The sequence below is a fragment of the Klenkia brasiliensis genome (genome assembly GCF_900100695.1).
Classification (GTDB): Bacteria; Actinomycetota; Actinomycetes; order Mycobacteriales; family Geodermatophilaceae; genus Klenkia; species Klenkia brasiliensis.
Map to the genome: position 1 here is coordinate 55,311 of NZ_FNCF01000002.1, position 56,517 is coordinate 111,827.

57 protein-coding genes (2 of these 57 running past the window's edge) are annotated in these 56,517 nt (G+C 75.1%); 42 read left to right on the top strand and 15 right to left on the bottom strand.

Annotated elements, in window-relative coordinates; all coding sequences use genetic code 11:
- Positions 1-327, bottom strand: the beginning of a protein-coding gene (locus BLT39_RS23240) for a GAF domain-containing protein (RefSeq protein WP_278246942.1). Its footprint begins 1,221 nt before the window's first position; the window shows 327 of its 1,548 coding nt (coding positions 1-327); it begins with the start codon at positions 325-327; its stop codon lies beyond the left edge, outside the window.
- A 163-nt stretch (positions 328-490) separates the two neighbouring features.
- Here BLT39_RS23240 and BLT39_RS04605 point away from each other — a divergent pair, with 163 nt between their 5' ends.
- Genes BLT39_RS04605 through BLT39_RS04615 form a run of 3 tightly spaced genes read left to right on the top strand, consistent with a single transcriptional unit; the run spans position 491 to position 3,649 of the window.
- Positions 491-1,396 (top strand): AAA family ATPase, encoded by a 906-nt coding sequence (locus BLT39_RS04605; protein WP_091059672.1) that lies wholly within the window; start codon positions 491-493, stop codon positions 1,394-1,396.
- Complete coding sequence (locus tag BLT39_RS04610) at positions 1,393-2,535, top strand: vWA domain-containing protein (protein ID WP_091059675.1); 1,143 nt, start codon at positions 1,393-1,395, stop codon at positions 2,533-2,535. The genes BLT39_RS04605 and BLT39_RS04610 overlap by 4 nt, the downstream gene beginning before the upstream one ends.
- Positions 2,528-3,649, top strand: coding sequence for an XdhC family protein (locus BLT39_RS04615; RefSeq protein WP_091059678.1), 1,122 nt, complete (start codon positions 2,528-2,530; stop codon positions 3,647-3,649). Before BLT39_RS04610 ends, BLT39_RS04615 begins: the two co-directional genes overlap by 8 nt.
- 3 nt (positions 3,650-3,652) lie before the next feature.
- On the opposite strand, the gene BLT39_RS04620 is transcribed toward BLT39_RS04615, so the two are convergent.
- Complete coding sequence (locus BLT39_RS04620; RefSeq protein ID WP_091059680.1) at positions 3,653-6,181, bottom strand: SpoIIE family protein phosphatase; 2,529 nt, start codon at positions 6,179-6,181, stop codon at positions 3,653-3,655.
- A gap of 99 nt (positions 6,182-6,280) precedes the next feature.
- On the opposite strand from BLT39_RS04620, the gene BLT39_RS04625 reads away from it, so the two are divergent.
- Genes BLT39_RS04625 through BLT39_RS04640 form a run of 4 tightly spaced genes read left to right on the top strand, consistent with a single transcriptional unit; the run spans position 6,281 to position 10,273 of the window.
- A complete protein-coding gene (locus BLT39_RS04625) occupies positions 6,281-6,778 on the top strand; it encodes an MOSC domain-containing protein (protein WP_242658164.1) in 498 nt (165 codons plus the stop codon).
- Between the two features lie 30 nt (positions 6,779-6,808).
- Positions 6,809-8,638 (top strand): AAA family ATPase, encoded by a 1,830-nt coding sequence (locus BLT39_RS22250; RefSeq protein ID WP_165640151.1) that lies wholly within the window; start codon positions 6,809-6,811, stop codon positions 8,636-8,638.
- Between the two features lie 4 nt (positions 8,639-8,642).
- Entirely contained in the window at positions 8,643-9,350 is a 708-nt protein-coding gene (locus BLT39_RS04635) for a response regulator transcription factor (RefSeq protein WP_091059683.1), read from the top strand.
- Positions 9,350-10,273: a sensor histidine kinase gene (locus BLT39_RS04640; protein WP_091059686.1), complete on the top strand. Its 924-nt coding sequence runs from the start codon at positions 9,350-9,352 to the stop codon at positions 10,271-10,273. The genes BLT39_RS04635 and BLT39_RS04640 overlap by 1 nt, the downstream gene beginning before the upstream one ends.
- On the opposite strand, the gene BLT39_RS04645 is transcribed toward BLT39_RS04640, so the two are convergent.
- Both BLT39_RS04645 and BLT39_RS04650 read right to left on the bottom strand, forming a co-directional pair.
- Positions 10,264-10,935: a DUF4232 domain-containing protein gene (locus BLT39_RS04645; RefSeq protein ID WP_131801406.1), complete on the bottom strand. Its 672-nt coding sequence runs from the start codon at positions 10,933-10,935 to the stop codon at positions 10,264-10,266. The genes BLT39_RS04640 and BLT39_RS04645 overlap by 10 nt on opposite strands.
- Positions 10,936-11,084: 149 nt before the next feature.
- Positions 11,085-11,351: a GlsB/YeaQ/YmgE family stress response membrane protein gene (locus BLT39_RS04650; RefSeq protein ID WP_207507617.1), complete on the bottom strand. Its 267-nt coding sequence runs from the start codon at positions 11,349-11,351 to the stop codon at positions 11,085-11,087.
- Positions 11,352-11,600: 249 nt separating this feature from the next.
- Here BLT39_RS04650 and BLT39_RS04655 point away from each other — a divergent pair, with 249 nt between their 5' ends.
- The 11 genes from BLT39_RS04655 (at position 11,601) to BLT39_RS04705 (ending at position 21,078) form a co-directional block, all read left to right on the top strand.
- The gene (locus BLT39_RS04655) at positions 11,601-13,712 is read left to right on the top strand and encodes a putative bifunctional diguanylate cyclase/phosphodiesterase (protein WP_091059693.1); all 2,112 of its coding nucleotides are present in this window, start codon (positions 11,601-11,603) and stop codon (positions 13,710-13,712) included.
- A 59-nt stretch (positions 13,713-13,771) separates the two neighbouring features.
- Positions 13,772-14,224, top strand: a complete 453-nt coding sequence (locus BLT39_RS04660) for an Asp23/Gls24 family envelope stress response protein (protein WP_091059696.1) — start codon at positions 13,772-13,774, stop codon at positions 14,222-14,224.
- Positions 14,221-14,550 (top strand): Asp23/Gls24 family envelope stress response protein, encoded by a 330-nt coding sequence (locus tag BLT39_RS04665; RefSeq protein ID WP_091059700.1) that lies wholly within the window; start codon positions 14,221-14,223, stop codon positions 14,548-14,550. The genes BLT39_RS04660 and BLT39_RS04665 overlap by 4 nt, the downstream gene beginning before the upstream one ends.
- Positions 14,547-14,795 carry a hypothetical protein gene (locus BLT39_RS04670; protein ID WP_091059704.1) on the top strand — a complete coding sequence of 83 codons (249 nt, stop codon included), beginning with the start codon at positions 14,547-14,549 and terminating at the stop codon, positions 14,793-14,795. Before BLT39_RS04665 ends, BLT39_RS04670 begins: the two co-directional genes overlap by 4 nt.
- A 17-nt stretch (positions 14,796-14,812) precedes the next feature.
- Positions 14,813-15,004 carry a hypothetical protein gene (locus tag BLT39_RS04675; RefSeq protein ID WP_091059707.1) on the top strand — a complete coding sequence of 64 codons (192 nt, stop codon included), beginning with the start codon at positions 14,813-14,815 and terminating at the stop codon, positions 15,002-15,004.
- A complete protein-coding gene (locus BLT39_RS04680) occupies positions 15,001-15,381 on the top strand; it encodes an Asp23/Gls24 family envelope stress response protein (RefSeq protein ID WP_091059710.1) in 381 nt (126 codons plus the stop codon). Before BLT39_RS04675 ends, BLT39_RS04680 begins: the two co-directional genes overlap by 4 nt.
- The gene (locus BLT39_RS04685) at positions 15,382-15,912 is read left to right on the top strand and encodes a DUF6286 domain-containing protein (RefSeq protein WP_091059714.1); all 531 of its coding nucleotides are present in this window, start codon (positions 15,382-15,384) and stop codon (positions 15,910-15,912) included.
- Entirely contained in the window at positions 15,909-16,502 is a 594-nt protein-coding gene (locus tag BLT39_RS04690) for an Asp23/Gls24 family envelope stress response protein (RefSeq protein WP_091059717.1), read from the top strand. The genes BLT39_RS04685 and BLT39_RS04690 overlap by 4 nt, the downstream gene beginning before the upstream one ends.
- Before the next feature lie 112 nt (positions 16,503-16,614).
- Positions 16,615-18,393, top strand: a complete 1,779-nt coding sequence (locus tag BLT39_RS04695) for a SpoIIE family protein phosphatase (RefSeq protein ID WP_165640152.1) — start codon at positions 16,615-16,617, stop codon at positions 18,391-18,393.
- Positions 18,390-19,769 carry a bifunctional 3-(3-hydroxy-phenyl)propionate/3-hydroxycinnamic acid hydroxylase gene (locus BLT39_RS04700; protein ID WP_091059724.1) on the top strand — a complete coding sequence of 460 codons (1,380 nt, stop codon included), beginning with the start codon at positions 18,390-18,392 and terminating at the stop codon, positions 19,767-19,769. The genes BLT39_RS04695 and BLT39_RS04700 overlap by 4 nt, the downstream gene beginning before the upstream one ends.
- A 112-nt stretch (positions 19,770-19,881) precedes the next feature.
- Positions 19,882-21,078 carry a cysteine desulfurase-like protein gene (locus BLT39_RS04705; RefSeq protein WP_091059727.1) on the top strand — a complete coding sequence of 399 codons (1,197 nt, stop codon included), beginning with the start codon at positions 19,882-19,884 and terminating at the stop codon, positions 21,076-21,078.
- A gap of 127 nt (positions 21,079-21,205) precedes the next feature.
- Here the strand turns inward: BLT39_RS04705 and mftR are convergent, their stop codons facing one another.
- Positions 21,206-21,784 carry a mycofactocin system transcriptional regulator gene (mftR, locus tag BLT39_RS04710; protein WP_091059731.1) on the bottom strand — a complete coding sequence of 193 codons (579 nt, stop codon included), beginning with the start codon at positions 21,782-21,784 and terminating at the stop codon, positions 21,206-21,208.
- An 85-nt stretch (positions 21,785-21,869) separates the two neighbouring features.
- Here mftR and mftA point away from each other — a divergent pair, with 85 nt between their 5' ends.
- The 8 genes from mftA (at position 21,870) to BLT39_RS04750 (ending at position 29,287) form a co-directional block, all read left to right on the top strand.
- Positions 21,870-21,980: a mycofactocin precursor MftA gene (mftA, locus tag BLT39_RS22900; RefSeq protein WP_091554209.1), complete on the top strand. Its 111-nt coding sequence runs from the start codon at positions 21,870-21,872 to the stop codon at positions 21,978-21,980.
- Between the two features lie 4 nt (positions 21,981-21,984).
- On the top strand, positions 21,985-22,314 hold the full coding sequence (mftB, locus tag BLT39_RS04720; RefSeq protein WP_242658165.1) for a mycofactocin biosynthesis chaperone MftB: 330 nt from the start codon (positions 21,985-21,987) through the stop codon (positions 22,312-22,314).
- Positions 22,311-23,537, top strand: a complete 1,227-nt coding sequence (mftC, locus tag BLT39_RS04725; protein WP_091059733.1) for a mycofactocin radical SAM maturase — start codon at positions 22,311-22,313, stop codon at positions 23,535-23,537. The genes mftB and mftC overlap by 4 nt, the downstream gene beginning before the upstream one ends.
- Before the next feature lie 2 nt (positions 23,538-23,539).
- Positions 23,540-25,468 carry a mycofactocin system FadH/OYE family oxidoreductase 1 gene (locus BLT39_RS04730; RefSeq protein WP_207507618.1) on the top strand — a complete coding sequence of 643 codons (1,929 nt, stop codon included), beginning with the start codon at positions 23,540-23,542 and terminating at the stop codon, positions 25,466-25,468.
- A gap of 155 nt (positions 25,469-25,623) precedes the next feature.
- Complete coding sequence (locus tag BLT39_RS04735) at positions 25,624-26,460, top strand: mycofactocin-coupled SDR family oxidoreductase (protein ID WP_091059736.1); 837 nt, start codon at positions 25,624-25,626, stop codon at positions 26,458-26,460.
- The gene (locus BLT39_RS04740; protein WP_091059739.1) at positions 26,457-27,293 is read left to right on the top strand and encodes a mycofactocin-coupled SDR family oxidoreductase; all 837 of its coding nucleotides are present in this window, start codon (positions 26,457-26,459) and stop codon (positions 27,291-27,293) included. Before BLT39_RS04735 ends, BLT39_RS04740 begins: the two co-directional genes overlap by 4 nt.
- Before the next feature lie 53 nt (positions 27,294-27,346).
- Positions 27,347-28,297: an AAA family ATPase gene (locus BLT39_RS04745; protein WP_242658166.1), complete on the top strand. Its 951-nt coding sequence runs from the start codon at positions 27,347-27,349 to the stop codon at positions 28,295-28,297.
- 60 nt (positions 28,298-28,357) lie between these two features.
- A complete protein-coding gene (locus BLT39_RS04750) occupies positions 28,358-29,287 on the top strand; it encodes a vWA domain-containing protein (RefSeq protein WP_207507620.1) in 930 nt (309 codons plus the stop codon).
- A 37-nt stretch (positions 29,288-29,324) separates the two neighbouring features.
- On the opposite strand, the gene BLT39_RS04755 is transcribed toward BLT39_RS04750, so the two are convergent.
- The 3 genes from BLT39_RS04755 to BLT39_RS22255 all read right to left on the bottom strand — a co-directional run bounded on the left by BLT39_RS04755 (position 29,325) and on the right by BLT39_RS22255 (position 30,210).
- Positions 29,325-29,522 (bottom strand): DUF1109 family protein, encoded by a 198-nt coding sequence (locus BLT39_RS04755; protein ID WP_091059741.1) that lies wholly within the window; start codon positions 29,520-29,522, stop codon positions 29,325-29,327.
- Positions 29,523-29,583: 61 nt separating this feature from the next.
- The gene (locus tag BLT39_RS04760; RefSeq protein ID WP_091059744.1) at positions 29,584-30,000 is read right to left on the bottom strand and encodes a hypothetical protein; all 417 of its coding nucleotides are present in this window, start codon (positions 29,998-30,000) and stop codon (positions 29,584-29,586) included.
- 63 nt (positions 30,001-30,063) lie between these two features.
- Positions 30,064-30,210, bottom strand: a complete 147-nt coding sequence (locus BLT39_RS22255) for a hypothetical protein (RefSeq protein ID WP_165640153.1) — start codon at positions 30,208-30,210, stop codon at positions 30,064-30,066.
- A 408-nt stretch (positions 30,211-30,618) separates the two neighbouring features.
- Here BLT39_RS22255 and BLT39_RS04770 point away from each other — a divergent pair, with 408 nt between their 5' ends.
- Positions 30,619-30,936, top strand: a complete 318-nt coding sequence (locus tag BLT39_RS04770; RefSeq protein WP_131801408.1) for a hypothetical protein — start codon at positions 30,619-30,621, stop codon at positions 30,934-30,936.
- A 125-nt stretch (positions 30,937-31,061) separates the two neighbouring features.
- Here BLT39_RS04770 and BLT39_RS04775 read toward each other — a convergent pair whose 3' ends face one another.
- Positions 31,062-32,756, bottom strand: coding sequence for an endo-1,4-beta-xylanase (locus tag BLT39_RS04775; protein ID WP_091059753.1), 1,695 nt, complete (start codon positions 32,754-32,756; stop codon positions 31,062-31,064).
- Positions 32,757-32,808: 52 nt separating this feature from the next.
- Here BLT39_RS04775 and BLT39_RS04780 point away from each other — a divergent pair, with 52 nt between their 5' ends.
- Positions 32,809-33,450, top strand: a complete 642-nt coding sequence (locus tag BLT39_RS04780; protein ID WP_091059756.1) for a hypothetical protein — start codon at positions 32,809-32,811, stop codon at positions 33,448-33,450.
- A gap of 64 nt (positions 33,451-33,514) precedes the next feature.
- On the opposite strand, the gene BLT39_RS04785 is transcribed toward BLT39_RS04780, so the two are convergent.
- Entirely contained in the window at positions 33,515-34,369 is an 855-nt protein-coding gene (locus BLT39_RS04785; RefSeq protein WP_165640154.1) for a YoaK family protein, read from the bottom strand.
- Positions 34,370-34,411: 42 nt separating this feature from the next.
- Here BLT39_RS04785 and BLT39_RS04790 point away from each other — a divergent pair, with 42 nt between their 5' ends.
- Complete coding sequence (locus tag BLT39_RS04790; RefSeq protein WP_091059760.1) at positions 34,412-35,278, top strand: alpha/beta fold hydrolase; 867 nt, start codon at positions 34,412-34,414, stop codon at positions 35,276-35,278.
- Here the strand turns inward: BLT39_RS04790 and BLT39_RS04795 are convergent, their stop codons facing one another.
- On the bottom strand, positions 35,279-36,247 hold the full coding sequence (locus BLT39_RS04795) for an ABC transporter substrate-binding protein (RefSeq protein WP_207507621.1): 969 nt from the start codon (positions 36,245-36,247) through the stop codon (positions 35,279-35,281).
- 75 nt (positions 36,248-36,322) lie between these two features.
- Here BLT39_RS04795 and BLT39_RS04800 point away from each other — a divergent pair, with 75 nt between their 5' ends.
- The 12 genes from BLT39_RS04800 to BLT39_RS22010 all read left to right on the top strand — a co-directional run bounded on the left by BLT39_RS04800 (position 36,323) and on the right by BLT39_RS22010 (position 51,972).
- A complete protein-coding gene (locus BLT39_RS04800; protein ID WP_207507622.1) occupies positions 36,323-38,218 on the top strand; it encodes an oxidoreductase in 1,896 nt (631 codons plus the stop codon).
- On the top strand, positions 38,215-38,907 hold the full coding sequence (gene mftE, locus BLT39_RS04805; protein WP_091061689.1) for a mycofactocin biosynthesis peptidyl-dipeptidase MftE: 693 nt from the start codon (positions 38,215-38,217) through the stop codon (positions 38,905-38,907). Before BLT39_RS04800 ends, mftE begins: the two co-directional genes overlap by 4 nt.
- Positions 38,904-40,307 (top strand): mycofactocin biosynthesis glycosyltransferase MftF, encoded by a 1,404-nt coding sequence (mftF, locus tag BLT39_RS04810; protein ID WP_091059764.1) that lies wholly within the window; start codon positions 38,904-38,906, stop codon positions 40,305-40,307. The genes mftE and mftF overlap by 4 nt, the downstream gene beginning before the upstream one ends.
- A gap of 39 nt (positions 40,308-40,346) precedes the next feature.
- Positions 40,347-41,612, top strand: a complete 1,266-nt coding sequence (locus tag BLT39_RS04815; RefSeq protein WP_091059768.1) for a multidrug effflux MFS transporter — start codon at positions 40,347-40,349, stop codon at positions 41,610-41,612.
- Between the two features lie 54 nt (positions 41,613-41,666).
- The gene (locus tag BLT39_RS04820; RefSeq protein ID WP_091059771.1) at positions 41,667-42,983 is read left to right on the top strand and encodes a sigma-54-dependent transcriptional regulator family protein; all 1,317 of its coding nucleotides are present in this window, start codon (positions 41,667-41,669) and stop codon (positions 42,981-42,983) included.
- A 34-nt stretch (positions 42,984-43,017) separates the two neighbouring features.
- Complete coding sequence (locus BLT39_RS04825; RefSeq protein ID WP_242658167.1) at positions 43,018-44,208, top strand: MFS transporter; 1,191 nt, start codon at positions 43,018-43,020, stop codon at positions 44,206-44,208.
- 219 nt (positions 44,209-44,427) lie between these two features.
- On the top strand, positions 44,428-44,913 hold the full coding sequence (locus BLT39_RS04830) for a (2Fe-2S)-binding protein (protein ID WP_091059780.1): 486 nt from the start codon (positions 44,428-44,430) through the stop codon (positions 44,911-44,913).
- A complete protein-coding gene (locus BLT39_RS04835) occupies positions 44,910-47,387 on the top strand; it encodes a xanthine dehydrogenase family protein molybdopterin-binding subunit (RefSeq protein WP_091059782.1) in 2,478 nt (825 codons plus the stop codon). The genes BLT39_RS04830 and BLT39_RS04835 overlap by 4 nt, the downstream gene beginning before the upstream one ends.
- A gap of 28 nt (positions 47,388-47,415) precedes the next feature.
- Positions 47,416-48,276 (top strand): FAD binding domain-containing protein, encoded by an 861-nt coding sequence (locus BLT39_RS04840; protein WP_091059786.1) that lies wholly within the window; start codon positions 47,416-47,418, stop codon positions 48,274-48,276.
- A gap of 99 nt (positions 48,277-48,375) precedes the next feature.
- The gene (locus BLT39_RS04845; protein ID WP_091059790.1) at positions 48,376-49,212 is read left to right on the top strand and encodes an SRPBCC family protein; all 837 of its coding nucleotides are present in this window, start codon (positions 48,376-48,378) and stop codon (positions 49,210-49,212) included.
- Positions 49,213-49,412: 200 nt separating this feature from the next.
- Positions 49,413-50,231, top strand: a complete 819-nt coding sequence (locus BLT39_RS04850; protein ID WP_091059793.1) for a TIGR04255 family protein — start codon at positions 49,413-49,415, stop codon at positions 50,229-50,231.
- Positions 50,232-51,003: 772 nt separating this feature from the next.
- A complete protein-coding gene (locus BLT39_RS22010; protein WP_131801409.1) occupies positions 51,004-51,972 on the top strand; it encodes a hypothetical protein in 969 nt (322 codons plus the stop codon).
- On the opposite strand, the gene BLT39_RS23245 is transcribed toward BLT39_RS22010, so the two are convergent.
- The 4 genes from BLT39_RS23245 to BLT39_RS04870 form a co-directional block, all read right to left on the bottom strand.
- Positions 51,967-52,581, bottom strand: a complete 615-nt coding sequence (locus tag BLT39_RS23245; RefSeq protein ID WP_091059798.1) for an alpha/beta hydrolase family protein — start codon at positions 52,579-52,581, stop codon at positions 51,967-51,969. The genes BLT39_RS22010 and BLT39_RS23245 overlap by 6 nt on opposite strands.
- Positions 52,578-54,194 carry a MinD/ParA family ATP-binding protein gene (locus BLT39_RS04860; protein ID WP_207507623.1) on the bottom strand — a complete coding sequence of 539 codons (1,617 nt, stop codon included), beginning with the start codon at positions 54,192-54,194 and terminating at the stop codon, positions 52,578-52,580. The genes BLT39_RS23245 and BLT39_RS04860 overlap by 4 nt, the downstream gene beginning before the upstream one ends.
- An 82-nt stretch (positions 54,195-54,276) precedes the next feature.
- Positions 54,277-54,951 (bottom strand): HAD family hydrolase, encoded by a 675-nt coding sequence (locus BLT39_RS04865; protein ID WP_091059802.1) that lies wholly within the window; start codon positions 54,949-54,951, stop codon positions 54,277-54,279.
- Positions 54,948-55,649, bottom strand: coding sequence for a DedA family protein (locus BLT39_RS04870; protein WP_091059804.1), 702 nt, complete (start codon positions 55,647-55,649; stop codon positions 54,948-54,950). The genes BLT39_RS04865 and BLT39_RS04870 overlap by 4 nt, the downstream gene beginning before the upstream one ends.
- Before the next feature lie 34 nt (positions 55,650-55,683).
- Between BLT39_RS04870 and BLT39_RS04875 the strand changes: the two genes are divergently transcribed.
- A protein-coding gene (locus BLT39_RS04875) for an amidohydrolase family protein (protein WP_091059808.1) crosses the window boundary here: on the top strand, positions 55,684-56,517 show its 5' portion. It continues 462 nt past the right edge of the window; the window shows 834 of its 1,296 coding nt (coding positions 1-834); its start codon is at positions 55,684-55,686; the stop codon falls past the right edge of the window.

Consider the following 56,517-nt stretch of genomic DNA (forward strand, 5'->3'; position numbering starts at 1 on the left):
GACCAGGTCGCGGGTGGACCAGGCGCGGCCGGACAGGCCCACGCCCTCGGCGAAGGTGGAGCGGGCGGTGACCCGGGCGAACTCCTCGCTGACCGAGCCGCTCTCGGAGGAGAAGTGCAGGGTGCCGTCGGTCGGGTCGACGACCCAGTGCGAGGCGTAGGCGTAGCCGAACGCGTCGCGCACCGCGCCCATCGCGGCGACCACGGCGCCGCGGGTGTCGGTGGCCGTGGCGAGGGCGGTGATGACCGCGGTCACGGCGTCGACGTCGGATGCGGCGTCGTCCGGCTCGACGACGGCGGTGCGGCTGCTGCTGCGGTGGGCGAACACGGTGCTCCTCGGGCGGCGGTGCGCCCGCGGGCGCGTACGTGGTGGTTCTCGGGACCTCTCCGGGACACGTGCAGCCGAAAGTCGTGTGAAACCGGATAGGGCGGAACACGAGGGCGCGACGACGTGCGACGCGGCCGTCCCGGGCGCGTGGGAAAGTGGGCCGGTGAGCCAGCCCACAGCCACCCCCTCCCGCCCGGACGCCCCGGCCAGCCCGGAGGAGCTGTCGGCGGCGTTGCGGGCCACCGGGTACCTGCCCGACGAGGGTCTGGCCACCGCGGCGTTCCTGGCGCTGGCGATGCACCGGCCGCTGTTCCTGGAGGGCGAGGCCGGGGTCGGCAAGACCGCGCTCGCGCACGCGCTGGCCCAGGTCACCGGCCGGCCGGTGTACCGGCTGCAGTGCTACGAGGGGCTGGAAGCCAGCCAGGCGCTCTACGACTGGGACTTCGGCCGGCAGCTGCTGCACCTGCGCGCCGCCGAGGCCGCGGGCCAGGGCGGGGACACCGCCGCGCTCGAGGCCGGCCTGTACGACCGCCGCTTCCTGCTCGCCCGACCCCTGCTGCAGGCCCTGGAGGACGCCCCGAGCGTGCTGCTGGTCGACGAGGTCGACCGGGCCGACGACGAGTTCGAGGCCTTCCTGCTCGAGCTGCTCAGCGACTTCACCATCTCGATCCCCGAGCTCGGCACGGTGCGCGCGGAGGTCCCGCCCCTGGTGGTGCTCACCTCCAACCGCACCCGCGAGGTGCACGACGCGCTCAAGCGGCGCTGCCTCTACCACTGGCTGGAGCACCCGGACTTCGACCGCGAGGTGGCCATCCTGCGCAGCCGGCTGCCGCAGGTCACCGAGGACCTGGCCCGCCAGGTCGCCCGCGCGACGGCGAAGCTGCGCAGCCTGGACCTGCTCAAGCCGCCGGGCATCGCCGAGGCGATGGACTGGGCCACCGCGCTGCACACCCTGGGCGCCCGCGAGCTCGACCCCGACACCGCGGCCCGCACGCTGGGGGCGGTGCTGAAGTACCGCGAGGACACCGACCGCGTGCACGCGCTGACCCGGGGCGCGCTCTTCGGATGACGTCGCTGGCCTTCGCCGCCGCCGAGCGGCCGCAGCGGGACGTCGTCGAGGTGGTGCTCGGCTTCGCCCGCACCCTCCGCCACGCCGGCGTCGCCGCCTCCCCCGACCGCGTCGAGGCGATGCTGGCCGCGGTCGGCCACCTGGACGTGCTCGACCCCGGCGACGTGTACTGGGCCGGCCGGCTGACCCTGTGCGGCAGCCCCGACGACCTGGACCGCTACGACGCCGCGTTCAACGCCTGGTTCGCCGGCGAGGCACCGCGGGCCAGCCGCACGAGCGCGCGGCAGGAGCAACGGCTGGCCGAGTCCGCGCCGCTGGGGGCCACCGACGGCGGGGGCACCGACGCCGAGGAGAAGGCACCCGACCTCAAGGCCGCGGCCAGCGAGGCGGAGGTGCTGCGCACCCGCGACGTCTCCGAGCTCACCGTCGCCGAGCGCGACCAGCTGCGCCGGCTGTTCGCGCTGCTGGTGCCGGCCGCGCCGATGCGGCCCTCGCGCCGCCGCCGCCCCCACCACCACGGCGGGGTCGACATGGCCCGCACCATCCGGCACGCCCTGCGCGACGGCGGGGAGATCACCGCGCTGCGCCGCCGCCGGCCCCGGCCGCGCCCCCGCAGGGTGGTCGTGCTGGTCGACGTGTCGGGGTCGATGAGCCCCTACGCCGACTCGCTGCTGCGCTTCGCGCACGCCGCCGTCCGGGCCCGGCCGGCCTCCACCGAGGTCTTCACCATCGGCACCCGGCTGACCCGGGTCACCCACGAGATGCGGCTGCGCGACCCGGACAAGGCGCTGGCCGCCAGCGGCCACGCCATCCCCGACTGGTCGGGGGGCACCCGGATCGGCGAGGTGCTCAAGGCGTTCCTGGACCGCTGGGGCCAGCGCGGCACCGCCCGCGGCGCCGTCGTCGTGCTGTGCAGCGACGGCTGGGAGCGCGGGGGCACCGAGCTGCTGGCCGAGCAGATGGGCCGGCTGCACCGGCTGGCGCACAGCGTGGTCTGGGTCAACCCGCACAAGGGCCGCGCCGGGTACGAGCCGCTGACCGGCGGGATGCAGGCGGCGCTCCCGGCGGTTGACCACTTCGTCGCCGGGCACAGCCTCGCGGCCTTCGAGGAACTGGCAGGAGTGATCGAGAATGCGTGATGTCCTGGAGGACCTCGTCGGCTGGTGGCGGGCGGGGGAGACCGTCGGCATGGGCACCGTCGTGGCCACCTGGCGCTCGGCGCCCCGGCCGGCCGGGGCCTCCATGCTGGTCGGACCCGACGGCACCGCGGTGGGCAGCGTGTCCGGCGGCTGCGTCGAGGGCGCGGTCTACGAGGAGGCCAAGGACGTCGTCGCCTCGGGCGCCCCGACCCTGGAGCGCTACGGCGTCAGCGACGACGACGCCTTCGCCGTCGGGCTGACCTGCGGCGGCATCCTCGACGTCTACGTGGAGAAGGTGGACCGCGAGAGCTTCCCCGAGCTGGGCGACGTCGCCGACTCGGTGGCCGCGCACGAGCCGGTCTGCACGGTCACCGTCGTCAGGGGGCCCGCGGACCGGCTGGGCCACCGGCTGGTCATCTGGAACGACCGCACCTCGGGCACCCTGGGCTCGCAGCGGCTCGACGACGCCGTCACCGCCGACGCCCGCGGCATGCTCGCCGCCGGGCGGACCGCCACGATGACCTACGGCCACGACGGGGAGCGGCGCGGTGACGAGCTGACCCTGTTCGTCTCCTCCTTCGCCCCGCCGGCCCGCATGGTCGTCTTCGGGGCCATCGACTTCGCCGCCGCCGTCGCCCGGGTCGGGGCCTTCCTCGGCTACCGGGTGACCGTGTGCGACGCCCGGCCGGTGTTCGCCACCAAGCGCCGGTTCCCCGACGCCCACGAGGTCGTCGTGGAGTGGCCGCACAGCTACCTGCGGACCGAGGTCGACGCCGGGCGCATCGACGAGCGCACGGTGCTGTGCGTGCTCACCCACGACCCCAAGTTCGACGTCCCCCTGCTCGAGGTCGCCCTGGACCTCGACGTCGCCTACGTCGGCGCGATGGGCTCCCGGCGCACCCACGACGAGCGGCTGGACCGGCTGCGCGAGGCCGGCCTGACCGACGCGCAGCTGACGAAGCTGTCCAGCCCGATCGGCCTGGATCTGGGCGCCCGCACCCCCGAGGAGACCGCGATCAGCATCGCTGCGGAGATCATCGCCGGTCGCTGGGGCGGCAGCGGGGAGCGGCTGACCGGCGCCAGCGGCCCCATCCACGCGACCGCCGACCGGTGACCGCTACGGGGTGGCGACCCCCGGCAGCGCCCGGTGGGGGACGGTGGCCAGGGCCTCGGCCTGCGGGTGCAGCCGGACGGCGACCAGCGCGATGTCGTCGTCGTTGCTGCCGTCGACCAGCCGGCCGACCAGCCCGTCGCACAGCGCGTCCAGGCCCACGCCCGACAGGTCGGCGACGGCGTCCTGCAGCCGGGCGATGTCGTCGTCCAGGTTGCTGGCGCGGCGCTCGACCAGGCCGTCGGTGAACAGCAGGATGGTCGACCCGCGCTGCAGCACCACCTCGCGCTCGGTGCGCTCGGTGTCGGGGTCGACGCCCAGCAGCAGGTTGGCGCGCCGGTCGGTGAGCACGGCGATGGCGCCGTCGGGGTGCACCACCACCGGCGGCAGGTGGCCGGCGTTGGACCACACCATCCGCGTGGTGCCCGCCGCCCGCTCCTCGGCGGTCTGCTCGAACCGGGCCACCGCCGCGCTGGCCAGCGTGGACACCGCCAGCACGTCCATCGCGCAGTCCAGCCCGCGCAGCACCTCGGCCGGGCCGGCGTCGCTGTAGGCGGCGATGCCGCGCAGCAGCCCGCGCAGCTGACCCATCGCGGCCGCGGCCTCGATGTCGTGGCCGACCACGTCGCCGATCACCAGCATCGTGGTGCCGCCGGGCTGCAGGAACGCGTCGTACCAGTCGCCGCCGACCTTGGCCGACTGCGTGGCCGGGACGTAGCGGACGACGATCTCGGTGTCCTCGGGCGACGGCGGGTCGGTCAGCAGGCTGCGCTGCAGGCCCTCGGCCACCTGCGACTGGCTCAGCAGCAGCGCCGCGTTGTCCAGCGCCAGCCCGACGCGGTCGGCGATCTCGCGGGCGGTGGCCTCGTCCTCGGGGTCGTGCTGCCGGCCCGCGCCGGCGTAGAGGGTGATCGCGCCGCGGACCCGGTCGCGACCGTGCACCGGCAGCACCAGCACGTCGACGGCGTCCAGCTGGTCGTGCAGGTCGCGCGCCTCGCCCTCGACGAGGGAGTCGCGCACCTCGGTCGCGGTGCTGCGCACCGCCTCGCCGCCGGTCAGCGCGCGGGCCAGCGGCGAGGTCATCGACTGCGCGGCGATCCGGGTGCGGGTGTAGCGCTGCAGCAGCGACCGCTGGGCCGGGTCGGCGTGCCAGGAGCCGACGTCGTGCGGGCGGCCGTCCTCGGCGAGCAGGGTGACCACGCAGCCGTCGGCCAGCACCGGCACCAGCAGCCGGGGCAGGTCGGCCACGGAGTCGGGGACGTCGGTGGAGTCGACCAGCGACCGGGCGACGGCGGCCAGCATCGACAGCCGGGCGCTGGAGGCCTCGGCCCGGTGGGTGGTCAGCGTGCGCTGGGTGGTGTCGGTGAAGAACAGGCTCAGCCCGTCGGGCGAGGGCCAGCACAGCACCTCGTACCAGGAGTCCAGCGGCGCCGGGTAGTACGCCTCGACGGTCTGCGGCTCCCCGGTCTCCACCGCCGCGCGGTAGGCCCGCTCGAAGTCGCTGCCCACGGTGTCGGGGAAGGCGTCGTAGATGCTGCGCCCCAGCAGCTGGTCGCGGGTGTGGCCCAGCAGCGCCTCGGCGGCGCTGTTGAGCACCGTGAACCGCCAGTCGTGGTCCACCGACAGGTACCCGGTCGGCATGGCCTCCAGCACCCGCGAGGTGCGGGCCTCGCCGTCGTGCACGGCGGTGGTGTCGTAGGCGACGCCGATCAGCCGCTCCGCGGTGCCGTCCGGGCCGGCCAGGGCGTGGCCCCGGGCCTGCACCCAGCGCGTGCGGCCGTCGGGCAGCAGGATCCGGTACTCGGCCTCGTAGATGCCCAGCGTGTCCAGGGCCCGCTGGATGGCCTGGGCCACCCGGTCGGAGTCGGCGGGGTGCACGGCGTCGTTGAACGCGGCGATGCTGCCGCCGAAGGTCTCCTCGGTCATGCCGAAGATCTCCAGGAGCCGGTCGTCCCAGGTCAGCACGTCGTCGGCGAGCGCCCAGTCGAAGCTGCCGATCTGCCCGGCGTCCATGGCCAGCGCCCAGCGGGCCCGGTCGGACTCGTGCCGGGCGGCCATCTCGACGTTGCGGCCCTGGGTGCGGCGCAGCGTCAGCTCGGAGCTGCACGCCTCGGCCAGGTCGCGCAGCACGGCGAGGTCGCGCTCGGACCAGGCGCGCGGCTGGTGGTCGATGGCGCACAGCGACCCGACGACGGCGTCCTCGACCCGCAGCGGCATGCCGGCGTAGGCCACCACGCCGAGGTCGGGGATGGCCAGGTTCGCACGGACGAGGGGGTGCTCGCGGGCGTCGGAGACCACCAGCGGTTCCCCGGAGGCGACCACGTGCTGGCAGAACGAGTGGCTCAGCGGCGTGCTGCGCGTGGTCTGCCACGGCTCGGGGAGACCCGCGGCGCCGGGGAACACCTGCTCCTGCGCCGACACCAGCGTCACCAGGGCCACGGGGACGCCGAGGCTGGTGCGCACCAGCCGGACGAAGCGCTCGAAGGCGGGGTCGGACTCGGCCGGCAGCGGGGTCGACGGAGGGAGGGCAGTCATGCTCCTCCGTCCCGATCGGTCGTGTATCCCGACGTCGGACGTGTGTCAGGTGTGCGCCGAGCGTACGGCCTGCGGGTCGGCCGGGCCGTCTGGTGGACTGTGGACGTGCAGGTGGAGGTCGTGTCGCTGCTGGCGTCGCCGGGTCACCGCTACGCCGGCCGGCCCGGCACCGAGGTGCCCGAGCAGGCCGGCGACCGCCGCGACGAGCTCGTCGTGCGGGCCGGGTTCGGGGTCGTCGGCGACCGCTACGCCGGGAAGCCGGCGCACCGCGACGCGTCGGTCACGGTGCTGGCGGTGGAGCCGCTGGAGGCCCTGGCCGCGGAGCTCGGGGTGCCGCCCTTCGACCCCCTGCTGACGCGCCGCAACGTGGTGCTGCGCGGCGCCGACGTCGAGGCCCTGCGGGGGCGCACCTTCACCCTCGGCGGGGTCACCCTGCTCGGCGGCCGGGCGGCCAACCCCTGCCGCTGGATGGACGTCGTCCTGGCCCCGGGCGCGCACCGCGGGATGCGGGGCCGCGGCGGCGTGCGCTGCCGGCCGCTGTCCGACGGCGTCCTCCGGCTGGGGCCGACCACCCTGGAGGTCGACCCCGCCGGGTGACCGGCGTCACCGGGCAGGCAGGATCCGGCCATGGACGTCATCGGGCTGCGCCGCGAGCGCGAGGTCCTCACCGTGGCCCTGCAGACCGACCGGCACGTCGTCCTGGAGGGCCCGCCGGGCACCGGCAAGTCCACCCTGCTGCGCTCGATCGCCGCCGAGGTCGGCACCGAGGTCGTCTTCGTCGAGGGCAACGCCGAGCTGACCCCGGCCCGGCTGGTCGGCCAGTACGACCCCGCGGCGGTCATGGCCGAGGGCTACGTGCCCAGCAGCTTCACCGACGGTCCGCTGCTCACCGCGATGCGCGGGTCGGGGCTGCTCTACCTCGAGGAGCTCAACCGGATCCCCGAGGAGACGCTGAACGTCCTCATCACGGTGCTCACCGAGGGCGAGATCGCCGTCCCCCGGCTGGGCCGGGTGCGCGCGGCGGCCGGGTTCCGGCTGATCGCCGCGATGAACCCCTTCGACGCGATCGGCACCGCCCGGGTCGGGCAGGCCATCGCCGACCGGATGTGCCGGGTGGTGCTGGGCTACCAGGACGCCGACGCCGAGCGCGCCATCGTCACCCAGGTGACCGCGGCCGACCCCGCGCTGGTGGCGCTGGCCGTGCAGCTGGTCCGGGCGACCCGGGAGCACCGCGACCTGCGCACCGGCTCCTCGGTCCGCGGCGCCGTCGACCTGGTGCTGCTGCTGGCCGGCCTGCTGCGGGTGCGCGGCGAGCAGCTGGCCGAGGGCCGGGAGACCGCCCGCGACGCCGCGCACGCCGCGCTGTCGGGCCGGGTGAAGGTCGTGGACGGCGTGGACCGCACCCCCGAGGCCGTGCTCGACCAGATCCTGGACGACGTCTGGCCCGCCGACGCCCCGCCGCCCGAGCCCGACGACGCGGCGGAGGAGCAGCCGGGAAAAGCTGAGGGCCCGCAGGCGCAGCAGCCTGCGGGCCCCGACCAGGCCGCGCCGTCGCACCGTGACCGCACCCGCTCGCAGCGCGACCGGTCCACCCCGCGCGCCGAGCTCGCCCGGCAGCACGAGCAGTTCACCCAGGTCAGCCCCGAGGCCGGCGAGCTGGACGACGGCGCGTTCTCCGACCTGCTCGCCACCGACCCCGACGCCGCGGCCGCGCTGCTGGCCGACCTGGGCCGGGCCACCGACCGCGAGCTGCGGGCCGCGGCGCACCGGCTGGCCCGGCGGGTGTTCGTGCAGGTCGCCCGGGTCGGCGCCACCCGCTCCCGCGGCACCCGCCGGCTGGTCACCAACCGCCGCGCCGACGGCGACCTGGACCTCGACCGCACGCTGGACCGCTGGACCGGGGAGTGGCCGCCGGCCGCCGAGGACCTGGTCACCCGTACCTGGACCGGCCACCGCCGCGCCGCCTGCCTGGTGGTCGACGCCTCGGGCTCGATGCAGGGCCTGGGCGTGGCCATCGCCGCGGTCGCCGCCGCCGGGGTGGTGCTGGCCGCCGACGAGAAGCTCACGACCAGCGTGGTCAGCTTCGCCGGCGAGGCCACCGAGCTGCAGCCGCTGGGCCGGCCGGTGCCCCCCGAGGAGCTGGTCGGCCGGCTGGTCGCGCTGCGCGGGCACGGCATGACCGACCTCGCCGCCGCCCTGCGCGCGGCGTCCCGGCAGCTGGCCCCGGCCGTGGTCGACGAGCGGGTCGTCGTCCTGCTGTCGGACTGCCTGCACACCGCCGGGGACCCCCCGTCGTCCGCGCTGGCGGGCATCGACAGGGTGCACGTGCTGTGCCCGCTGCCCACCGAGCCCGCCGAGGCCGCGGCCCGGGCACTGGCCGCCCGGGGCGCCGGCCGGGCGGAACTGGTCCGGTCGGTGACCGAGGTGGGTCCGGCGCTGACACGTCTGCTGGGGTAGGGCCGTGACGACGGTCCTGCTGGTCGACGACGAGGCGGCGATCACCGACAACCTGGCCCCGTTCCTGCAGCGGTCCGGCTTCGAGGTCGTGGTGGCCGGGGACGGCGACGCCGCGCTGGCCAGGGTCGCCGCCGGCCGGCCGGACCTGGTCGTGCTCGACGTGCTCATGCCCGGCCGCGACGGGCGCTCGGTGCTGCGCGAGCTGCGGCGGGGCGGCAGCACCGTGCCGATCATCCTGCTCACCCAGGTCGGGGAGTCCGTCGAGCGGGCGATGGCGCTCGAGGAGGGCGCCGACGACTACCTCAACAAGCCCTTCGACCCGCACGAGCTGGTCGCCCGCATCCGCGCGGTGCTGCGCCGCGGCACCCCCGCCGCGGGGCCCTCGCTGGCCGCCGCGCACCGGTTGCGCAGCGGGTCGCTGGTGCTCGACCGCACCTCGCAGCGGGTGCTCCGGGACGGCGCCGAGGTGGTGCTGACGCCGCGGGCCACCACGCTGCTGGCCTACCTGATGACCCACGCCGGGGAGACGGTGTCCCGGGAGCGGCTGCTGGAGGAGGTGTGGGGCTGGTCGTTCCACACCAGCACCCGCACCGTCGACACCCGGGTCGCCGAGCTGCGCCGCGCCGTGGAGGCCGACTCCGGCGACCCGCAGCTGGTGGTCACCGTGCCCGGCGAGGGCTACCGGTTCGCCGGCCCCGTCGAGGCGGCCTGATGCGCCGCGCGCCCCTGTGGGTGGCCGCCCTCCTGCCGCTGGCCGCCGGGGTGGTGCTCGCCGTCCTCGGCCGGGCCGGCCGGCTGCCCGGCGGGCGGTTGTTCCTCAGCGCGCTCCCCGGGGACTGGGCGCTGGCCGCCGGGGCGGCGCTGTCCCTGCTGGCCGTCGTCGGGCTCGGTGCCGCCGCGCTGCGCGACCGGACCTGGCGACGGCGGCTGGCCGAGCGGGTCGCCGAGGCCGGCCAGGACCGGCGGCTGCTGCTGTCCCGGCTGGACCACGAGCTGAAGAACCCGCTGACCGCCATGCGCGCGGCCACCGCCAACCTGGCCGCGGTCGCCGACCCCGCGCAGGACGCCGCGGTCGGGACCATCGAGGAGCAGGTGCTGCGGCTGAGCCGGCTCACCACCGACCTGCGCAAGATCGCCGACATCGAGAGCGCGCGCATCGACCGCCGCCCGGTCGACCTGACCGACCTCATCGAGGAGATGGTCGACGTCGCCCGCGACCTGCCCGGCGCCGCCGAGCGGCAGATCTCGGTCGACCTGCCCCGCGCGCCGTGGCCGCTGCCGCCGGTCCCCGGGGACGCCGACCTGCTCTCGCTGGCGGTGGCGAACCTGCTGGACAACGCACTGAAGTACACCCCGCCCGGCGGCCGCGTCGAGGTCCGCGCCCGGGAGGCCGCCGGCGAGGTCGTCGTGGAGGTGGCCGACACCGGCCAGGGCATCCCGCCCGACGAGCTGCCGCAGGTGTGGGAGGAGATGTACCGCTCGCCCTCCGCCCGCGCCGTGCCCGGCAGCGGCCTCGGCCTGCCGCTGGTGCGAGCCGTCGTCGAGCGCCACGGCGGCTCCGTGCACGCCGACAGCCGCGTCGGCAGCGGCACCCTGGTCAGGTTGGCGTTGCCGTCGGCACGGCATCAGGCGTAGGGCGTCTGCTGGATCCGGCCCATGTCGCAGACGGGGCCGGCGGTCCAGGCCACCGTCAGGCTGTCGGTCTCGTTCGGCGGGATGACGGTCAGCTCCGACGGGGTGGCCTCGCACTGGCCGGTGGTGGGCTCCGGGCCGGTGGCGACGACGGTCCAGTGCAGCTGCGCCGAGACCGAGTCGCCCGGCTGCAGGGTGGTGCGCCCGCCGCCCGAGCCGTCCTGCGCCGGGACCCGCTCCTGGGTGCTGGGCACCACGCTGCCGCCGGGGCCGACCAGGCCGAGGCCGCCGTAGCCGTAGACCGTGCAGACCTCGCCGCCGGTGTTGGTGAGCGTGAGGGTGGCGTACCGGTTGCCGGCCGCGGCGTCGCCCTCGGACAGCGAGCCCGTCAGCTCGCTGGTGTGGCAGCGGTCGGGGCCGCCGGCGGTGGTGGGCTGCGGGTCGCTGGACTCCGGGGCGGCGGTGACCACGGGCGCGCTGCTGGTGGTGGGTGCGGCCGCGCTGGTCGTCGCGGCCGGGGTGGTGGCCGCCGCACTGCTGGAGGTGCCGGCGATGCTGGTCGCGGCACCGGCGTCCTCGGTGCCCCCGCTGAACGAGCACGCGCTGGTGAGCACCCCCGCGGCGAGGAGCACGGGGAGGGCCAGCCGCTTCGTCGAGTTCGTCATGACCACCATGTTGCCCCCTGCAACCACGGCTCCCACCTGCGCGGACGTCACCATCCGGGGGACCGGTGTCACCGTTCCGTGACACCCGGCCCCGGACGCACGACGGCCCCGGACGCCAGCACGCGTCCGGGGCCGTCGGGCTCAGGGGGTCAGCGACGGACGGCCTTGCGCCCGGTGACCGACTCGGCGACACCGATCAGCAGCACCGCGGCGACGATGGCCACGATCGCGCCCAGGACGTTCAGCTCGGTGAAGCTGCCGGTGCCCAGGGCGGACGCGACGACGCCGCCGATCAGCGAGCCGACGACGCCGAGGCCGAGGGTCGCGAGGATCGAGAGGTTCTGCTTGCCGGGCTTGATCAGCCGGGCGACGGCGCCGACGACCAACCCGAAGACCAGGAAGCCGATGATGCCCATGGTGGTGCACTCCTGACGTGTGGCGACCGCCATTCCTCGACGGCCGCGGGTGCACCCCAGCTACCCCCGTCCTGCGGGATCCACACACCGTGGCGCGTCTCACCCGGGCGGGTCACCGGCCCGGGGCCCGGTCAAGGGGAGCCGCTGCCCTGCCGAACCCCTCTGCGAGGACCCGCACGGGGTCCGTGTGGAGGGACCATGGAGCACGGGGGAGGGCCGACGGCCCCGCCGACGTCGCGGTGGCGCGTCGTGCTGACCTTGCTGGGCACGCTGGCGGTCATCGGTCTGGAGTTCGTGCTGCTCTTCGGCGTCTACGCCCGGGCCGTCCCGGTGAGCGAGCAGCGCGCCGTCGTCGCGCAGGCCGTGGGGTCCGTGCAGGCCGGCGACACCGGCCAGCTGCCCGCCCTCGCCGACGCCCTGGCCGCCGCCGGCGCCGACGACGTGCAGGTGCAGGTCCTGCGGTCGGCCGCCGACGCCGCACCCGAGCAGGCGCTGCCCGCCGTCACCGCGCTGACCGAGCAGCTGGCCGACCGCAGCGCCACGCTGGACGTCGAGGCCGCCCTGTCCTACGCCGCCATGCTCGTCATCGCCTCCGTGGGCTGGATGGTCTGGTTCCGCCGCCTGGTCTCCCGGCACCGCCGGCTGCAGGCCGAGGTCACCGAGCAGGCCGCGCTGGTGGCCAGCGAGGGCCGGCTGGCCAGCCTCGTGCGGCGCAGCGCCGACGTGATCGTCGTGCTGGGCACCGACGGCCGGGTCACCTACGCCACCGACTCCGCCGCCGGCATGTTCGACGCCCCGGTCACCGAGCTGATGGGCTCCCGGCTGCACGAGCGCGTGCTGGGCGGGGACGCCGAGCCGCTGGTCGCCCTGCTGGACGCCCGGCCGGACGGCGACGCCGAGGTCGGCTTCCGCCTCGCCCGCCCCGACGGCCGCACCGTGCACGTCGAGGGCACCTTCACCAACCTGCTCGACGACCCCGGCGTGGGCGGCCTCGTGCTGACCCTGCGCGACGTCACCGACCGGGTGGAGCTCGAGGGCCAGCTCACCCACCAGGCCCTGCACGACCCGCTCACCGGGCTGTCCAACCGCCGGCTGTTCGCCGACCGCCTCGACCACGCGCTGCGCCGCCGCGGCACCCGCGAGCTCACCGTCGTGCTGTGCGACCTCGACGACTTCAAGGACGTCAACGACGGCCTCGGCCACGCCGTGGGCGACCAGCTGCTGGTCGAGGTGGCCACCCGGCTGCGCACGGTGGCCCGCGAGGGCGACACCGTGGCCCGGCTCGGCGGCGACGAGTTCGCCCTGCTGCTGGAGGACACCGGCCTGGACGGCGCCCGCGAGGTGGCCGACCGGGTGCACGAGTGGCTCGCCGCGCCGGTGCTGGTCGAGGGCCACACCATCGCGGTGGGCGCCAGCGTCGGCCTGGCCGACGCCCTCGCCGAGGGCGTCACCGCCGAGGAGCTGCTGCAGCACGCCGACGTGGCGATGTACCTGGCCAAGGACGGCGGCAAGCACGGCACAGCGGTCTACGAGCCCTCCCTGCACTCCGCGGCGTTGGAGCGGCTGCAGCTGCGCGCCGACCTGGAGCGGGCCGTGGTCCAGGGCGAGCTGGTGCTGCACTTCCAGCCCACCATCACCCTGGCCGACGAGGGCGCCGTCCCCACCGTGCACGGCTTCGAGGCGCTGGTGCGCTGGCAGCACCCCGAGCGCGGGCTGGTCCCGCCGGTGCACTTCGTGCCGCTGGCCGAGGAGTCCGGCCTGATCGTGCCGATCGGCACCTGGGTGCTGCAGGAGGCCTGCCGCGCCGCGGTGACCCTGCAGCTGCCCGGCCGCGCGCCGGTCGCGATGTCGGTCAACGTCGCCGTCGCGCAGCTGACCGACCCGGGCTTCGTGCAGCTGGTCGCCGACGCCCTCGCCGACAGCGGCCTGGCCCCCCAGCAGCTGGTCCTGGAGATCACCGAGACCTCCCTGCTGGCCGGCGCCGAGGTGGTCGCCCCCCTGCTGGCGCAGCTGCGCGCCATGGGCATCCGGATCGCCATCGACGACTTCGGCACCGGCTACAGCTCGCTGTCCTACCTGCGCGACCTCCCGGTCGACGTCCTCAAGGTGGACAAGTCCTTCGTCGACCACGTCGTCGGCGACGAGCAGGGCGCGTCCCTGGCCGAGGCGATCATCGCGATGGGCCAGTCGCTGCACCTGACCACCGTCGCCGAGGGCGTGGAGGGCCCCGAGCAGGCGGCCTGGCTGACGGCGGCCGGCGCGACCTACGGCCAGGGCTACCTGTGGTCCAAGCCCGTCCCGCTGGTCCAGGCCGTGGCGCTGCTGACCGCGCCGGTCCGGGAGGCCGCCGTCCAGGTGTGACCCGGGCCGGTCCGTGGCACGGTGGGTGGAGCGACTCCACCGACCCCGAAGGGACCGCGATGACCGAGTCCACGACCTCCCCGGCCGGCCCGACCAGCAGCTCCACCGAGCTCGTCTCCAGCCTGGGCAGGACGACCATCGCCGACGCCGTCGTCGCCAAGATCGCCGGCATGGCCGCCCGCGAGGTGCACGGCGTGCACCGGCTCGGCGGCGGCGCGGCCCGCGCCTTCGGGGCCATCCGCGAGCGGATCCCCGGCTCCGGCGGCCCGAACGTGAGCCAGGGCGTCTCGGTCGAGGTGGGGGAGACCCAGGCCGCCGTCGACATCGACGTGGTCGTCGAGTACGGCGTCGCCATCGCCGACCTGGCCGCGGGCATCCGGCGCAACGTCATCCAGAGCCTGCAGCAGATGACCGGGCTGCAGGTCGTCGAGGTCAACATCGCCGTCGACGACATCCACCTGCCCTCCGACGACACCGAGGACGCCGAGCCCGCGCCCAGCCGGGTCCAGTGACCGGCCCGGACGGCGCCCTCGTCGCCGGCGTCGACCCCCGCGTGCTCGCGGCGGCCGTGCTCGCCTGCCCGGGTGTCGTCCGGCTCTCCGGCGGACCGTTCGGCGCCGTGGGCACCTACCTCCCCGGCGAGCGGGTCACCGGCGTCGTCGTCCGGGAGGTGGCCGCAGGTGGTCCGCCGGACGTCGCGGTGCACCTGGTGTCGCGGACCGGCGTCCCGGTCGCCGAGGTGGCCGGCCAGGTGCGCACCGCGCTCGCCGCGGCGGCACCGGGGTCGCGCGTCGACGTCCGCGTCGAGGACGTCGACACCGCGGAGGGCCGGCCGTGACCGACGACCGGGCCCGCCGCGCCGCCGAGCGGGCCTTCGTCCGGGCGCACCACCCCGACGTGGGCGGTGACCCGCAGGTCTTCGCCGCCGGGCTCGCCGCGCTCCGCGCCGGGCGGCACCCACGTCCCGCCGAGGTCACCGCCGAGGTCACCGTGGTGGCGACCCGCCGGCTGCGGGCCGCCCGGGTGCTGCACCGCTGGCGGCGCGCCCGCCGCGACGCGCGGCGCTCCACCCGTCTCCGTTGAACCCCCAGGAGGTACGCATGCGTCCCAGCACGGTCGGCCTGCTCGTCGGGATGGTGCTCGGCCTCGCCGGCGCCTTCGGCGGGTTCGGCGCCTTCGTCCTCGTCGCCGTCCTCGCCGCCCTCGGCTTCGTCGCGGGCAAGGTCGTGGAGGGCCAGCTGGACTTGTCCTCCCTCCTCGGCCCCGGCGGCCGCCGCCGCCGCGACCGGTGACCACCTCCGCACCGCCGTTGCCCGACCCCGAGCTGCGGGGCCGGACGACGGTCGCCGACCGCGCGGTCGAACGGCTGGCGGCCGCGGCCGCCGCCGAGGTCGACCTGGCCACCGGCAGCGCCCGGCGGGTGCTGGGCCTCCCGGTCAGCGACCCCGACCGGCCGCGGGTCACCGCCCGCGTGCACGGCGACGAGGCCACCGTCGAGGTCGACCTGGCCGTGGCCTGGCCGGCGCCGGTCGGGCAGGTCGCCCGCCGGGTCCGCGCCCGGGTCGCCGAGCAGCTCGCCGACCTGGCGGGCCTGCGCGCCGTGCGCGTCGACGTGCGGGTCACCGCGCTGCCCGCGCAGCGGGCACCCGAGCGGCCGAGGGTGCGCTAGGTGCGCGGGGTCGACCGCGTGCTGGCGCTCGTGCTGGGCCTGGTCGGGCTGGGCGGCGGGGTGCTGCTGGCCGCCGAGGTGGTGCAGGGCCTGCTCGGCCGGACGGGGCACCTCGTCGTGCCCTACGAGGGCGTGGCCCGGTGGCTGCGGGAGCACGCCTGGTCGAGCGCACCCGTGGTGGCGGCCGGGGCCGGGGTGGCCGTGGCGGGCCTGCTCCTGCTGGTCGCCGAGGTGGTGCCGCGCCGCCGGACCCTGCTGGTGGTCGCAAGCGACGACGCCGACGTGGTCACCGCGGTCGCGCGCAGCGGCGTCGGCCGGACGCTGGAGCAGGCGGTGGCCGGGGTGCCCGGGGTCGACGGCACCCGGTCGCGGGTCGGCCGGCGCACGGTCCGGCTGACCGTGCGCACCGCGCTGCACGACCCCGCTGACCTGGAGCGGCAGGTGCACGAGCGGGCGTCGGCCGCGCTGGCCGGTCTCGGCCTGGTGGCCGCCCCCGAGCTCGACGTCGACCTGCAGCGGGTGACGGCATGAGCGGGCCGGCCGCGCTGGCTCCGGCGACCCGCACCCCCGGGGCGGTGCGCGCCAACCGGGTGGTCCTCGCCGTCCTGGGCCTGCTGCTCCTCGCGGGCGGGGTGCTCGTGCTGCTGCTCGGCCTGGGGGTCCTCGGCGCCGCCCGGGCCGACCTCGCCGTCCTGCCGCCGGGCGCCGCCGTGCCGGGCTGGACCTGGCCGGTCGTCGGGGCCGCCGGGGTGCTCGTCGCCGCCCTGTCGGCCTGGTGGCTGGTGGTCCAGTCCCGCACCGACCGGCTCGCCCGGCTGCGCCTGGAGGACGCCGACGGCGGCCGCACCGTGCTGGAGGGGGCGGCGCTGACCCGGGCCCTGGAGGAGCAGGTCGAGGCCGTGCCCGGCGTGGCCCGGGCCTCGGCGCACCTGTCCGGCACGTCCGCGGCGCCCCGGCTGCACCTGCGGGTCCGGCTGACCGGGCGCGCGGACCCGGCCCAGGTGCACCGGACGGTCACCGGGGAGGTGCTGGCGCAGGCGCGCGCGGCACTGGAGGTCGACCGGCTGCCGACCCGGGTCGAGCTGGACCTGCCGCGCGGCACCGGACGGACCCTGGCCTGAACCCGGGACCGTCCGACCACGGGTGCGGCGGGTCGGTGACCTGCCGTCGTCGGAGGTGTGCGGCATGATCGGGGCAGCTCACGGGACCCGGGGGCGGGGACGGGGGGGACCGGTGGCCGAGAAGACCGCGACCCTGTTCACGGCGGGTCTGGACGACGGCATCCGCGAGGTGGTCCTGGCCACCGACTGGGCCGCCACCCCGCTGGGCGAGGTCAGCACCTGGCCCGAGTCGCTGCGCGCCGCGGTCGGCATCTGCCTGAACAACCCCTTCCCCATGCTGGTCATGTGGGGCCCCGAGCTGGTGATGGTCTACAACGCCGGCTACGCCCCGATCCTCGGCGACAAGCACCCGTGGGCGATGGGCCGGCCCTGCGCCGAGGTGTGGGCCGAGCTCTGGCCGACCATCCGTGGCCGGCTCGACGGCGTGCTGGCCGGCACCGCCACCTACGACGTCGACCTGCCGCTGCTCATGCACCGGCACGGCTTCGACGAGGCCACCTGGTTCACCTTCGCCTACTCGCCGATCACCGACCCCGACGGGCGCGTGGTCGGGGTGCTCAACACCACCAGCGACACCACCGGCCGGGTCCTCGGCGCCCGCCGGCTGACCGCGCTGCAGGCCTTCGCCGAGGTCGCCGCGGCCCGGCACGGCGACACCGACCGCGCGGCGAGCGCGGCGATGGCCGCGCTCACCCGCGCCCCGGACGACGTCCCGTTCGGCCTGGTCTACCTGCTCGACCCCGACGGCCGGTCGGCGCACCTGGCGGCCACCACCTGGCAGTCCGGCCCGCCGCCGGCCGCGCTGGTGACCCGGCTGCCGACCGGCGGGGTGGCCGACTGGGCGTGGGAGGCGATCACCACCGGCACCGTGCAGGTCACCGACGGCCTCGCCGCCCGGCTGCCCGGGTTCGTGCCGCCGCGGCCCGGTGCGCTCACGCCCGCCGACGTCGACCAGGCCGTCGCGCTGCCGCTGGTGGTGGCCGGCCAGTCCGCGCCGATCGGGGTGCTCGTCGCCGGGGTCGCGCCCCAGCTGCGGCTGGACGAGGACTACCTCTCCTTCCTGGAGCTCGTCGCCGGGCAGGTGGCCGCGGTGGTCACCGACGCGCAGGCCTACCAGGCCGAGCGCCGCCGGGCGGCCGAGCGGGCCGAGGCCGAGCGCGAGGTGGCCCGCGCCGCGGTCGAGGTGTCGGTGGTCCTGCAGCGCTCCATCCTCGGCCCGGTCGAGCTGCCCGAGGGCTTCGCCGTCCGGTACGAGCCGGCGGCCCGGGCCCTGGAGGTCGGCGGCGACTGGTACGACGTGGTCCAGCTCGCCGACGAGGTGTTCGGCGTGGTGGTCGGCGACGTGGTCGGCCGCGGGCTGCCCGCCGCGGCCGTGATGGGCCAGCTGCGCAGCGCCGGCCGGGCGCTGCTGCTGGAGGCCAACGGCCCGGCCCAGGTGCTGTCGGCGCTCGACCGGTTCGCCGAGCTGGTCCCGGGCGCGACCTGCAGCACGGTGTTCTGCGCCGTGGTCGACCGCCGCGCGGGCACGCTGCGCTGCAGCAGCGCCGGCCACCTGCCGGCCGTGCTCGTCGGCGCCGACGGCACCGCCCGGCTGCTCGACGGCGCGCAGTCGCTGCCGCTGGCGGTGGCCACCGGGCTGGCCCGACCGGAGACCGAGGTCGCCCTGGCGCCCGGCGACAGCCTGCTGCTCTACACCGACGGCCTGGTCGAGCGGCGGCACGAGGCGCTGGACGAGGGCATCGACCGGGCCGTCACCGCCGTCGTCGAGGGCCGTGCGCTGTCCCCGGACGTGCTGGCCTCGGTCCTGGTCGACCAGCTGCTGGACGAGCAGGAGGACGACGTCGCCCTGCTGGTCTACCGGCACCCCGCGGAGGTGGCCGCCGCGCCATGACGCGCGGGCGGGTCGTCGTCGTGGGTGCCGGGCCGGTGGGGCTGACCGCGGCGCTGCTGCTGGCCCACCGCGGCCACGACGTGCAGGTGCTGGAGCGGCGGACCGCGCCGTCGGGGCTGCCGCGGGCGGTGCACCTGGACGCCGAGGCCCGTCGGGTGCTCGCGGACGCGGGCGTCGGGGACGGCTTCGCCCGGGTGAGCGCGCCCGGGGCGGGGTTGCGGCTGCTGGACGCCGAGCACCGGGTGCTGGCCGAGTTCCCCCGCGAGCCGGGGGCGGCGTCGATGTTCCACCAGCCCGACCTCGAGCAGCTCCTGCGCGACGCGGTGGCCGCCGCCGGGGTGGAGCTCGTCACCGGGGTCGAGGTGCATCGGGTCCGGCGCACCCGGCGCGGCGCCCAGGTCGAGACGGACCGGTCCGTCCTGGCCGCCGACGTCGTGCTGGGCTGCGACGGTGCGCACTCGGTGGTCGCCCGGGCGGTCGGTGCGCGGTGGCGGCAGCTGGCCCGTCCGGACCGCTGGCACGTGGTGGACCTGCTCGCCCCCGCCCCGCTGCCCGGCTGGCCGGGGGTGCACCAGGTCTGCGACCCGGAGCGGGCGGCGACGTTCATGCCGGTGTCCGGGCTGCGCTACCGGGCCGAGTTCCGGGTGACCGACCGGCCGCTGGACCTGCCCGCCGAGCTCGCCCGCTTCGGCGCGCAGGACTGCGCGGTCGTGCGGGCCACCGACTACACCTACGGCGCCCGGGTGGCCCGGCGGTGGCGCTCGGGCCGGGTGCTGCTGGCCGGGGACGCCGCGCACCTCACCCCGCCGTTCATCGGCCAGGGGCTCGGGCTGGGCCTGCGCGACGTGCACCAGCTGGCCTGGAAGGTCGACGCGGTGCTGGCCGGGGCGCCCGACGCGCTGCTGGACACCCACGGCCGCGAGCGGGCCGCGCACGCCCGGGCGCTGGTCCGGCTGGCCGCGCTGACCGGCTGGCTGATGACCGCCGGTGGGCGCCGCGCCGCCCGGGTACGCCGGGTCGTGCTGCGGCTGCTGCCCCGCACGCTGCTGGCCGCCGGCACCCCGCCGCTGCGCCGCGGCCCGTGGGTCCGCCGTCCCCGGGTCGGGCCGGCGCACGGGGTGGGCCGGCTGGTGCCCGACGTCGAGCTGCGGCGAGGCCGCCGGCTGGACGACGTCCTCGGGCCCGGGTGGGCGCTGCTGGTCTGCTCCACCGAGGTGCCCGACGTGCCCCCGCTGCCGGGCGGGGCGCGGCCGCGGGTGCTGCACCGGGGCGCGCTGCCCGACCTCGGGCCGGCGCTGCGGGACCGCTGGGTGCTGGTGCGCCCGGACCGGGTGGTCGCCGCCGTCGGCCCCCGCATCCAGCGCCCCGGACGGTGATCAGGTGACCTGATCACGGTTCGGCCGGCCACACCTACGTCGGTGCGGGTGGCCGTACGTGGATCAGGTCACCTGATCACTGTCCGGAGGACGGCAGGGCAGGATCGGGCCCATGGTCTTCGACGTCGCCGCCGTCCGGTCGCACTTCCCCGCGCTGCAGGGCGGCGCCGCGCACTTCGACGGCCCCGGCGGCACGCAGGTGCCGACCCCGGTCGCCGACGCGGTGCACGCCGCCCTGGTCGCCCCGATGGCCAACCGCGGGTCGACGACGCAGGCCGAGCGCAATGCCGACGACGTGGTGCTCGCCGCCCGGCGGGCGGTGGCCGACCTGGTCGGCGGGCAGCCCGGCGGCGTGGTGTTCGGCCGCAGCGCGACCGTGCTGACCTACGACCTGGCCCGCACCCTGTCGGCCGGGTGGGGTCCCGGCGACGAGGTGGTGGTCACCCGGCTGGACCACGACGCCAACGTCCGCCCGTGGGTGCAGGCCGCCGAGCGGGCCGGCGCGACCGTGCGGTGGGCGGAGTTCGACCCCGCCACCGGTGAGCTCACCGCCGCCGACGTCGCCGCCGTGGTCACCGACGCGACCCGGCTGGTCGCCGTCACCGGCGCCTCGAACCTGATCGGCACCCGCCCGCCGCTGCCGGAGATCGCCGGCGTCGCGCACGCGGCGGGTGCGCTGCTGCACGTGGACGGCGTGCACCTGACCGCGCACGCGCCGGTGGACCTCGCCGAGCTGGGCTGCGACACCTTCACCTGCTCGCCGTACAAGTTCCTCGGCCCGCACTGCGGGGTGCTGGTCGCCGACCCCGCCTTCCTGGCCACGCTGCACCCGGACAAGCTGCTGCCCTCCACCGACGCCGTCCCCGAGCGGTTCGAGCTGGGCACGCTGCCCTACGAGCTGCTCGCCGGCACCACCGCGGCGGTGGACTTCCTGGCCGGGCTCGGCAGCGGCGCGACCCGCCGGGAGCGGCTGCTGTCGGGCATGGCCGCGCTGGAGGCGCACGAGGACGCGCTGCGCGCCTCGCTGGAGGCCGCGCTGGCCGAGCTCCCCGGGGTGACCGTGTGGTCGCGGGCGGCCCACCGGACGCCGACCCTGCTGGTCACCTTCGAGGGCCGGGACGCCGCCGACGCCTACCGGTTCCTGGCCGCGCGCGGGGTGAACGCCCCGGCGGGCTCGTTCTACGCGCTGGAGTGCTCCCGCTGGCTAGGCCTGGGCGACACCGGCGGCCTGCGGATCGGTCTGGCCCCCTACAGCGACACCGGGGACGTCGAGCGCCTGCTGGCGGGCCTGCGCGCCTTCCTCGCCTGACCCCCGGGGGCCCGCCCGGGGCGCGCCCCGGCCCCGTCCTCGCTCCGTCCCCGCTCGATGTGACTCGTCGTGGTGTCCGCCCGCCCGGACCCCGCTGGATGTCACGTCGAGCGGGGCCCGAGCCGCGTCAGCGGAGGGTGGGGAAGCCGCCGGCGAGCTGGTCGAAGGCGGCGTGCAGGTCGTCGGCCAGCGAGCCGTCGCCGGCCAGCCACGCCTCGAACGCGGTGGTGGCCGCGGCCCGGGTCGCGAGCGCGACCAGCCGCGGGACCAGGGAGTCGGGGCGGCAGCCGGTGCGCCGGGCGACGTGCTCGGCGACCACCCGGTCGACGTCGGCGTAGCGCACCTGCGAGTGCGCCTGCAGCGCCGGCTCGGACAGGATCAGCCGCATCCGCTGGCGCAGCAGCGGCAGCTCGGCGTCGGCGTAGTCGTTGACCTCGACGTAGGCCGCGCAGATGGAGGCGAGCACCGGCTGCTCGGGGTCGGTGGCCGCGAGCTTCTTCTCCAGCCGGACGACGTGCTCGTGGAAGTCGCCCCACACGGCGTCGGCCTTGGTGGCGAAGTGCCGGAAGAACGTGCGGCGGCTGATGCCCGCGGCGTCGGCCACCTCGTCGGCGGTGACCGCGTCGAAGTCGCGCTCGGCGAACAGCTCGAGCGCGGCGGCCTCGATGCGGGCGCGGGTGACCTCCCGGGCGGCGGCTTCGCTCACGTCGGCATCATCCACCCCTTGCTGCGTGGCACTGGGTGCCACTAGCGTCGGCCGTGTTCGTGACCCAGCTCACCAGGAGGCACCCGTGCCGGAGCAGACCGAGACCGAGACCCCCGCCCCCGCCGCCGAGGAGGTCCTCACCGAGGAGTCCCTGGTGGAGGAGGTCTCCATCGACGGCATGTGCGGCGTGTACTGAGCCGTTGGCCGACACCCTCGTGACCGGGCCCGACACGGGCCCGGTCACGATCCCCGTTGACGAACTGCCCTTCGACCCCACCGTGGGCTGGCGCAAGTCGCCGTCGGTGGCGCTGCGCCCCGAGCCCTTCGGCGCGCTGGTCTACCACTTCGGCAACCGCAAGCTGTCGTTCCTGAAGTCGCAGCCGCTGGTCGCCGTGGTCAAGGCGCTGGAGGCCCACCCCGACGTCGCGTCCACGCTGCGGGCCTGCGAGGTCCCCGAGGCCCAGCACCCCGCCTACGTCACCGCCCTGGCGACTCTCGCCCGCTCCCAGATGATCGAGGTGCGCGCATGACCGCAGTACTGCCCCAGCGGCCCACCGGGGGCCGGTTGATCGACCAGTTCGAGTACGGCCTCGACGCCCCCATCTGCCTCACCTGGGAGCTCACCTACGCCTGCAACCTCGCCTGCGCGCACTGCCTGTCCTCCTCCGGCCGGCGCGACCCCCGCGAGCTGACCACCGCCGAGGCCGAGGCGGTCATCGACGAGCTGCAGCGGATGCAGGTCTTCTACGTCAACGTCGGCGGCGGCGAGCCCACCGTGCGGCCGGACTTCTGGCACCTGCTCGACTACGCCATCGGCCACGACGTCGGCGTCAAGTTCTCCACCAACGGCGTGAAGCTGGACAAGACCCGCGCCGCCCAGCTGGCCCGCACCGACTACGTCGACGTGCAGATCTCCCTGGACGGCGCCACCGCCGAGGTCAACGACCGGGTCCGCGGCACCGGCTCCTACGCCACCGCCATCACGGCCCTGGAGAACCTGGCCGAGGCCGGGATGAAGGACTTCAAGGTCTCCGTCGTCGTCACCCGGGAGAACGCCGGCCAGCTCGACGCGTTCAAGGCCCTCACCGACTCCTACGGCGCCCAGCTGCGCATCACCCGCCTGCGCCCGTCCGGCCGCGGGGCCGACGTGTGGGACGAGCTGCACCCCACGATGGCCCAGCAGAAGGAGCTCTACTCCTGGCTGCTGGCCAACGGCGACGGCGTGCTGACCGGTGACTCCTTCTTCCACCTGTCGGCGTTCGGGGAGGCCCTGCCGGGGCTCAACCTGTGCGGCGCCGGCCGCGTGGTGTGCCTGATCGACCCCGTCGGGGACGTCTACGCCTGCCCGTTCGCCATCCACGAGAACTTCCTGGCCGGCAACGTCCGCAGCGAGGGCGGGTTCCAGCGGGTCTGGCAGACATCGGACCTGTTCACCGAGCTCCGCAGCCCGCAGACCGGCGGCGCCTGCACGAAGTGCGCGCACTTCGACGCCTGCCGCGGTGGCTGCATGGCGGCCAAGTTCTTCACCGGCCTGCCGCTGGACGGCCCCGACCCCGAGTGCGTGCAGGGCTACGGCGAGAGCGCCCTGGCCGCCCGGGACCTGGAGCTGGTCACCCCGAAGTCGCACATCGACCACTCCCACAAGGGCCCGGTGCGCGGGCAGCCCACGCTGCTGGGCATCCCGAGCATCCCTTCCCGGGCTCCGGCGAAGATCTGCGACGAGTCGCCGCTGGCCGGCCTCGACCTGCGCTGACGGTGCGGCTGACCGGTCCCTGGGAGCTGGCGGGGAGGACTGCGCCCTCGCGGGCGCTGTTCGGGCCGCACGAGACCAACCTGGGGACCGGTCGCGGCATCGCCGGACGGCACGTCGCCTACTACGCGCGGCGGGCCGCCGGCGGCACGGGGGTGCTGGTCACCGAGGCCGCGTCGGTCCACCCGTCCGACCACCCCTACGAGCGGGCCCCGCTGGCCGCCGACTGCGCGGCCGGCTGGGCTGCGGTCGGCGACGCCTGCCGGCCGCACGGCACCGTGGTGCTGGCCGGGCTCACCCACACCGGTGGCCAGGGCTCGGCGTCCTGGACCCAGGCGCCGCCGTGGGGGCCCTCCCGGGTGCCCGACGTCGTCACCGGCCTGGTCCCCGTCCCGCTGGGGGACGCCGAGGTCGCGGCCCTCGTCGCCGGCTTCGCGGGTGCCGCGGCCACCGCCGTCGCGGCCGGGCTGGACGGCGTCGAGGTGGACGCCGGCCCGCGCGCGCTGCTGCGCCAGTTCCTCTCCCCGCTCACCAACACCCGGGACGACGGCTACGGCACCGACCGGGTCCGGCTGCTGCGCGAGGTGCTCGCCGCCGTCCGCGCCGCGCAGGGCCCGGACCGGGTGCTGGCGCTGCGGCTGTGCGTGGACGAGCAGGCGCCCTGGGCCGGGCTGACCCCGGAGGGCGCCGCCCCGCTGGTCGCCGAACTCGCGCCGCTGGTCGACCTGCTGACCCTGGTCCGCGGCAGCGCGCTGGACGGCGAGGCCTACCGGCCCACCGCGCACCGGTCGCCCGGGTTCCACGTGGAACTGCTGGCCGCCGCGGGTGGCACCCCGGTGGTCGCGCAGGGCTCGGTCGTCGACCCCGACTCGGCCGAGGAGCTGCTGGCCGCCGGGTACGCCGCGGTGGAGCTGACCCGCGCGCAGATCGCCGACGCCGGGTTCGTCGCCGCCGTCCGGGCGGGCCGGTCGCCGCGGCCGTGCCTGCTCTGCAACCAGGCCTGCCTGGTCCTCGACACCCGGAACCCCCCGGTCAGCTGCGTGGTCGACCCGCGCAGCGGCCACGAGACCACCGAGCCCGACGTCGAGGTGCCCGACGTGGAGGTGCCCGGTGCGGGCGGGCGGCCGGTGGTGGTGGCCGGTGCCGGGCCGGCCGGGCTGGAGGCGGCCCGGGTGCTCGCCCTGCGGGGCCACGACGTCGAGGTGGTGGCCCCGGCGGTCGGCGGGCTGCTGCCCGTGGTGGCGGCTGCCCCGGGACGGGATCGATTCCACGTCCTCGCGGCCTGGCTGGTGGCCGAGTGCACGCGGCTGGGGGTCCGGTTCACCGCGGGCACGGTGCAGGACGCCGACGTCGTCGCCACCGGCGGGCAGCCCGGCGCGGTCGTCGTCCCCGGGGCCGTGGCCGCCGCCGACGTGCTCGCCGGTGCGCCGCTGCCGGCCGGTCCGGTGCTGGTGCACGACCCGGTCGGCGGGCCGGTGGGGGTCGGGGTCGCCGAGCTGCTCGCCGCGGGTGGCCGCGAGGTCGTGCTCGCCACGCCGGACGACGTCGTGGGCAGCCGGCTCGGCCCGACCGGGGACCTGGTGGGTGCCAACCGCCGGCTGGCCCGGGCGGGCGTGCGCCGGATGACCGCCGTCCGGCTGGTCGCGTGGGACGGCACCGAGGCGGTCCTGCAACCCGTCCTCGCCGCCCCCTTCCCCGCCGCGGCAGGGGAGCCCCCACCCCACGCAGCGGCCCCGTCCGTGCAGGAGGGGATCCCCTGCCCCGGCGGGGTGCGCATCCCGTGCGCCGCGGTGGTGGACGCCGGTCACCGGCTGCCCGGTCGGACCCTGCCCGACACCGGCCGCGTGCGGTTCGCCGGCGACGTCGTGGCCCCCCGCACGGTGCTGGACGCCGTCCTGGAGGGGCGCCGGGCAGCACTGGCGGTCGTCCCGTGACCCCGGCGCTGGCCCACCTCCGGGTGGCCAAGCCCTGGTACCTGCGCGGCCCGGCGGCGTGGAAGCCCAGATCCGGGCGGCTCCAGGCCGCGGCCCTGCGGGGCCCTCTGCACACGTCACAGCCGTAGCGGGGGAACCACCGAGAGGAACCACTGATGGGCAAGCTCGAGGGCAAGGTCGCCTTCATCACCGGCGCGGCCCGCGGCCAGGGCCGCAGCCACGCCGTACGCCTGGCGCAGGAGGGCGCCGACATCATCGCCGTCGACCACCTGCAGGACATGGCCAGCGTCGGCTACCCGCAGGCCACCCAGGCCGACATGGACGAAACGGTCCGGCAGGTCGAGGCGCTGGACCGGCGGATCATCGCCAGCAAGGCCGACGTCCGCGACAGCGCGGCGCTGCAGGCCGCGGTGGACGACGGCGTCGCGCAGCTGGGCCGGTTGGACATCGTGCTGGCCAATGCCGGGATCGCCAGCTTCGCGCCGGTCGAGGACCTCACCGACGAGATGTGGGACGAGATGATCGGGGTGAACCTGACCGGGGTCTTCAAGACCGTGCGGGCGGCGATCCCGCACATCCGGGCCGGGGGTCGGGGCGGGGCGATCGTGCTGACCAGCTCCACGGCCGGCATCAAGGGCCTGGGCAACCTGGCGCACTACGTGGCGGCCAAGCACGGCGTCGTGGGGCTGATGAAGACCTTCGCCAACGAGTTCGCCCCGGACATGATCCGGGTCAACTCGGTGCACCCGACCTCGGTCAACACGGACATGATCCACAACGAGTTCACCTACGGGCTGTTCCGTCCGGACAAGCCGGCGTCGGAGGTCACCCGCGAGGAGGCCGGCGAGTCGTTCAAGACGCTGAACGCGCTCCCGATCGAGTGGGTCGAGCCGGTCGACATCTCCAACGCCATCCTCTTCCTGGTCAGCGACGACGCCCGCTACGTCACCGGGGTCCAGTTGCCCGTCGACGCCGGGTCGGTGCAGAAGTGACGGGCCGGGTCGAGGGGAAGGTCGCGTTCATCACCGGCGCGGCGCGCAACCAGGGCCGCAGCCACGCGCTGCGGCTGGCGCAGGAGGGCGCCGACATCATCGCCGTCGACGTCTGCGGGCCGATCGACTCGATCGGCATGTACCCGCCCGCGACCGAGGAGGACCTGGCGGAGACCGTGCGGCAGGTCGAGGCGCTGGACCGCCGGATCGTGGCCACCAAGGCCGACGTCCGCGACGTGGCGGCGATGAAGGCGGCCGTGGACGACGGGGTCGCGCAGCTGGGCCGGCTGGACATCGTGCTCGGCAACGCCGGGGTCTTCGAGATCCAGCCCGCGCTGGAGCTCTCCGACGAGGCCTGGCGGGAGATGATCGACATCAACCTGACCGGGGTCTGGAACACCTGCAAGGTGGCCCTGCCGCACCTCGTCGAGGGCGGTCGGGGCGGCGCGATCGTGCTGACCAGCTCGACGGCCGGGCTCAAGGGGACGCCGAACACGATCCACTACACGGCGGCCAAGCACGGCGTCGTCGGCGTCATGCGCACCCTGGCCAACGAGTTCGCGCCGCACTCGATCCGGGTCAACTCGGTCCACCCGACCGGCGTGGACACGGTGATGATCCAGAACGAGAAGACGTGGGGCCTGTTCACCCCCGACGACCCGGCGCCCAGCAGGGAGAAGGCGGCCGCGGTCTTCGAGTCCACGAACGCGCTGCCCGTCCCGTGGGTGGAGCCGGTGGACATCTCGAACGCGATCCTCTTCCTGGTCTCCGACGAGGCGCGGTACATCACCGGCGTGACCCTCCCGGTCGACGCCGGCTACACGGTCAAGTGACCTCCGGGCGGCGCGGGGGCGACCCCGCGCCGCCCCCTCACGACGGGACTCCCTTGGACGAGATCAACCGGACGACGTCGTCCGCGGTCGCCGACGTGCGGGCCGTGCGCGAGCGCGTCGCCACCCACCTGGTCGGCCGCGAGCGCGAGACCGACCTGCTGCTGGCCGCCGTCGCCGCCGGCCGCGACGTGCTCATCGAGGGCCCACCGGGGACGTCGAAGTCCACGCTGCTGCGGGCCATCACCGGCGAGTGGGGCATCCCGCTGCTGTTCGTCGAGGGCAACGCCGACCTGACCCCGACCCGGTTGGTGGGTCACCACAACCCCGCCCGGGTGCTGCGCGAGGACTACACCGCCGACAACTTCGTGCCCGGCCCCCTGGTCGAGGCCATGCGCACCGGTGGCTTCCTCTACGTCGAGGAGTTCAACCGGGCACCCGAGGACACCCTGAACACGCTGCTCACCGCGATGGCGGAACGCTCCGTCACGGTGCCGACGGTGGGCACGGTGCGGGCCGCGGACACCTTCCGCGTGGTGGCGAGCATGAACCCCTACGACGCGGTGGGCACGACTCGGATGCCGACGTCGGTGTCGGACCGGATGTGCCGGCTGGCGGTGGGCTACCAGGACGCCGAGGCCGAGCGCGGGATCGTCGGCCGACGCACCGGCATCGAGGCGCGCCGGCTCGTCGCCGACGCCGTGGCGCTGACCCGGGCGACGCGGGAGCGGGACGACGTCCGGCAGGGCAGCAGCGTGCGCGGGGCGATCGACGTCGCGCTGGTGGCGTCGCAGCTGGCCGCGATGCGCGGGGTCGCCGTCCCCGACACCGACGAGCTGCGCGGGTTGCCCGAGGACTACACGTCGGTGGTGTGGGACGCGATGGTGGTCGCGCTGAGCGGGCGGGTGCACCTGGACGAGATCGCCGAGCGGACCCCGGAGGGCCTGCTGCGCGAGATCTGGGAGGACCACTTCCTGCTGCAGCCGGCCGCCGCCGCGCCCGGTTGAAGGACGGTCGAGGCCGAGTCGCCGGTCACCCGGCGGGACCGGCCCGGGGCACCGCGGGGGATGCGGCCGCTGCGCCGGCGCCCCAAGCAGCTCACCGAGCAGCCCTCGACCTACGAGCCCTCGCGCGGGGGCGCCGGCCTCGCGCTGTCCTCGGGTGACCGGCGGCGGCAGCGCGCGAAGGCGGACGGTGGCGGTTCGACGCCGGGGACGACCGACGAACCGGCCGACCTGATCGCGCTGGCGGACCTGGCGACCCTGCCGGAGGCCGATGCAGTCACCCGGGCGCGGGCGCGGCAGATCGCCCGGCGGCTGGCCGTGCCGCGGCCGCCGCGCGACCGGCGGGCCCGGCGCGGGGTGGGGGAGCTGACCAGCGTGCGCTGGGCCGGCGGCTCCGACGAGCTCGACCTGGACCGCACCGTCGACGCCCTCGCCGGCAAGCCGTGGCCCGAGGACGACGACGTGGTGGTGCGGGAGCGGCTGCGCCGGCGGCGGTCGGTGGTGCTGGTCGTCGACGTGTCCGGGTCGATGAAGGGAGAACGGCTGCGGACGGCGGCCGCCACCGTGGGCGCGCTGGCCGGCGAGCTGGGCCGGGACGCACTGGGGGTGGTCGCGTTCTGGTCCGACGCCGCGGTGCTGGTGCCGCTCGGGGCGCCGGTCGAGCCGCTGGCCGTGCTGGACCTGCTGCTGCGGGTGCCGACGCAGGGCCTGACCAACGTCTCGTTCGCGCTGGAGACGGCGGGCCGGATGCTGGCCGGGGTGCCGCCGCGCGACGCCCGGGTGCTGCTGCTCAGCGACTGCGTGCACAACGCCGGCCCCGACCCCCGTCTGGTCGCCGGGCGGCTACCGCGGCTGGACGTCCTGCTGGACACCAGCGGTGAGCAGGACGTCGAGCTGGGCCGGGACCTCGCGCTGGTCGGCCGCGGCCGGGTGCGCCTGGTCAGCGACCACACCGACGCCGCCCGCGCGCTGACGGCGGTCTTCGCCGAGTAGACCTCCGAGGTCGCTGCCCCCGCCCCGCCGACCGGGGTCAGCGGTCGGGTCGGCTCTTCCACGCGGCCGCGAACGCGAACACGGCCAGGACGGCCGGCGCGACGACCTCGACGCTGAACACGGTCTCCCCTGTGTCGAACAGGTCCGTGCGGACACCGACGCGGTAGCCCTGCACCAGGGTGAGCAGGAGGAGGAGGCTGCCCAGCATGACCAGCGCGGCTCGGGCGTTCTTCACGGCATGCCCCTCCGGGCGGGAGCCGAGCGGCCGGCACCCGGGCGACTCGGGCCGCCACCGGTCAGCACGGGTCCGGCCCGATGTGCAGGCAGTACAGGGTGGCGGCCAGCCCGGCCCGTTCCTCCTGGCTGAGCCGGCCGTCCTCGAAACGGAGGACGACGTAGCCGGCCAGACGGCTGTCCCCGCCGAGCGCCGCCGCTGCGGCGGACGCCTCGTCCTGCCGGTCGAAGGCCATCAGCAGTGCGCCGTCGCTCCGCAGTGCCTGTGTGCACAGGACCGGCTCCCGGCAGACCGCCTCGGTCGCGTCGGCCGAGGGCCCGATGCGGTCGGCGAAGGCCTCCGCCACGGTCGCCAGCTCGACGTCCCGCCGACCGTCGTACGTGCCCACCCAGAGCGCGACGGAGGTGAGTGCGAGGACGGCCGTCGTGCACGCCAGGACGACGGTGGAGACGACCCAGCCTCTGCGCGAGTCTCCCATCACCGCATCATCCCGTTCGGCGCCCGGCGGGGTGGCCTCGACGCGCGACCGGCCGTCGGGCGGTCAGCGGTGGGACCTGCGTCGGCGCACACCACCGACCAGCGCCAGGACGCCCAGGACGACGGGTGGGACCAGCAGGACAGGGACGTCGGTGCCCAGCGCGCCCTCGGCCCCGCCGCTGGGGTTCGCGTCGGCCTCGTGCGCGCTCACGAGGACGCAGGCCACGCCCGATGCGGTGGCCTGGGCGGCCGACGTGGTCTCTGCCCCCCGTGCCAGGCCGGAATGGGGCACTGTTCACCCATGAGCGGGTGGTGGGTGGTCTGGGGTGTCGGTCTGGTTCTCCCGGTCGTCGCCGTCCTCTTCGAGATCCGATCCGGTCCATCCCGGCGGCGGAGGACGGGTTCCAGGGGAGAAGCCACGCCAACCGCGTACGCCCTGTCGATCCCCGCGCTCCTCTGCCTCCTGGTCTCGGCCCGCAACCTGAGCGTCTCCACGGGCGGTTACGGGCTGCTGAGCCTCGGTGGCGCACTCATCTCCCTGATCGCGGTGTACGCCGTCAACGGCTGGCACAACAGGAGGCTCCCGACGGCGCCGGTGGGGGGCGGGTCGTGAGTTCCGATGGCCGAGGGCAGGGGCGGTCGTCACGGGTTGGTCGGTCGTGCAGTGGCCGGTGACGCTGGTCGGGCAGATCAGTTCGTGCCGCGGAGGAACCCGCCGTGGTTCGCCGTCGTCGGTGCGGCCGCGGCGGGTAGCGCGGTGGCCGGGGGGATCTTCTACCTGCTGATGACGGTCTGGTTCCGCTCGAGCGCCGACGCGGGGTGGGACTGGACCCGCGCGCTGGGACCGACGATCGGCCTCGTCGTCGTCTGGTTCGTGATCGGACTGCTCACCGGGCGCAGGTCATCGGGCAAGACGGGGCCCAGCGGGCCACGTTGACCGGTCGGCAGCGGTCAGGACCCAGCCGGCGCCGAGCACGGGCGCATGCGGCTGCTCGTCGCCAGGGCGTCGTCGAGGGTCACCCGGTGAGCCAACCGCAGGAGGAGGAACGACGGGGACGACGCTCAGCCGCCCAGTGCCCGGCGCACCGCCTCGAGGGCCGGCGTCGGGTCGCCGTCGTCGAACAGGAGGTCGTGGCCCTGCTGCAGGTCGCCGTCCTCGTCGACGAACCAGTCGTAGCGGTCGTCCACGCCCCAGGTGGTGTAGGCGACGCAGGTGGGGGAGCGCAGGCAGGTGGTCAGCACGGCGACGTACTGCTCCGCCTGGGCGTCGGTACCCTCGGCGTCGGTCACGTCGTTCTCGGAGATGCGGACCTGCAGCCCCGCCGCCCCGAACGTGTCCAGCGTGTCGGTGAGGTCCTCGACGGAGATGGCGTCGGTCCCCAGGTCGTAGACGTGGGCCTGGAGGCCGACGCCGGCGATGTGGCCGCCGAGCTCGTTGGTCCGGAGCGCCAGGTCGAGCAGGGCGTCCTGACGGGGGCCCGGCACGTCGGCCCCGTTCTCGTTGATGAACTGCGCGACGTCGGGGTCGGCGTCGTGCACGGCCCGGGACACCACCACCGGGTAGTCGGGCCCGAAGGTCCGGTACCAGACGTTCTGCTGGAGGTCGGTCCCCTGGTCGACGTCGAACGGCTCGTTGACGACGTCGAGGGAGGCGAGCCGACCCCGGAAGTGCGTCACCACGGTGGTCACGTAGTCCAGCAGTGCGTCGGCGCTGGCGCGACGGTCCTCGGCCGAACCGGTGGGCAGGTCCTGCATCCAGCCGGGCATGGCCTCGGTGAAGGCGATGGTGTGCCCGTGCACCGCCATGCCCCGGCTCTCCGCCACGTCGAGCAACGCGTCGGCCTCCTCGAAGGTGTAGACGCCGGGCAGGGGCGAGAGGGACTGCGGCTTCATCGCGTTCTCGGGCGTGATGGCACCGAACTCGCCGATCAGCTGCCGGGCGTAGTCGGCGTCCGCGGAGAGTGGACCCAGCGCGGCCGCCGCACCGACCCGGACGTCGGGGCGGGTGCGGGCGACGAGCGCCTGCAACCCGTCCGCCGACGGCTCGGCCTGCTCGAACGCGGGGCCCGCCGTGCTGAGGGCTGCCCCGTCCGGCGCGGTGGCGGTGAGCGACCCGACCCGGAACGAGCCGTCGTCGCTGGACAGCCCCAGCCACAGCTCTCCCGAGTCGAACACCCCGCCGAGGGGCGCCGAGACCACGGCGTCCCCGCCGCTGAGGACCTCGAGGGTGTCCCCCGACCGGCGCACGGAGAGCACCGCCGTCGGGTCCGGGAGCGTCACGTGCTCGTCGTGCACGGGTCGGGGGTCGGTCACGTCCTGCTGGGGTGACCCGTCGAGGACGGCCACCTCGAGGTCGTCGCCGTCGAGGGTGAGCCGCAGGCCGGCCGGTTCGATCCGGAACTCGTCCGCGACGACCGGGGGGCGGTCGTGGACGGCCCACGTGGCATCGGCGGTGACGTCGGTGAGCCGCGCGCTGAGGGTGAAGTCGCCGTCGACCAGCAGGTGCGTGCCGGCGAGGTCGAGCGGCGGGTTCGGCTGGCGCGCCCCGCCGTCCCGGTCGGCGATGCTCAGTGCGGTCGCCGTCACCAGCAGTCCGTCCCCGTCGGGCGTCACCCCGGGCACGTGCTGCCAGCCGCCCTGCAGCAGGTCGAGGACCTCGCCGTCCGGCGCGGGGGCGGCGGGGGAGCACGCCGCGAGGGCGAGCACGAGGCCGGTGGCCGGCGCCAGCAGCGCGCGGGGTCCTGCAGCGCCGCGCACGCCGGGAGCCTAGGGGTTGGGGGAGAGGCACCGGGTGCGCCAGGCTGGTGCCGTGACCCAGGGCTCGTTCTTCCCGCCGGTACCCGCGGCCGATCGCGACCTGGACGACGTGGACGCCGCCGCCGAGGTCGGGCCGACGTGGTACCGGCCGTCGGAGCTCGAGCTACCCGGAGCAGTGGCCTGGGTCGTCGTCATCGGGTCGTCCCCCACGACGGTGGTCTCGCTGGAGAACTGGCGGGTGAGCAGCAACGGCGTCACGCTCACGCTCGCCATCCGGGCGGTCGAGCGCGGTCGCCGGGAGCGGAAGGCCCTGTGGCAGGCCCTGGGCGTGCACCACGGACGCGGTGAGCTGGCGATGCTGCTCCCACCGGGCGGGCTGCGGTTCGGGTTCGGGTTCGCCGACGGCCGGACGGTGACGAGCCTGGACGAGAGCGGCTGGACGACCATGCCCGAGGACGTCGGGCCCGCCGAGCACCTGCCCGACCGGCCCTGCCTGGAGGGGCTGGGCCGCTCGACGACGGGCGCCGCGACCTGGCAGCGGGACGTCTGGCTCTGGCCGCTCCCACCCCCGGGGACGTTGACCGCGGTCTGCTCCTGGCCCGACCGCGACATCCCGGAGACAACGACGGAGCTGGACGCCGACGAGGTGCTGATGGCCAGCAGGCGGGCCCGGGCCGCCTTCGGCGACGCGTGACCGACCCGTGGGGCCTGCTCGAGGTCGCCGTCCGCCCGGTCGTCCCCGCGGGGACGTCTGCGGATCAGCGGACGGTCGAGGGCAGCAGGTCGGCGACGGACAGCAGGGCGAAGAACGCGAGCAGCAGGACGATCGTGGTCATCGGGACCTCCAGGTGTCGATGACCCGACGGTGCCCCCGCTCCCTGCACGCGGCCGGTGGCGTAGCTGTGCGCATCCGGTGAGGTCACCGCACGCCGTCGGTGGAACCGCAGCAGGGCGACCAGCAGCACGGAACCCACCAGGACGAGCTGCAGGGCCGGTGCCGCGTCGGGCAGGACCGACACGATGCCGGCGCCGGCCGCGGCCCCGATGACCAGACCCGCGATTACCTGGATGCTCGGCAGCACCTCGCGGGGCGGCCGGCGGGTGCTCAGCCGGACCACGATCGCGGTGAGCGTCCCGGTCAGGAACGTCGTCGACAGGCCGGACACCCCGAACCGCTGCACCGTGCTGCTCTGCACCCCCAGCGCCACGGCGGTGGTCGCCAGCAGCACCAGCGCGGCGGTGGCACCCCGGTCGGCGCCGCTCATCCACCAGCCGGTTGCGTAGGCCACCAGCAGCGCGCCCTCCACGGCCAGCGCCCGCGTCACCCGGGCCGGCCACACGCCGTCCCCGGGCTGCGGCGTCCCGGCCAGCACCGTGCCCAGCGCGACGCCGAGGCAGAACGCGAGGACCGCCGTCCCCGAGGAGAGGGCCAGCGCGCCGTCCGCGGTGGTGGACGCCGTCCCCAGCAGCACCAGGTTGCCGGTCATCACGCTGGTGAACGCCCCGCCCAGGGCAAGCAGCCCGATCGCGTCGGTCCCCCCGCTCAGGGCGGCGAGCGCCACGACCAGGACCTGCCGGGTGCGCAGGTCGCCGGACGTCGGTTCGTCGGTCACCCCCGCATCGTCGTCCGCGCCGGGACGGGCCAGGATGCGGGCATGCCTGCCTCCTTCCCCTCCCCGGCCGACGGACTGGCCATCGCCACCTACACCTGGGACGACGTCCCCGGCACCCCGGTCGGCGTCGTCCAGCTGGTGCACGGCCTGGCCGAGCACGGCCCCCGGTACGACCGCTTCGCAAGGGCGCTGGTCGCCGCCGGGTTCCTGGTCGCGGCGGCCGACAACCGCGGGCACGGCGCGTCGGTGTCCGACGAGGTGCCGCTGGGCAGCTTCGGCGCCGCCGGCGTCGACGGGTTCGTGGCCGACATCGGCGCGCACGCCCGCCTGCTCGCCGAGCAGCACCCCGACCTGCCGCTGTTCGCCTTCGCCCACTCGCTGGGCTCGATGGGCATGCAGCTGGCCCTGCTGGACGAACCGGTCCGCTACGCCGGTGTCGTGCTCAGCGGCTCCACCACCCTCGACGGCCTCGGCGAGGTCCTCGCCGGGCTGCCCGCCGACCAGCCGGGCCTGGCCGCGTTCAACGCCGGCTTCGAGCCGCGCACCGGCTTCGAGTGGCTCAGCCGCGACGCCGCCGAGGTCGACGCCTACGTCGCCGATCCGCTCTGCGGCTTCCCCACCGAGGACGCCATCATCGGCGGCGTCCTGGGCCAGGCCGGGCGCGCGGCCGACCCGTCGTCGGTCCGGGCGGACCTGCCGCTGCTGCTGGTCTCTGGTGACCGAGACCCGGTGGGTGGCCGCGGCGGGATCAACGTCACCGCGCTCGGCGACCGCTACCGCGCCGCCGGCCTCACCGACGTGACCGTGTCCCTCTACCCCGAGGCCCGGCACGAGCTGGTCAACGAGACCGTCCGGGACGCCGTCACCGCCGACGTCGTCGGCTGGCTGCGCGCCCACCTGCCGGGCTGATCACCCGGCCAGCTGGTCCAGCACCACGCGCGCCGCGGCCGGGCCGGCGTTGAGGAACCACGCCTCGTCGTCGACCCGGACCGCGGTGCCGTCGGCGACGGCCGGCAGCCCGGTCCACAGCGGGCTGGCCAGCGCGGTCGCGTCCTCCGCGCCGGCCTGCACGCCGTAGAACAGCCGGTCCCCGGCGGCCCGCTGCAGCTCCTCGTCGGAGAGGTCCCGCGAGGTCTCGGTGAACTGCTGGTCGGCCGGCCGCGCGACGTCCCCGGCGGCCAGGATGCTGCCGACGAACGAGCCGGTGCCCCAGATCCGGGTCCGGTCGCCGCTGACCCGCACCACCGACACCGTCCCGCCGTCGAACCCGGCACCCACCTGCGCGGCGTCGTCCAGCAGGCCCTGCAGCAGGTCCTGCGCCTGGTCGGTGCGGCCCAGCGCGGCGGCGACCAGCAACAGGTCCTGCTGCCAGTTGACCCCGGTGCCTTCGGTGACCACGGTCGGGGCGATCCCGGCCAGCGCGGAGCCGATCGACTCCGCGCCGACCGTGTTGACCAGCACCAGGTCCGGCTGCAGCGCGGCGACCGCCTCCAGGTCGGGCTCCAGGCGCAGCCCGACCGAGGAGATCGAGGTCAGGTCGGCGTCGGGGAAGGCGTCGGCCAGGTAGGCCGGGACCAGGTCCGCCCCGCTGGCCTGGGTCGCACCCACCGGGGTCACCCCGAGCGACAGCACCCCGTCCAGCTGACCGGTGCTGATGACGACCACCCGCTGCGGCTGGGCCGGGATCGTCGTCGTCCCGGCGAAGTGCACGACGTCGCGCGGGAAGTCCCCGTCGGCGGCGGTCGAGCCGAAGCCCTCGGGCAGCTCCTGCGGGGCGACCCCGGAGACGGGTGCGGCCGAGGTGGCAGCACCCGACGGGGCGTCGGACGAGCAGGCGGTCAGGAACAGGGCCAGCAGGACGGCGACGGCGCGGAGCACGCTCGGACAGTAAGGGCAGCCTTGCCTGATTCGATCATCGACGGCGTGTGATCTGCGCCGTGGCACAGTCCGGGCGTGCTGTCCGACCCGCTGGTGCTGCGCAGCCGCGTGCTGCGCAACCGGCTGGTGTTCTGCGCGCACCTGACCAACCAGGCGCGCGACCGGCTGCCCTCGCCCGCGCACACCGCCTACTACGCGGCCCGGGCCGCCGGCGGGGCCGCGCTGGTCATCACCGAGGAGCAGGCCGTCGACCCGGCCGACCAGCCCTACGAGGGGGTCGTCGACGGCACCGACCCCGCCGTCGTCGACCGCTACCGCGAGATCGCCGCCGCGGTGCACGGCTCGGGCGCGCTGGTGGTCGCGCAGCTCAACCACAACGGCGGCCAGGGCAGCTCGCTGCACACCCGCGCCCCGCTGCTCGCGCCGTCCCCGGTCGCCGACCCGCTGTTCGGTGAGGTGCCCCGCGAGGCGACCCCGGCCGACCTGGCCGCCGTCGTCGCCGGGTTCGCCCGGGTCGCCGGGCACGTCCGGGACGGCGGGCTGGACGGCGTGGAGCTGCAGGCCTCGCAGTCCTCGCTGCTGCGCGCCCTGCTGGACCCCTCGACCAACCGGCGCACCGACGGCTACGGCACCGACCGCGCCCGGCTGCTGCTCGAGGTGGTCGCCGCCGTCCGCGGGGCCCTGGGTCCGGACCTGCTGCTCGGCGTCCGGCTGGCCACCGCCGAACCCGGGGGGACGACGACCGACGACGCCGTGGCCACCGCGCACCGGCTCGCCGCCACCGGGGCCGTGGACTGGCTGTCCACCACCACCGGCGTCGCCACCGCCTCGCTGCACCTGGTCGAGCCCTCGATGGCCGGCGGGCACGGGTACGCGCTGCCGCTGGCCGCCCGGCTGCGCACGGCGGGCCTGCCGGTCATCGGCGTCGGCCGGGTGACCACGCCCGCCGAGGCCGAGGCGGCGCTGGCGCACTGCGACCTGGTCGGGGTGGTCCGCGGCCAGCTCGCCGACCCCGACTTCGGCGCGAAGGCGCTGCGCGGCGACCCGGTGCGGGCGTGCACCGGCTGCAACGAGTGCACCGCGGGCATCGGCGCCGGCCTGCCGGTGCGCTGCGTGCAGGGCGTGCTCCCGGTGCCCGCCGTCCCGGCCCGGGCGCGGCACGTCGTGGTGGTCGGCGGCGGCCCGGCCGGCCTGCGCGCCGCCGCGCACGCCGCCGCCCGCGGCCACCGGGTGACCCTGCTGGAGGCGGCCGACCGGCTCGGCGGTGCGCTCGCCCTGGCCGCCACCGCGCCCGGCCGGGGCGAGCTGGCGGGGTTCGTCGAGGCCGACGTCCGGGCGTGCGCGGAGCACGGCGTCGACGTCCGCACCGGGGTGCGCGCCACCGCCGCCGACCTGGCCGACCTGCAGCCCGACGCCGTCGTCCTGGCCTGCGGCGCGTCCCCCGCCCGGCCGGCGTGGGCCGGGGACGCCGAGCGGGTGGCCGACGTCGCCGACGTGCTCGCCGGGGCGGCCGCGCCGTCCGGGCGGGTGCTGGTCGTCGACGAGCTGGGCGGCCCGCACGCCACCTCCACCGCCGAGCTGCTCGCCGCGCGGGGCTGCGCGGTCGAGGTGGTCACCGGCGCACTCGTCGCCGCGCAGCGGCTGGGCCCGACCCTGGACCGCGGCCCCTGGCACCGCCGGGCCGCCGCCGCCGGGATCGTGCAGACCGTGGAGCGGGTGCCGCTCGCCGTCCGGGACGGGGTGGTGACGCTGCTGCACCACCTGACCGGGGACGTCGAGGAGCGGGTGGTGGACTGGGTCGTGGCCGCCACCCACCCCGACCCCGTCCCGGGCCCCGCCGCGCCGACCGGCGTCGAGGTGCACCGGGTCGGCGACTGCCTCGCCCCGGCCGGGCTGGCGGTGGCCGTGGCGACGGCGGAGCGCGTGGTGGGGTCGTGGGCGGGATCCGGGGGCAGGGCGGAGCCGTGGTGAGGCTGGGGTCGGCACGGTCGCCGGAGCTCGACGGCCGACCGACCGTCGTCGTCCCGCTGGGGTCGGTGGAGCAGCACGGGCCGCACCTGCCGCTGGCCACCGACACCACCGTCGCCGCGGCGGTCGCCACCGGGCTGGTGGACCGGCAGCCCGACCTGCTGCTCGCCCCGGCCGTCCCCTACGGCGCGAGCGGCGAGCACGAGGGCTTCCCCGGCACCGTCTCGATCGGCACCGGGGCGCTGCGCACGCTGCTGGTCGAGCTGGGCCGCTCGGCCGGGCGGTGGGCCGGGCGGTTGCTGGTGGTCAACGGGCACGGCGGCAACCTCGACGCGCTGCGCTCGGCGGTCCCGCTGCTGCGGCACGAGGGTCGCGACGTCGCCTGGTTCCCGTGCGGCGTCCGTGGCGGCGACGCGCACGCCGGGCGCATCGAGACCTCGCTGGTGTTGCACGTGGAACCGTCCGCGGTCCGGCCGGAGCTGGCCGAGGCCGGCGAGACCGCCCCGGTCGCGCAGCTGCTGCCCCGGCTGCGCGCCGGCGGGGTGGCCGCGGTCAGCCCCAACGGCGTGCTCGGCGATCCCGCGGGCGCCTCGGCCGACGAGGGCGCGCGGATGCTCGCCGACCTGGTCGGCCGGCTGGCCGCGGCGGTGCAGGCCTGGGACGTCGGCGCCGACGGCAGGCTGACCGGGTGACCCTGCCCGCCCCGCCGGCCGACCGGCTGCCGGACGGGTTCCGGGTCGTGCTCGACCCCCGCACCCGGCGGCGGGACGGTGGCGCGGCCCTGCTCGGCGGCTCCCCGCTCCGGCTGCTCCGGCTGGCCCCCCGCGCCCGCGCGCTGCTGACCGGCGACGCGCTGACCGTCACCGACGCCACGACCGCGGCCCTGGCCGCGCGGCTGCTGGACACCGGCCTGGCCCACCCGGACCTGCCTCCCGTCGACCCGGCCGACGTCACCGTCGTCGTCCCGGTCCGGGACCGCACCGCCGAGCTGGACCGGCTGCTGCGCGCGCTGCGGGCCGACCTGCCCGACACCGCGTTGCTGGTGGTCGACGACGGCTCGGCCGACCCCGCCACCACCGCCGCCGTCTGCGCGGCCTCCGGCGCCCGGGTGCTCCGGCACGCGACCGCCCGCGGGCCGTCGGCCGCGCGCAACGTCGGCCTCGCCGCCGCGACCACCACCGCGGTCGCGTTCGTCGACTCGGACTGCGTCCCGGTGCCCGGCTGGCTGGGCGTGCTCGCCGCGCACCTCGCCGACCCCCGGCTCGCGGTCGTCGCCCCCCGCATCGTCGCCCTGCCCGCGGACCGGCCCGGCTGGGTCGGCCCCTACGAGGACGCCGTCAGCGCGCTGGACATGGGCCCGCGCCCCGCGCCGGTCGCGCCGCTCACCGGGGTCTCCTACGTGCCCAGCGCGGCCCTGCTGGCCCGCCGCACCGCGCTCGGCGCCGGCTTCGGCGAGGACCTGCAGGTCGCCGAGGACGTCGACCTGGTCTGGCGGCTGGCCGCGGCCGGCTGGCGGGTGCGCTACGACCCGGCCGCCCGGGTCGCCCACCAGCACCCCGCCCGCACCTGTGCCTGGCTGCGCCGCCGGGCCTACTACGGCACCGGCGCCGCCCTGCTCGCGCAGCGGCACGGGACCGCCGTCGCGCCGGTGGTCATGTCGCCGTGGTCGGCCGTCGCCTGGGGCCTGGTGCTCCTGGGCGGGAGGCCCGGGGCGCTGGCCGCCGCCGGGGTGCTGGCCGGAGCCACCGCGAAGCTGGCCCCGCGGCTGGGGGACCCCCCGCCCACCGGGCTGGCCGCCACCCTCGTCGTCCGCGGGTCGTGGTCGGCCGGGCGCACCCTGGCCCGGTCGGTGACCCGGCACCACTGGCCGGTCGTCGTCCCCCTGCTCGGGTCCCGGCGGGTCCGCCGGCTGGTCGCGGCGGCGGCCGTCGCCGACGCCGCCGGCGCGTGGTGGCCGCACCGGCGCGAGGTCGGCCTGCTCCGCTTCGCGGCCGGACGGCGGCTGGAGGACCTGGCCTACGGCGCCGGTCTCTGGCGCGGGGCCCTGGCGGCACGCGGCGTTCGCGCGCTGTTGCCCGCCCGGCCACGCTGACCCGGGAACAAGACCAGCCGGTCCGGGCTTGCCCCTCCCGTGCCACCTCCCCAGCCCGCGCTCAGCCCGCTCAAGGTCACCCTGGTCCTGGGTGCCTTCGTCGCGCTCGGCCCGCTGACCATCGACCTCTACCTGCCGGCGCTGCCCACCATCGCCACCGACCTGATGACCACCGACGCGGCGGTGCAGCTCACCTTGACCGGCACCTTCGCCGGCCTGGCGCTCGGCCAGCTGGTGCTCGGCCCGCTGTCGGACGCCGTCGGCCGCCGCAAGCCGCTGCTGGCGGGCACCGCGCTGCACGTGCTGGCCTCGCTGCTGATCCTCGTCGCCCCGACCGTCGAGGTCCTCGGCGTGCTGCGGGTGCTGCAGGGCATCGGGTCCGCGGCCGGTGCGGTGGTCGCGCTCGCCGTGGTCCGCGACCTGTACTCCGGCCGCGCCGCGGCCAGCCTGCTGTCCCGGCTGTTCCTGGTGATCGGCGTGGCGCCGGTGCTGGCCCCGACCCTGGGCGGTGAGCTGCTGCGGTTCACCTCCTGGCGCGGCCTGTTCGTCGCGCTGGCCGTCATCGGCACCGCCTCGCTGGTCGCGGTCGCCCTCACGCTGCCCGAGACCCTGCCCGCCCAGCACCGCCACCCGCTGCGCCTGCGCCGCACGGTGGTCGACTACGGCCGGCTGTTCCGCGACCGCGCCTACGTCGGCCTGGTGCTCGTCGCCGGCCTGGTCATCGCCGGCCTGTTCAGCTACGTCTCGGGCGCCTCCTTCGTGTACCAGCAGCAGTTCGGCCTCGACGAGCAGCAGTTCGGCCTGCTGTTCGGCGCCGGCGCGGTGTTCCTGATCGGCACCACCCAGCTCAACCCCGTGCTGCTGCGCCGCACCTCCCCGCAGGTGCTGCTGTCGGTCGCCGTGCTGGCCGGGCTGGCGTCGGCGGTGCTGCTGGTCGTCATGGCCGCCACCGGGGCCGGCGGCCTGTTCGGCGTCGCCGTCCCGCTGTGGCTGGTGCTCGCCAGCGCCGGTCTCGGCATGCCCAACGCGCCCGCGCTCGCGCTGTCCCGGCACGGCGAGGCCGCCGGCACCGCGGCCGCGCTGCTCGGCGCGGTGCAGTTCGGCGTCGGCGCCGCCGTCTCCCCGGTCGTGGGCCTGCTCGGCAACGACGCCCTCGCGCTGGGCTCGGTCATCCTGGTCGCCTCGGCGCTGGCCGTGCTGGTCCTGTTCGTGGTGGTGCGGCCCCGCACGCTGCCCGACGTCGACGAGCCCGCCCAGGTCGAGCGGACCGCCGACGCCGAGGTCCCTGGCGTGATCGCCCGGTAGCGGTCACCATGGCGGTGACATGAGCCACCGGGCAGCGCGGCCCCGGGTGACCGCGTGACCGCGGTCAACCCGTGGCTCGCGCTGCCCGACGGCGCCCCGGGTCCGCTGCTCACCCGCCGGCTGCGGGCCGCCCACGAGGCGCTGGTCACCCGCGGGCGCCCGCCGCGCGCCGGGCAGGACGTCCGCCCGGTGGTGCTGGACTCCTGGCGGCGCAGCCTGGCCGGCGGGGTCGACCCCGACGCGGTGGCGGCGCCGGTGGACCTGCTCGACGACGACCTGGTCACCTACCGCGACGCCCACCCGCTGGCCGCCGTCATGCCGGTGATCCGCCGGCTGCTGGTCGCCGACGCCGAGGCCGACAAGATGATCGTGGCGGTCGCCGACGCCGCCGGGCGGATCCTCTGGGTCGAGGGCGACCGGCGGCTGCGCAGCCAGGCCGAGGGCATGCACTTCGTCGCCGGGTCCCGGTGGAGCGAGGACGTCGTGGGCACCAACGCCCCGGGCACCGCGCTGGCCCTGGACACCCCCGTGCAGATCTTCGGCAGCGAGCACTACAGCCGCACCGTGCAGCCCTGGAGCTGCTCGGCCGCCCCGGTGCACCACCCCGTCACCGGCCAGCTGCTGGGCGCCATCGACGTCACCGGGGGCGACCACGTCGCCAGCCCGCAGGTGCTGACCCTGGTCCGCGCCACCGTCGCCGCCGCGGAGTCCGAGCTGCGCTGGCTGCACCGCGAGCAGCTCGCGGTCCCGGCCGCCCCGCCGCGCCCCCGACCGGCGCCCCCGCTGCTGGAGGTCCTCGGCCGCGAGCGGGCCCGGCTGACCACCCCGGACGGGCCGGTCGAGCTCTCGCTGCGGCACTCCGAGCTGGTGCTGCTGCTGGCCGAGGCCGCCGTCGCGGGCGGGGGCCGCACCGCCGACCAGCTCGCCGCCGAGGTGCACGCCGGCGACGCCGCCGCGGTCACCGTGCGCGCCGAGCTGTCCCGCCTGCGCAAGCTGCTCGGCGAGGAGCTGCTCGCCTCCCGCCCCTACCGGCTGACCGCCCCGCTGGACACCGACCTCGACCAGGTGCGCCGGATGCTGGCCCGCGGCGCGGTGGCCACCGCGCTGGAGCGCTACGCCGGGCCCGTGCTGCCGCGCTCGGAGGCGCCCGGGGTGCGCGCCGCCCGGGCGCGGCTGTCCGGGTCGCTGCGCGCGGCCGTGCTGCGCACCCCGCGGCCGGACCTGCTGCTGCGCTGGAGCCGGCTCCCCGAGGCCGCCGAGGACGCCGCCGTCTGGCAGGCGCTGCTCGACGTGCTGCCGCTGAGCTCACCCCGCCGCGCGGCTGCGGCCAACCACCTGCTCCGGCTGCGCCGCTCCCCCCGCCGCCCCTGACGCCCGGCCGGCCGCGCTGGCATGCTCGGGCCACGTGACCGCCACCGCGACCCGTCCGACGGCCACCCGCCGCGCCGCCCTGGCCATCGCGGTGCTCAGCTGCGGCGCCGTCGCCATCGGCATCAGCGAGTTCGTGGTCATGGGCCTGCTGCCCGAGATCGCCCGCGGGGTGGACGTCGACATCCCCACCGCCGGCCACGTGGTGTCGGCCTACGCCTTCGGCGTCGTCGTCGGCGCCCCGGTCATCGCCGCCACCGCCGCCCGGCTGCCCCGCAAGGGCCTGCTGGTCGGGCTGCTCGCCGCGTTCCTGGCCGGCACGGTGCTCACCGCCGTCGCCCCCGGCTACGGCACGCTGCTGGCCGCCCGCTTCGTCGCCGGGCTGCCGCACGGCGCCTACTTCGGCGTCGCGTCCCTGGTCGCGGCGTCCCTGGTGCCCCCGGAGGCCAAGGGCCGCGCGGTCAGCTCGGTGATGCTCGGGCTGTCGGTGGCCACCCTCGCCGGCGTGCCCGCGGCCACCTGGCTGGGGCAGACCCTGGGCTGGCGGGCGGCGTTCGTGGCGGTGCTCGCCGTCGCCGTCCTCACCCTGCTGGCGGTGCTGGCCGTCGTGCCGCGCACGCCGGGCAACCCGCAGGCCACCGTGCGCTCCGAGCTCGGGGCGCTGCGCCGGCCCCAGGTGTGGCTCACCCTCGGCGTCGCCGTCGTCGGGTTCGGCGGCTTCTTCGCCCTCTACGCCTACATCGCCCCGCTGACCACCGAGGTCGCCGGCGCCCCGGCCGGCGCGGTGCCGCTGGTCCTGCTGGCCTTCGGGGTCGGCGGGGTGCTGGGCACCGTGCTCGGCGGCAAGCTCGCCGACGTCGCGCTGTTCCGCTCGCTGGTCTGGTCGATGGTGGGCACCGGCGTGCTGCTCGGCGCGGTGTACGTCGGCTCCCGGTCGGTGGTGTCGCTGCTGGCGCTGGCCCTCTGCATCACCGTGGTCACCTCGGTGCTGGTGGTGACCCTGCAGCTGCGGCTGATGCAGGTCGCCCGCGAGGCCGAGCTGCTGGGCGCCGCGCTCAACCACTCGGCGCTCAACGCCGCCAACGGGCTGGGCGCCCTGCTGGGTGGCTGGGTGATCGCCTCCGGGTGGGGCTACCAGTCCACCGCGCTGGTCGGCGTCGTCCTCGCCGTCCTCGGCCTGGGTGTGCTGGCCTGGTCGGCGGCGCTGCGCCGCCGCGTGCCCGACTGACCTGCAACGCGCTGCAACGTTGCCCGCCGCCGTCGGTGCGGCCCCGTCGACCAGCATCCTCCGCAGCTGCGGATCCAGCCCCGCCCCGGCCCCGCATCGACGGATGGGGACCCCGACCAGCGGGAGGTAAGTGTGGCCTAAGAAGTGTGTCCGTCGGCACACTCGTCGCAGGTGGCGGGAGACCGCCGTCACACGACCCTGCAACGAGGCGGAGGATCAATGACGCAGATCAGCGTGCGGGTCGACGGGGCGTCCTACGCGGACGACGTCGAGCCCAGGACACTCCTGGTCCACTACCTGCGGGAACAGCTGGGGAAGGTCGGCACGGTCGTCGGCTGCGACACCAGCAACTGCGGCGCGTGCACCGTGCACCTGGACGGCGAGAGCGTGAAGTCCTGCACCGTGCTGGCCGTGCAGGCCGACGGCAGCGAGGTCACCACCATCGAGGGCATCGCCGAGGGCGGCGAGCTGCACCCGATGCAGCGGGCGTTCCACGAGAAGCACGGGCTGCAGTGCGGCTACTGCACGCCCGGGATGATCATGGCGTCGATCGACCTGCTCAAGAACAACCCGAACCCCAGCGAGGCCGAGATCCGTGAGGGCATCGAGGGCAACCTCTGCCGCTGCACGGGCTACGTGAACATCGTCCGCGCGGTGCAGCAGGCCGCCGGCGAGATGAGCAGCACGGCGGGAGCACAGGCATGACCCTCACCGAGGACCCGACCACCACCGCGGACGGCCCGGCCAAGGAGGTCGGCAACGCCCGTCTCCGCAAGGAGGACGCCCGGCTGATCACCGGGAAGACCACGTGGACCGACAACATGGTCCTGCCCGGGATGCTGCACATGGCGTTCCTGCGCAGCCCCGTCGCCCACGCCACGATCAGCCACCTCGACGTCAGCGCCGCGAAGGACCGCCCGAACGTCGTCGCGGTCTACACCGGGCAGGACTTCAAGGACGAGCAGGGCACCATCCCCTGCGCCTGGCCGGTCACCCCCGACATGGTCAACCCCGGCCACCCCTCGATCGCGGTCGACACCGTGAACCACGTGGGCGAGGCCGTGGCCATCGTGGTGGCCCGCACCCGCACCGCCGCGGTCGACGCCGTCGAGGCCATCGACGTCGACTACGAGAACCTCCCGGTCGTGCTGGACATGGAGGAGGCGGTCAAGGACGGCGCCGACCTGGTGCACGCCTCCACCTCGTCCAACACCAGCTACCACTTCGTCTTCGACGCCGGCGAGGCCGGCACCGGCAGCGACACCGACGCCGCCTTCCGCGACGCGGAGGTGACCGTCTCCCGCCGCTTCGTGCAGCAGCGCCTCATCCCGGCGTTCATGGAGCCCCGCTCGGCGGTCGTCGGCGTGCAGGGCGACAACTACACGCTCTGGTCGGCCACCCAGATCCCGCACATCCTGCGGGTCATGGGCGCGCTGACCACCGGCATCCCCGAGCACAAGCTGCGCGTGGTGGCCCCCGACGTCGGCGGCGGCTTCGGCGGCAAGCTGCAGGTCTGCCCCGAGGAGATCCTGGCGCTGCTGGTCGCCCGCCGGCTGGGCAAGCCGGTCAAGTGGACCGAGACCCGCTCGGAGTCCCTGATGACCGCCCACCACGGGCGCGACCAGATCCAGTACATCGACGTGGCCGCCAAGAAGGACGGCACCGTCACCGGCCTGCGCGTGCGGCTGCTGGCCGACATGGGCGCCTACCTGCGGCTGATCACCCCCGGCGTCCCGGCGCTGGGCGCGTTCATGTTCCCGGGCATCTACAAGTTCCCGGCCTACCGCTTCGAGTGCGACGGCGTGTTCACCAACAAGGTCCCCACCGACGCCTACCGCGGCGCCGGCCGGCCCGAGGCCACCTTCGCCATCGAGCGGATCATGGACGAGCTGGCCGTCGAGCTGGACATGGACCCGATGGAGCTGCGCCGCAAGAACTGGATCAGCGCCGAGGAGTTCCCCTTCACCACGGTGGCGGGCCTGGAGTACGACTCCGGCGACTACGAGCAGGCCACCCAGGCCGCGCTCGAGCTGCTCGGGTACGACGAGCTGCGCGCCGAGCAGAAGCGCCGCCGCGAGTCCGGAGACCCGGTGCAGCTGGGCATCGGCATCTCCACCTTCACCGAGATGTGCGGCCTGGCCCCCTCCCGGGTGCTCGGCTCGCTGTCCTTCGGCGCCGGCGGCTGGGAGCAGGCCTCCATCCGGATGCTGCCCACCGGCAAGGTCGAGGTCGTCACCGGCTCCACCCCGCACGGGCAGGGCCACGAGACGGCGTGGAGCCAGATCGTCGCCGACGAGCTGGGCGTGCCGTTCGAGGACGTCGAGGTGCTGCACGGCGACACCGCGATCTCCAGCCGCGGCCTGGACACCTACGGCTCCCGGTCCCTGGTCGTCGGCGGCACCGCCGTGGTCAAGGCCGCGGAGAAGGTGGTCGCCAAGGCCCGCAAGATCGCCGCGCACCTGCTCGAGGCCAGCGAGGACGACCTGGAGTTCAGCGGCGGGAAGTTCTCCGTCAAGGGGACGCCGGGCGCCGGGCTGGGCATCCAGGAGATCGCCCTGGCCATCTTCGCCGCGCACGACTACCCGGAGGGCATCGAGCCCTCCATCGACGCCGAGGCCGCCTTCGACCCGGTCAACTTCTCCTTCCCGCACGGCACCCACCTGTGCGCGATGGAGGTCGACACCGAGACCGGCTTCGTCACGATCCGCAAGTACGCCTCGGTCGACGACATCGGGACGATCGTCAACCCGATCATCGTCGAGGGCCAGATGCACGGCGGTCTCGCCCAGGGCATCGCACAGGCCCTCTACGAGGAGGCCATCTACGACGCCGACGGCAACCTGACCACCGGCACGTTCGTGGACTACCTGCTGCCCTCGGCCGCCGACCTGCCGACCTTCCACACCGGGAACACGGTGCACGCGGCGACGTCGAACCCGCTGGGTGCCAAGGGCGTCGGCGAGGCCGGGTGCATCGCCAGCACCCCGGCGGTGGTCAACGCCGCGCTGGACGCCGTCCGGCACCTGGGCGTGACCGACATCCGGATGCCGCTGACCCCCGAGCGGGTCTGGCGGGCCATCCACCAGGGCGGTGACGGCGGCGACCGCGCCGCCGAGGGCAGCAACGCCTACGGCGGTGCCCGCACGACCGAGTCCGGCATCGAGGAGGCAGCCCAGTGATCCGCGGAAACGACTTCGGAGTGGAGCCATGATCCCCGCGTCGTTCGCCTACGCCCGCCCCACCAGCGTCGACGAGGCCCTGCAGGCCATCGCCGCCGGCGGCGAGGACGTGAAGATCATGGCCGGTGGGCAGTCGCTCATCCCGGTCATGCGGCTGCGGCTGGCCGCCCCGGAGACCGTCGTCGACCTGACCAGGGTGACCGAGCTGCGCGGCGTCCGGGAGGACGGCGACTCGCTCGTCATCGGGGCGATGACCACCCACTCCGACATCCTCCGCGACCCGCTCATCGCGCAGTACGGGAAGCTCATCGCCGAGGCGACCGAGACGGTGGCCGACCCCGCCGTCCGGCACCGCGGCACCTTCGGCGGCGCCCTGGCGCACGCCGACCCGGCCGGGGACCTGCCGGCCGTGGCCCTGGCGCTGGACGCCGAGTTCGTCATCGCCGGTCCCGGCGGTGCGCGGCGCTCGGTGCCGGCCTCGGCGTTCTTCGTCGACTACCTGACGACGGCGCTGGAGGAGGGCGAGCTGCTCGTCGAGGTACGGGTGCCCAAGCTGGGCGAGGGCTGGGGGGTGCGGTACGAGAAGTTCAACCGCGTCGCCCAGGCCTGGTCGATCGTGGCCGTCGCCGCGGCCGTCCGCCGTGAGGGCTCGACCATCGCCGAGGCCCGCATCGGGCTGACCAACATGGGCTCCACCCCGCTGCGGGCGACCGCGACGGAGCAGGCCCTGGTCGGCGCCGACGTCAGCCTGGAGACGGTCACCGCGGCGGCCGCGCAGGCCGCCGAGGGCACCGAGCCCAGCAGCGACCTCAACGCCCAGGCCGACTACCGCCAGCACCTCGCCCGGGTGCTCACCGGACGAGCGGTGCGGGCAGCCGCCGGGCTGTAGCGTCGGCCACAGGCTCCAGGCAGTTCCCCCGGACCCGGCCGGTCCACCCCGCAACGGGTGGGCCGGCCGTCGTCCGCCCCCACGACCGGAGGTCCACCCGTGCAGTTGGAGAACTCGTTCCTCGTCCCCGTCCCCGTCGACGACGCGTGGAAGGTGCTGCTCGACATCGAGCGGATCGCACCGTGCATGCCGGGCGCCGCGCTCGACAGCGTGGAGGGCGACGACTTCACCGGCCGCGTCAAGGTGAAGCTCGGGCCGATCAACCTGACCTACGCCGGCAAGGCCTCCTTCATCGAGAAGGACGAGGACAACCACAAGGCCGTCATCGACGCCCGCGGCAAGGACCAGCGCGGCAACGGCACCGCCGCCGCCGTGGTCACCGCCCAGCTCAAGAGCGAGGGCGACTCCACCCGCGTCGACGTCCTCACCGACCTCAACATCACCGGCCGCCCGGCCCAGTTCGGCCGCGGCGTGATGACCGACGTGGGCAACAAGCTGCTCGGCCAGTTCGCCGACAAGCTCGCCGCCCAGCTCGGCGAGACCGAGGCGCCCGCGCAGGAGCCCACGGTCGCGAGCACCGTGAAGGAGAAGGCCGCCGACGCCGCGGCCACCGCCGCCGGTGCGGTGGGCGAGGTCGCCGAGTCCGTCGCCGGTGTCGAGGGCGACACCCCGATCGCCGAGGCCGCCCGCAAGGCCGCCTCCACGACCGTGGAGGCGGCCGACGCCGCTGCCGACAAGGCCGAGGAGGCGAAGAAGGAGGCCGCCACGCCGGTCGCCGCCAGCCCGGCCGCCCGGAAGCCGCAGGCCGAGCCCGAGCCCATCGACCTGCTCGACGTCGCCGGCGGTGCGGCCTTCACCCGGTTCGCCGCGCCCGCCGCGATCGGCGTCGGCGCCCTGCTGCTGGTCGCCCTGGTGGTCCGCCGCCGCCGGCGCTGATCAGCCGAGCTGATCCGGCTCCGTCCTGGCTCACCGACACCGGTGAGCCAGGACGGCCGTCGATCAGCTGGGTCGATCAACAACCTCGGCGGGCCCGGGCCGCGGTGTCACTCATGGTGCCAGTCAGCTCGTCACTTGGTCGGATGATTGTTGTGCATAAAACCCGTCCGGCGTAGGCCATGTGAAGTACGGTGTGAAGTGTGGCAGCCGACCTTGCGCATGGAGCATTCTCCGACCCAGCTCCGCATCGCGTAGTCCTTCCTAACAGCCCGCTGGTTAGGGTTCTCGCACAAGTGCGGTTTCCGCAGCTGGCAACGATGCGTCAGGAAGCTATCCCACGAACTTTAGATGCTGTTATCAACGATCTGAGTGACGGCTTCCCTCTGATGGAACGTTCGCAAGAAGTCCAGTTCTCATTTGGGCCCGCCGGGTTCTCCTCCGATCAGGCGGGGCAACTTTGGGAGCTGAAGTCGCTCGCAGGCGATTGGACGGTCAGTATCGGCGCAACCTCTGTTGCGATGCACACGGGTTCTTACGCGGACCTCAACGATTTTCGCACTAGGTTCGAGGTGGTTCTAGAATCGCTAGCTAAACACGTTCGGCCACCCCGCTACGACCGAATCGGCGTTCGATTCACCAACCGAGTCGAGAACCCGGAACTGCTCGCCAACTTGGCTTCCCTCATTCGACCTGAGATGATCGGCGGCGGTGCTGCCGTCGCCGGGCGCTCAGATGTTGTCGTTCAACACACGCTGCACGAGTCGTTATACGTACTTGGGGAGGACATCTTGCATGCGCGCTGGGGCAGCCTCCCTGCTGGAGCCGTCGTTGACCCGTCCCTGCCCGGCGCCGCTGTCGATAGTTGGTTTTTGGATCTCGACTCATTCCGGCAAGCTTCTGGAGCGTTCTCGCCCTCCGACATAAGCGAGGAAATTCGTAAGCTGGGAAAGACGGCCTATCGCTTTTTCCGGTGGGCCGTGACCGACCAGTTTTTGGCTGCGCATGGAGCTTCGAGTTGAGCCTTCTCGAAGAGGCTGGCCGCCTTCGCGCTAATCGGAAAGTTGTCGATTCTTCGCCGTTTTCGTACACTGCATTCGTCTTCTTGATGTCCAGTTGCATGATATCGGGTATCCCTGCCACTAGCGGCATGGGTGCTGCGCGATCCGTCGAGACAAGCGTTTTTCTTGGGACGGGAAATGTCTCGAATCGGCTCTACGCGCGAGGGTCTGACGGACTTAATTGCACGTCTCGGGCCATGAACGATCTGACGGCATGGTCGAGTACCTGTGGGCTCGCTCAGGACGTAGTGTTCGATCCGGGGGCAGGTCTGACTGTCCAAAATGCTTTCCCGGAGTGGGTTCCTACTGGTTATGTCAACTCGCGTTCGGGCGTAATGGTGCTTGCTTTGGATGTGTCGCCGACTGTGGCGGACAGTCGACAGCATCTCGTAACGGCGGCGCAGAAACTGGTAGAGCTAAAGTCGAACCTGGGCTTGACGTGGGATCACCTTGCGCGAACTTTCGGAGTCTCTCGGAGGGCCGTCCACCATTGGGCTTCCGGCGCCCGAATGAATGCCAGTCACGAAGCGCACCTCGATCGACTTCACGCGCGGTGGGTCCTGCAGGCGTCAGCCGGTCGCGAAGATCGACGCCAAGCGTTCCTATCTGCGTCGGCGGGAATGGATGGGCTTCCCGGTCAGCGTGTCTCGCGAGGGCGAATGATTGCGATCAACGATGCCCCGTTCACTCCGCGGGAGATGCTGGGCGCCGAACTCGAGGAGTCCGAGGACGCGTGAAGGAGCAAGGCGATGGGGGGTCGTCTGGCCTGGGTTCTGACGTAGACGGACCTCCTGACTGGCGGCAGGGTGACCGTCTCGATCTGCGCCAATTGCACATCCATGGTACCGATGGTTGCGAATCGATTGACGCACCTCTCGGCGTTGCGATTATCAGTCAAACTTGCGACTTGGTGCGGGATTCGATTCAGACTATTTCTGTTTCGCCGATAGTGGACCTCCCGACAGACGTGGCCCAACATGCGGCTCGTGGATGGCGTCCCCGGTATGTCTCGCTTGGGGTGGGCGGGACCGAGTTTGTTGATTTAGATATAATCGCTACGGTAACTAAGTCGAAGGCGGCGGCCGTCTGGCAAGCGCCCGGCTTTGACGGTTCGGACTTGCCAAGTGTCCGGGCCTTCGGGCAGCGGTTAGGCAGGCGCTTCAGTAGGTTTGCATTTCCGGACGAGGTGACGCCTGTATTCGACGTCCTTCGAAAGCGAATCATGAAACGCGAGGGCAAGGAGCGGAGCGCCGAGTGGCTCGCCCTTCGAGACATTCGTGAAATCCGGGTGGAGTCATTAAACGGTTGGAATGCTGCGCCGTATGATTTGAAAATCATCCTTGTATTAATCGAAGGCGTACTCCCACCGTACCCAGAAGAAGGTATTGATCAGACTGACCTGCACACTTGGCTAGCTGAGAACCCTGATTCGCTGACCATCGCCAGCCGCTTGTATCGTCTCGGGAGCTTCGCAAAGCTATCGAACCCCGACGATATTGAGATCAATCTTCTCTGGATGGCACTAGCGGACGCGTGGGCAGAATTGTGCACCTCGGGTGGGGCAGGTGTCGGCGGCCCCACGATCCTAGAGGGTGGGGAGGTTACCGCAGAAGTTGTCTCGGAAGACGAGTTCTCATTGGGCCGGATGAGGCGAACTGAGATGCTCGATTTAGATCACGTGTCCGGTCCGGACGACCTATAACCACCGACGCAGCCAGGTCTCGACGGCGGTGCGCACGGCGGGCGGGTCGGCCTTGAGGGCGTGGTCGCCGCGCACCGCCACCACGGTCGCCGGGTGCTCGCCGAGGGCGGCCACCACCGCGGCCGGGCCGCCGAAGGCGTCGCTGTCGCCCTGCACCACCAGTACCGGGACGGCGACCGCGGTCAGCTCGCCCGCCCGGCTCTTCTCCGGCTTGCCCGGCGGGTGCAGCGGGAAGGCCAGGCACAGCACGCCCGCCGCGCCCAGGGCCGCCGCCGTCCGGCAGGCCACCCGCGCCCCGGCGCTGCGGCCGCCAAGCACGACCGGGCCGGTGAGCAGGTCGCCGACCGCGCCGTGGATCGCCGTCCAGCCCTCGTCGAGCTTGGGCGGGGCGGCGGCGACGCGCTTGCCGGCCACCCGCCACGGCTGCTCGACGCGCAGCACCCGCCAGCCGAGCCCGACCGCCGCATCGGTGGCCGCGAGCAGGTCGGGTGCCTCGATGCCGCCGCCGGCGCCGTGCCCGAGCAGCACCGTGCCCACCACGTCCCCGGCCGGGTCGTAGACGGTGACCCGCGCGGGACCCAGCGGGGTGTCGACGTCCCGGGTGGTCACGCGGGGCGGCGCTGCAGCGGGGGCAGGGCGAACCCGTCGGCGACGTGCGCGGCGAGCTCGAGGTAGGCCCGGCGGGCCGGTGCGCCGACGCGGTCGAGGTCGATCAGCCCGCCGGTGACCAGGTGCGGGTCGTAGGGGATCTCCACCACGGCGCGGCAGCGGGCGGCGAAGTGCTCGCGCACCATGCCCATGTCCACGTCGCCGGTGTTGGGCCGCACGCTGGAGATCACCGCGACCGAGCGGGCGACCAGCTCCTCGTGGCCGTGCGCGATCAGCCAGTCCAGCGTCTTGCTGGCCCGGCTCGCGCCGTCGACCGAGGGCGCACCGACGACGACCAGGGAGTCGGCGATGGCCAGCGTCCCCGACATCGCCGAGTGCAGCAGGCCGGTGCCGGAGTCGGTGAGGATGATGTTGAAGTACCGCGCCAGGATGTCGGCGACGGTCGTGTACTCCTCCTCGCTGAACGCCTCGGACAGGGCCGGGTCCTGGTCGCTGGCCAGCACCTGCAGCCGCCCGGCCAGCGAGGTGAACGCCGACACGTCGGTGAAGGAGCGGATCCGGTCGGTGGCGGCGAGCAGGTCGCGCACGGTCACGTCGGTGACGTTGGTCAGCCGCTCGGCCAGCGTCCCGGCGTCGGGGTTGGCGTCGACGGCGACGACCCGGTCACCGCGGTGGTGGGCCAGCGTCAGCCCGAGGCAGCAGGTGGTGGTGGTCTTGCCGATGCCGCCCTTGAGCGAGACGACGGCGATGCGGTGGGACCCGCGCACCGGGGTGGTCACCCGCTGCACCATCGCCCGGTGCTCGACCTCGGCCTGCGACAGGCCGGGGTTGTAGCTGCCGCCGGTGGCCTTGTGCACGAACCGCCGCCAGCCCCGGGTCGGGGCCTCGGGCGCCTGCCGCAGCAGGGACTGCGAGGTGAGCGACGGCGGGGGAGCGGCCGGGCCGGACTGCGACGTCCAGGACGTGCTGCCCTGGCTGCCCCACCCACCCGTGGGCTGCTGCCCCCACTGCTGCTGCGGTGCCTGGCCCTGCTGGGGTGCCTGGCCCTGCTGGGGGGCCGGCTGCTGCTGGGCGGCGGGCTGGGCAGGTGCCTGCGGGGCGGGTGCCTGCTGGGCCGGGGCCTGCTGGGCCGGGCTCCGCGGGCCGGCCTGCTGCTCCCAGGACCGGTTGTCCCAGCTGTGCTGCTCCCACGTCGGCGGCTGCCCGACCGGCTGGTCGGCGGGCCGCCAGCTCGGCGCCGCCTGCTCGGTGGCGGCCGACGGGGACGGGGTCGGGGTGGCCGGCTCGGCGGCCTGCTGCGCCTGCGCCTCCTGCTGCCAGGACGGCGGCTGCTGCCACGCGGCGATGTGCTCGGCCGACTGCTGGTCCCAGGGGCGCTGGTCCTCGGGCACGGTGGGCTGCTGCGCGGTCTGCTCCCAGGACGCCGCCCCGCCGTCCAGCCGGATCTCCCGGGTGCCGCCCCCGGACTCGCCGGCCGGACCCGACCAGCTGTCCAGCGCGGCCTGCCAGCGGTCGCCGTCGGTGCGGCGGCGGGCCTCCTCCGACGGCACCCCGGAGTCGGCGGGCGCGCCGTCGGCGGTCGCGTCGGCGGGGTCGGTCGGACGGTCTGGCACGGGTGGCCCCCATCGGGAGTCTCGGGACGGAACCTGCAGGCCAGGCCACGCTAGTGCAGGGTTGCGGGCCCGGCTCGTCCGATCACCCGGCCGGGGGCAGCGCCAGCAGACCCGCCACGACCTCGACCAGGTCGGCCCCGTCCACGTGCGGCGGGTCGAGCACGGCCGCGTACCGGTGCTCCGCGCGGGCGGCCCAGCCCCCGGTCAACCCGGCCCGCTGCGCCCCGTGCACGTCCCATCCGTGCACGGCGACCAGGGCGAGGTCGGCCGGGACGACGTCGCAGACCCCGGCCGCCCACAGGTAGACCTCGCGCGCGGGCTTCCACGCGCGGATCGCCTGCGAGGACAGCGACCGCTCGACGAGGTGGTCCACCCCGCCGCGGGCGAGACCGGCCTCGGCGACGCCGGGACCGCCGTGGGTGAGGGTGACCGCCCGGACGCCGGCGCCGGCCAGCAGCTCGAGGGCGGGCCGGACGTCGGGGTGCGGGGCCAGGTCGCCGAACACGTTGGCCACCGCCGAGCGGGCCTCGTCGTCCAGGTCGGTCAGCTGGGCGAGCGCGGCGTCGAAGGCGTCGCGGAAGGAGCACCACGAGCCGGTCAGGGTCGCGGCGAACCCGGTGCCCAGGGTGCGGCCGAAGACGGTGCCGAACAGCTGCGCCGGCACGCCGCGGTCGGCCAGCGCCGCGGCGACCGGCCCGACGTCGAGCAGCGTCTCGTTGACGTCGAAGGCGACCACGGCGGGCCGGGTGCGGGTCACCGGTCGTCCTTCTCGCGCCGCTCCACGTCCAGGACGCGGTCGGCGGCGCTGCGGTCGGGCTCGACGTCGCCCTGGGTGATCTTCTCCTTCACCGCCCGGTAGACGAACCACACCACGACGCCGACGACGGCGGCGTAGATGACGTAGTCGAAGTACTGCAGGTACTCCTGCACCAGACCGCCCAGGGCCACGCCCAAGCCGATGAGCAGCGAGTTCCAGATCAGCGAGCCGCCGAGGGTGTAGAGCAGGAACTGCGGCCAGGGCATCCGCACCACCCCCGCGGGGACGGACACGAAGCTGCGCACGATCGGCACCATGCGGCCGAAGAACACCGCCGAGCGGCCGTGCCGCTCGAACCAGGCGAAGGTCTTGTCGACGTCCTCGGTCTTGACCAGCGGCAGCCGGTCCAGGAAGGCGTGCGACCGGCGGGGGCCCAGCGAGCGCCCGACCTGGTAGAGCACCGCGGCGCCGAGCACCGAGCCCAGCGTGGCGAACAGGATGACCGGGACGAGCGCCATCCGGCCCTCGTTGATCAGCACGCCCGCGGCGCTGAGCACCACCTCGCTGGGGATGGGCGGCACGACGGTCTCGATGAAGATGGTCATCCCGACGCCGACCGGGCCCAGGGTCTCGATCAGGTCGAGCAGGAACCCGGTGATGCCACCCTGGTCGGACGAGGTCGCGGCGAGGACGGACATGCGCCCACGGTATCGGCGGCTAGCGTCCTCGGGCATGGCGCACCGATTCACCGCCCGGGCCCTCGTCGTCGGCGACCGGGCCGGCACCGTCGTCCCCGACGCCGTGCTCGACGTCGAGGACGGGCTGATCAGCTGGGTCGGGCCCGCCGGCGAGGCGCCCGCGTCGGACGCCGAGGTGACCCGGCTGCCCGGCGTCCTGGTGCCCGGCATGGTCAACACGCACTCGCACGCGCCGATGGTGCTGTTCCGCGGCCAGGGCGAGGGGCTGCCGCTGGACCGCTGGCTGCGCGAGGTCATGTGGCCCCGCGAGGCCCGGCTGACCCCGGAGGACGTCGAGGTCGCGATGACCGCCGCGTCGGCCGAGATGCTGCGGCACGGGGTCACCACCAGCGTCGAGATGTACTTCCAGCCCGAGCGGCTGGCCGCGGCGGTGCGCACCACCGGCGCCCGCGCCGTGGTGGCCAACCCGCTGATCGGGCTGCCCGGGTTCGGCACCTTCGACGAGCAGCTGGCCACCGCCGTCGGGCTGGCGGCGTCCTCGGACGAGCAGGTCGAGTTCGGCATCGGCCCGCACTCGGCCTACACCGTCCCGCTGCCCGTGCTCCGCGACGCCGGGCTGGCCGCCCGCGAGCACGGCCTCCTGCTTACGATCCACGTGGCCGAGACCGCCACCGAGGGCGACGAGCTCCTCGCCGAGCACGGGGTGTCGGTGCCCCAGCTGCTGGCCGCCCACGACGTGCTCGGCGGCCGGGTGCTGGCCGACCACTGCGTGCACATGGACGACGCCGACCTCGAGCTGTGGCGCGAGCACGACGTCGCCGTCGCGCACTGCCCCGGCTCCAACACCAAGCTCGCGAGCGGGACGGCG

Coding starts and splice junctions, on each gene's coding strand:
- BLT39_RS04610 (WP_091059675.1), top strand. CDS start 1,393: ATGACGTCGCTGGCCTTCGCCGCCGCCGAGCGGCCGCAGCGGGACGTC.
- BLT39_RS04615 (WP_091059678.1), top strand. CDS start 2,528: ATGCGTGATGTCCTGGAGGACCTCGTCGGCTGGTGGCGGGCGGGGGAG.
- BLT39_RS04620 (WP_091059680.1), bottom strand. CDS start 6,181: ATGACTGCCCTCCCTCCGTCGACCCCGCTGCCGGCCGAGTCCGACCCC.
- BLT39_RS22250 (WP_165640151.1), top strand. CDS start 6,809: ATGGACGTCATCGGGCTGCGCCGCGAGCGCGAGGTCCTCACCGTGGCC.
- BLT39_RS04640 (WP_091059686.1), top strand. CDS start 9,350: ATGCGCCGCGCGCCCCTGTGGGTGGCCGCCCTCCTGCCGCTGGCCGCC.
- BLT39_RS04645 (WP_131801406.1), bottom strand. CDS start 10,935: ATGACGAACTCGACGAAGCGGCTGGCCCTCCCCGTGCTCCTCGCCGCG.
- BLT39_RS04650 (WP_207507617.1), bottom strand. CDS start 11,351: ATGGGCATCATCGGCTTCCTGGTCTTCGGGTTGGTCGTCGGCGCCGTC.
- BLT39_RS04660 (WP_091059696.1), top strand. CDS start 13,772: ATGACCGAGTCCACGACCTCCCCGGCCGGCCCGACCAGCAGCTCCACC.
- BLT39_RS04675 (WP_091059707.1), top strand. CDS start 14,813: ATGCGTCCCAGCACGGTCGGCCTGCTCGTCGGGATGGTGCTCGGCCTC.
- BLT39_RS04690 (WP_091059717.1), top strand. CDS start 15,909: ATGAGCGGGCCGGCCGCGCTGGCTCCGGCGACCCGCACCCCCGGGGCG.
- BLT39_RS04700 (WP_091059724.1), top strand. CDS start 18,390: ATGACGCGCGGGCGGGTCGTCGTCGTGGGTGCCGGGCCGGTGGGGCTG.
- BLT39_RS04705 (WP_091059727.1), top strand. CDS start 19,882: ATGGTCTTCGACGTCGCCGCCGTCCGGTCGCACTTCCCCGCGCTGCAG.
- mftC (WP_091059733.1), top strand. CDS start 22,311: ATGACCGCAGTACTGCCCCAGCGGCCCACCGGGGGCCGGTTGATCGAC.
- BLT39_RS04735 (WP_091059736.1), top strand. CDS start 25,624: ATGGGCAAGCTCGAGGGCAAGGTCGCCTTCATCACCGGCGCGGCCCGC.
- BLT39_RS04750 (WP_207507620.1), top strand. CDS start 28,358: ATGCGGCCGCTGCGCCGGCGCCCCAAGCAGCTCACCGAGCAGCCCTCG.
- BLT39_RS04760 (WP_091059744.1), bottom strand. CDS start 30,000: ATGGGAGACTCGCGCAGAGGCTGGGTCGTCTCCACCGTCGTCCTGGCG.
- BLT39_RS04770 (WP_131801408.1), top strand. CDS start 30,619: ATGGCCGAGGGCAGGGGCGGTCGTCACGGGTTGGTCGGTCGTGCAGTG.
- BLT39_RS04790 (WP_091059760.1), top strand. CDS start 34,412: ATGCCTGCCTCCTTCCCCTCCCCGGCCGACGGACTGGCCATCGCCACC.
- BLT39_RS04830 (WP_091059780.1), top strand. CDS start 44,428: ATGACGCAGATCAGCGTGCGGGTCGACGGGGCGTCCTACGCGGACGAC.
- BLT39_RS04835 (WP_091059782.1), top strand. CDS start 44,910: ATGACCCTCACCGAGGACCCGACCACCACCGCGGACGGCCCGGCCAAG.
- BLT39_RS04840 (WP_091059786.1), top strand. CDS start 47,416: ATGATCCCCGCGTCGTTCGCCTACGCCCGCCCCACCAGCGTCGACGAG.
- BLT39_RS04870 (WP_091059804.1), bottom strand. CDS start 55,649: ATGTCCGTCCTCGCCGCGACCTCGTCCGACCAGGGTGGCATCACCGGG.